Raw genomic sequence first — 57,671 nt, forward strand, 5'->3', positions numbered from 1 at the left:
CGCGGCCGTGGCCCGGACCAGGTAGTCGTGGCCGCCCGTCACGTGCACCACCTCGGTGATGCCGGGCAGGGTGAGCACGGCACGTTCGAACTCCTCGTTGGTGGTGTCGAGGCGCAGGGACACGTCGATGAAGACGACGAGCCCCGAGCGGGTGTCGGCGGCCGGATCGACGATGACCGTGAAGCCGCGGATCACCCCGTCGCGGCGCATGCGGCGTACGCGGTCGCCCGCCGCGTTGGCGCTGAGCCCCACGCGTACACCCAGATCACGGTACGAGATCCGGGCGTCCTCCTGGAGGATGCCGAGGATCTCTCTGTCCAGCCGGTCCATACCCGCGATTGTCGCAGCCCGGGCCCGGAAGCGACGGTCGAGCGGTGCCGGTCGGGGCCAGGGGGCGCCCCTCGCCCTAGGCGCGTCTGTCGGAGGGGGCCTCCCCGAATGGCCCAGTCCGGCGGGCTCCGTCCGGCCGGTGACCGTTGACTTGGCCTGTGGACACAGCCGCCGAGCAGGCCCCCGCCCCGGACCGCGAGCAGCAGGCCGCCGCGTACCGGAACCTGATCGTGGCCACGGTCGGCTTCACCCTGACCTTCTGGGCGTGGAACCTGATCGCCCCGATGTCCGGGGACTACAAAGAGCGGCTGGGACTCGGCTCGTTCCGGCAGTCGTTCCTCGTCGCGGTGCCCGTGCTCGTCGGTTCGCTGGGCCGTATCCCGGTGGGCGCGCTGACCGACAGGTTCGGTGCCCGTGCGATGTTCCCCGCGGTGTCGGCGCTGACGGTCGTCCCCGTGCTGCTGCTGATCCCGGCGAAGGACTCCTACGGGGCGATGCTCGCCGTCGGCTTCCTGCTCGGGCTGGGCGGTACGACGTTCGCGATCGGTATCCCGCTCGTCAATTCGTGGTTCCCGCCGGCCAAGCGGGGGCTCGCCCTCGGGGTGTTCGGGATGGGCATGGGCGGCGTCGCCCTGTCCGGGTACTTCACGCCCCGCATCGCGGAGCACGGCGAGAACCTGCCGTTCCTGATCGTCGCCGGGGCGCTCGTGGTGTATTCGCTGCTGGCCGCCGTCCTGATCACCGACCGCCCGGACCGGCGGGTGCCGACGGACACGCTGGCCCACCGGCTGGGGCAGGCGGGCCGGCTGCGGGTCACCTGGGAGCTGTCGGCGCTGTACGCGATCGGGTTCGGCGGCATCGTCGCCTTCGGCGTGTACCTGCCGACGTACCTGAAGACCTGGTACGAGATGTCGCCGACCGAGGCGGGCACGAAGGCGGCCGGGTTCGCACTGGTGACGGTCCTCTTCCGGCCGTTCGGCGGCTGGCTCTCGGACCGGATCCACCCGGCCCTGGTCACGGCGGGGGCGCTGCTGGCCGCGGCGCTCATGGCGATCGTCCAGGCCTTCGACCCCGGCCTCTATCCGGTCGGCACGGTCGCGCTGCTCTGCATGGCGGCGGGGCTCGGCACCGCGAGCGGCAGCGTCTTCGCCCTGGTCTCGCAGGTCACACCGCAGGCGCAGGTGGGCAGTGTGACGGGCATCGTCGGTGCGATGGGCGGCCTCGGCGGCTTCGTACCGCCGCTGGTCATGGGCGCGATCCACAGCGCGAAGGGCTCGTACTCGATCGGCTTCATGCTGCTGTCCGACCTGGCGCTGGCCGGCTGCGTGTACGCGTACGGGCGGATGCGGACCCTGCGGCCGTCGGACTGAGCAGAGCGGACCGGGGAGGGGGCGGACCGGCCCGCGCCCCCGTCCGCCCCTCGGTGTGCGGTCATCTCCAGCCGCATTCCTCCGGCGCCGGAGCCCGTTGGCCCTAGGCTCGCACCGTGATCCCTCTTCTGCCTGCGCTGCACGAGACGTCCGGCACCACGGCCTCCCGGGAAGCCGTCCGGTTCGGCGACCACGTCCTGACCTACGCACAGCTGGCCGGTGCGTCCGCCTCCCTCGCGCACCGGATCGCGGGCGCGGGGCGGGTCGCCGTCTGGGCCACGTCCACCCCCCGGACGGTGGTCGCGGTGGTGGCGGCCCTGCGGGCGGGCGTACCCGCCGTACCGCTCAATCCGCGGACCGGCGGGCACGAGCTGGCGCACATCCTGGCCGACAGCACGCCCTCGGTGGTGCTGGCCGGGGCGGGCGACGAACTGCCCGCCGCGCTGGACGCCCTGGAACGGATCGACGTCGACACGGCGGCGGTCTCCTCCTACGCTCCCCCGCCCGAGCCGCCCCCCGAGTCCCCCGCGCTGATCGTGTACACCTCCGGCACGACGGGTCCGCCGAAGGGCGCGGTGCTCCCCCGCCGGGCGGTCGCCGCCTCGCTGGACGCGCTGGAGGACGCCTGGCAGTGGACCGGTGACGACGTCCTCGTGCACGCCCTGCCCCTGTTCCACGTGCACGGGCTGATCCTGGGCGTCCTCGGCCCGCTGCGCAGGGGCGGTTCGGTGCGCCACCTCGGCCGGTTCAGCGTCGAGGGGGTGGCCCGGGAGCTGCTCGCCGGGGGCACGATGCTGTTCGGCGTCCCCACGATGTACCACCGGCTGGCCGGGGCACTGGCCGATCCGGCCGTCTCCGGGAGCCTCACGAAGGCCCTGGCGGGCGCCCGGCTGCTGGTCTCCGGCTCGGCGGCGCTGCCGGTCCACGACCACGAGCGGATCGCGGCGGCCACGGGCCGCCGGGTCATCGAGCGGTACGGGATGACGGAGACCCTGATGAACACGGGCGTGCGGGCCGACGGCGCACCGCGCGCGGGGACGGTCGGCCCGCCGCTGTCCGGCGTGGAGCTTCGGCTCGTCGAGGAGGACGGCAGCGTGCTCGACGACACCGCGTCCATCGGCGAGATCCAGGTGCGCGGCCCGAACCTCTTCACCGGCTATCTGAACCGCCCCGACGCGACGGCCGCGGCCTTCACCGGGGACGGCTGGTTCCGGACGGGCGACATGGCCACGATCGACGCCGACGGCTATGTGCGGATCGTCGGCCGCAAGGCCACCGACCTGATCAAGAGCGGCGGTTACAAGATCGGCGCGGGTGAGATCGAGAACGCGCTGCTGGACCACCCGGGGGTGCGCGAGGCCGCCGTGACCGGTGAGCCGGATGCCGATCTCGGCGAGCGGATCGTCGCGTGGGTGGTGCCCGCCGACCCGGCGTCGCCGCCGGGCGAGCGGGAGCTGGCGGACCATGTGGCGGACCGGCTGGCCCCCCACAAGCGGCCGCGCGTCGTGCGCTATCTCGACGTCCTGCCCCGCAACGAGCTGGGCAAGATCATGAAGAGGTCGCTCGGTGTCTAGCGCGCACGGCGGCGGCCGTGTGTCGGCTCGGGAGGCCGTCGCCGCCCTCACGGGCAGCTTCACCGAGCACCGCCCGCCCGGGCACCCCGTACGGACGGACGGCCCGCTCGGCTGGAGCGGTTACGACGACTCCCGGGCCCGCGCCGCGGCCCGGACCGGCGAGGAGGAGTCCGTCCTCTACGGGGTCGCCACCGTCGAGGGCCTCCCCTGTGTCCTGGTCTCCTTCGAATTCGGCTTCCTGGGCGGCTCGCTCGGCGGGCGCACCGGGGACCGGCTGGAGGCCGCGTACGCGCTCGCCGGTGAGCGGCGCCTCCCGCTCGTCTCACTCGTCGCGACCGGGGGCAGCCGGATGCAGGAGGGCATGATCGCGCTGATACAGCTCCAGCGGGTGGCCCGCGCCTCGGCGGGGCTGCGCGCGGCGGGGCTGCCGCAGATCGCGGTGCTGCGGGATCCGACGACCGGTGGCGGCTGGGCGACCGTGGGTGCCGGCGCCGACGTGGTGCTGGCGCTGCCAGGGGCCCAGATCGGGTTCGCCGGGTCCCGGGTACGGCCCGCCGACGCGGATCCGTACGCGTACTCGGCCGAGGGGCAGCTGGCGGCGGGGCACGTCGACGCGGTCGTGCCGCCCGGGGAGCTGGCCGGGACGCTGGGCCGGTGGCTGACCGTGCTCACGGCGGCCGGACCGGCGGCGGCGCCCGTCCCGGCCGCACTGTCGGACACGGCCCTGCCGGAGACCGGCTGGGACGCGGTGCGGCAGGCCCGCGCGGCGGAGCGGCCGCGGGCCGGGGCGTACCTGGACGCGTACTTCGACTTCCGGCTGCCCCTGAACGGCGACCGGTGCGGCGGCACCGATCCCGGGATGCTCTGCGGGGCGGGGCTGCACGGCGGACAGCCGGTGGTGTACGTCGCCCAGTGCGGCACCGCCACCCGCCCGGCCGGCTACCGCACGGCGGCCCGCGTGATCCGGCTCGCTGACCGGCTCGGCCTGCCGGTGCTGACGCTCATCGACACCCCCGGCGCCGCCAACGACGCGGAGGCGGAGCGGGCGGGCGCGGGGGCGGCCATCGCCGACACCTTCGCGGCGATCGCCGCCGCCCGGGTGCCGGTGACGACCCTGGTCATCGGCGAGGGCGGGTCGGGGGGCGCGCTGGCCCTCGCCTCGCCCGACCGCACGCATGTCACCGCGGACAGCTACTTCTCCGTGATCGCACCGGAGTTGGCGGCGGCCATCCTGAAGCGCGGCCCCGAGGACGTACGGGCCACCGCCGATCAGCTCCGCATCCGCCCGCAGGACCTGGTGGAGCTGGGGGTCGCCCGCTCGGTCGTGGGCCCGGCCCCGCTGCCCGGTCCGCCCTGATCCCGGTCGGTACCGCTCCCCGGTCCGTACCGTCCCCCGCCGGCCCTGATCCCCGGTCCGTCCTGACCGGGGATCAGGGCAGTGGCTAGGGCTGCGGGGCCCGCGCGTCGTACCGGGCGAAACCGCGCCACCGCAGCCCCAGCAGGCACACCAGCAGCACGCACGCGATGCCGCCGCCGGTCACGGCCACGGCCGGGGAGGTCAGGTCGGCGACGGAGCCCGCGACGAGGTCGCCGAGCCGTGGGCCACCCGCCACGACGACGATGAACACGCCCTGCAGCCGCCCCCGCATCTCGTCGGGCACCGCCGCCTGCAGCATGGTGTTGCGGAAGACCATCGAGATGGAGTCGGCGCATCCGGCGAGCGCCAGCAGGGCCAGGCCGGGCCAGAGCTGCCGGGTCAGCCCGAACACGGCGATCGCACCGCCCCAGCAGGCCACGGCGATCAGCACCGCGAGCCCGTGCCGCCGGATCCGTCCCAGCCATCCGGAGAAGACGCTGCCGAGGAGCGCCCCGAGTGCCGGGGCGGCGACCAGCAGTCCGGTGGTCCTGGCATCGCCGCCGAACCACACCACGGCGATCACCGGGAACAGGGCGCGGGGGTGGGCGAGCACCATGGCGCACAGGTCGCTGAAGAAGGTCATGCGCAGATTGGGCCGGGTGCCCAGGAAGCGCAGCCCGTCCGCGACGGACGCCCGCTCGGCGCCCTTCCCGCCCGCCGCGCGGTCGGGGAGCATCGAGGGCAGCCGCCACATCGCGTACAGCGAGGCGGTGAAGGTGACGGCATCGACGGTGTACGCGGCCCGGTAGCCCCACCAGCCCACGATGAGGCCGCCGATCATCGGGCCGACGAGGGCACCCGTCGTGGAGGTCATGGCGTTCAGCGCGTTGGCCGCGGGCAGTTGTCCGGGCGGCAGCAGCCGGGCGATCATCGAGCTGCGGGCCGGGGAGTTGAGGGCGAAGCAGACGGCCTGGAGCGCGACGACCGCGTACAGGAGCCGCACGTCCTCCACACCGGCGAAGGTGACGGCGGCCAGCCCCACGGAGAGCACGAACGATCCCGCCGCGCTGAAGAGGCCCAGCTTGCGCCGGTCGACGGTGTCCGCGACGGCCCCGCTGTACAGCCCGAGCAGCACCAGCGGTACGAACGAGCAGAGACCGATCAGCCCGACCGAGAACGCGGACCCGGTGATGTCGTAGACCTGCAGCGAGACGGCCAGCGCCGTCATGCCCTGCCCGATCCAGGAGACGGTGTTGCCGAACCAGAGCCGCCGGTAGTCGGGCGAGGTCCGCAGGGGCGTCAGGTCGGCGAGTATGCGCGTGCGGGGTACAGGTTCTTCGGCCGTTTCGGTCACAGGGGATGGTAGCGACCGCGTACGGTGCGGGACCCGCCGTCCGGGCGGGCCCCGCACCGGTCACGCGCAGGCGGCCGGGTCCGGCGGGCCCGTCCGTACCGCGCTGATCCTCACCGGGACGCTGCTGTCGACGGACCCGTCCGGGCGGTGGACGGTCGAGACTCCGGCGCTGGTGAAGGACGCCCCCTTCTGCGTCGCGTCCTGGGCGATGTCCACCCAGCCCGTCACGGCGCCGCCCTCGTCGTGCCACGTCTCCCGTATGCGGTAGGCGAAGGTGCCGGCCCCCGCCCTGCTCCAGCCGCCTTCACTGGCGCCGGCCGGGGACACCAGGCACACCGTCCGGTCCGGCCGGAAGGACAGCTGCACCTCGTAGGCCGCGCCCTCGCGCGTCACCTGCGCCTGCCAGCTCCCGACCGGGACGGCGTACCGCGGGGACGCCTGCGCGGTCTGGACCGCGAGCGGGGACAGCAGACCGACGGCGGCCGCACAGGCTGCGGCCCGCCGGGCCGGTCTCGACGTGGGGTTCTTCCGCTCCAGCCGCTCGGGCTTCATCCGGTTCATGTGCGGAGTCTCGCCGGGCGGGCTCTCACCGCGCTCGACCGCTGCTGCAGCGGACGCGCCGCGGTGCGCCACGGCCGGCCGGTGACAGGTTTACGAAGTCCCGGGATTCCCCGAATCGGTGACGTGTTTACGAAGTCCCGGGATTCCCCGGATCAGTGGAGTGGGGACGAGTCCCGGGAATGAGGGAACTTACGGCTGGAATCGGCGCCTTGTGCGTTCCGGACCCGGGGTCGACCGGAAGGCCCGCCCCGCCTCGCACTTCTCATGTCGTCGCAGCCAGCGGCCGATTCCGCACGCCATGGGAGGAATGTATTCCGCGGCGGGTCCGGCAGGGGTTACCACCCGCCCGAATGACCGGAATTCCCCCACACCGACAGGAAAGCCAAGCGTGTCGCTCGTGGCGGACATCTCCCAGGTCACGAGCGTGCCGACGGTGTGGGCCGGTGATCCGGGGAGGTGCGGGGCCAGGGGTGCCGGAGGTGCGGTGGGGTTGCCCGGACGGATCAACCGAACGAACATGACGATTCGTGCCTCAGGCCGACCCGAAGATCGACTGTTCCGATGTTTCTTTCGCCCGAACCCGCCCAGGAATTGTCGATTCCTCGGCGCCCGTCGGCGTCCCGAGAACGCAAGTGCCCCGCACCATGGCGTCCAGCAGGAGGGAAACAGAGTGGAGTCAGGGGAACGCACGCTCATCACGCTGTTCGAAGAGGTCGCGAACCGCTTCCCGCACCGGGTCGCCGTCACGGCAGGTGATCAAGAGCTCCGCTACCGGGAACTGGACCGCCGGGCGAACGCGGTCGCACGGCGCCTGCGGGAATCAGGAGCCACGGGCGAGGCGCCCGTGGCCCTCCTCCTCCCGCGCGGCGTCGAATTGGCCATCGGCCTGCTCGGTGTCCTCAAGGCCGGCGCGGCGTACGTCCCTCTGGACCCGGACCACCCGGGCGAGCGCATCACCTGGACCCTGGAGGACACGGGCGCCTCGCACGTCGTGACCGTGCCCGGGTTCGCGGACCTGCTCGCGGGGTCGGACGTCCTCACCGTGCCGGTCGGGGAGGACGCCGAGGCGGGGGTGCCCGCCGTGCGCGAAGGCCTGCCGCGCCCGGAGGACCTGGCCTACGTCATCCACACCTCCGGCTCCACGGGCCTGCCCAAGGGGGTCGCGGTCGAACACCGCCACGTCGTCCGTCTCTTCGACGTGACCCACCCGCTGTTCGGCTTCGACGAGCACGACGTCTGGGCGCTGTTCCACTCCGTCGCCTTCGATTTCTCGGTCTGGGAGTTCTGGGGCGCGCTGCTCTTCGGCGGCAGGCTCGTCATCGTGCCGAAGCCGGTGGCCCGTTCGCCCCGCGCCCTGCACGAGCTGCTGCGGGCCCAGGGGGTGACCGTTCTCAGTCAGACCGCTTCGGCCTTCGCCCGGCTGGCCGCCGCCGACGACGGGGCCGAGCGCCCGTTGACCGCGCTGCGCACGGTGGTGTTCGGCGGGGAACGGCTCGATGTCGGCCGACTGCGGGGGTGGATGGCCCGCCACGGTGACGCGCGCCCCCGTCTGGTCAACATGTACGGCATCACCGAGGCCACCGTGCACGCCTCCCACCGACTGATCACCACCGCCGACCTCGACGCCCCGGGAGTGAGTCCGATCGGCGTCCCGTTGCCGGACCTGGTCTTCCACGTGCTCGACGAGGACGGCGGTCCGGTCGCCGAAGGCGTGGCCGGGGAGCTGTATCTGTCGGGCGCCGGTCTGGCCAGGGGGTACCTGGGCCGCCCGGAGCTGACGAAGGAACGTTTCATCGAGCTTGCGGACCCGGCGGGGGGCGTCTGCCGTGCCTACCGGACGGGTGACCGCGTGCTGGCCATGCCCGACGGCGACCACGTCTACCTCGGCCGCACCGACGACCAGGTGAAGATCCGGGGCTATCGTGTCGAGCCCGGGGAGGTGGAGGCGGTGCTGCTCCGTGCCCCGGAGGTCTCGGCGGCGGTGGTCCTCGCCCACAGCTACGGCGAGGACGACATGCGCCTGATCGCCCACGTCGTCTCCGCCGGCGAACCGTCCGCACTCGCCCCTCGCCTGGGAGAGCTGGCCGCCGGCCTCCTGCCCGAGCACATGCGGCCCTCCGCCTACCTCGTCCGGACCGAGTTGCCGCTCACCCCCAACGGGAAGGTGGACAGGGCCCGCCTGCCCGCGCCGACCCCCGGGGGGACGAGCGCGCCCGTCGCCGAGCCGGACGAGATCCCGGCGGTGCTCACCGAGACCGAGCGGCGGATCGGGCTGATCTGGCAGGCCGTGCTGGAGGTGCCCCGAGTGGGCCTGAACACGGACTTCTTCGATCTCGGCGGCACCTCGCTGTCGTTGTTGCGCATGTTCGAGCGCGTCAACGCGGAGTTCGGCACGGATCTGGACATCACCGTGCTGATCGAGGCGGCCAGCGTCGCCGAGCTCGCGCAGAAGGTCGAGGCGGCGGGGGCCGTCTCTCCCCCGCCCCGTTGACCCGAACCCCCGTCCCGCAACGTACCGGCAGCCCACTCCCTGGAGGACGCATGTCCGCACGTCCCGACCGCGCGCCCGGCCCGGACTTCTCGCTCAGCCCCGAGGAACTGGCGGCCTTCCACCGCGACGGCTACGCGGGCCCCTTCACCCTCTACGAGCCGGACGAGATCAACGCGATCTGGTCGCGCACCCGCCGGGAGCTCCTGGACCGCAGTGCCGCCGTCTACAGCGACGACGCCGCCGTGTCGGGGGCGACCAACATCTCCAACTACGACCGCCATCTCGACCACGCCTTCCTCGCCGACCACGTCACCCGGCCCGAGATCGTCCACCGCGTGGCATCCGTCCTCGGCCCCGACGTGCTCTGCTGGCGCACCGAGTTCTTCCCCAAGTACCCCGGGGACGAGGGAACCGACTGGCACCAGGCGGACACCTTCGCCAACGCTTCCGGAACCCCGCAGATCCAGTGGCCCGGAGGGTCCGACTTCGGCGGCACCATCACCGTCTGGTCCGCCTTCACCGAGGCGAGCGCGAAGATGGGCGCCCTCCAGTTCATCCCCGGCACCCATCGCACGATGCACTACGACGAGACCAAGCGGATGCACTACTCCCCGGACAGCAACACCTCCGTCGACAAGGACGGCGTCCGGCGCGGCTTCTTCGGATACGACTACCGGGAACTCCAGATCGACCCCGACTGGAAGCCGGACGAGTCGCAAGCGGTCTCGATGGAGATGCGTCCGGGGCAGTTCATCGTCTTCTGGTCCACCCTGATGCACGCCTCGCACCCGCACGAGGGGAGCACCAAGGACATGCGCATGGGCTTCGCCTCCCGCTATGTGCCCACCTCCGTGCGCGTCTATCCCGACACCGTCGCGATCGAGGAGTACGGCGGCAGGGTCGGCCTCGACCGCTACGGGGCCGTCTTGGTCAGCGGCGACGACGAGCACGGCCACAACCGCATCGCCGAACGCACCACCCGCGACCATCCCTTCACCACCAGGCCCCCGGTCCGGGCGTGACGTCGCCCGCGACACGGACGGGCGTCGCCCCCGGCGCGTCCCCGGGGGACACACTCGCCCGTGCCCTGCTGGACACGGGCTCCGTCCTCCGCGCCGGCACCGGGCGGCTGCGGGTCGCGCCCACCTCACCGGTGAGCGCCGCCCGGCTCCCCGCGTTCCAGAGCCTGCTCGATCGCCTGTCCCGCGCGCTCGGACTTCCCGGACCGGAGCTCGTGGCGACCTCGGAGGGGCTGACCGCGCCGGAGCTCGCGGTCGGCCGCCGGCTGGCCGTGGGCAACACGGAAGGCGCTGGTCGCCCCGGAGACACGGCGGCTGCCGGGAACGCGGTCGTACCGGAGCTCGACGACCGGGCCGTGGCCGAGACCGCGCACCGGGCGCGCACAGCCTTCCCCGGCCCGCCCCTGGTGCTGACCGCGCGGGACGGCACACCCCTGCGGTGCTGGGCCGCCGGCCCCCCGGACGCTCCGGCCGTAGCCGTGGTCGGTGCCTGCGGGATGCCCGTCGGACTGACGGTGAACTGGCTCGCGGCACTCTCCACTCGGTACCGCGTGGTCACCTGGGAGAGCCGGGGGCTGTTCGCCACCGGTGAGGGAGCCGGGCCCGGCGGCCCGGTCGACCACTCCGTCGAGGCCCAGAGCGAGGACCTCCTCGCCGTTCTCGACGGGTTCGGCATCGCCAGGGCGCACGCACTCGGCCTGTGCGGGGGCGTGGTGGTCGCGCTGGCCGCCGCCGCCCGATCCGAGCGGATCGACTCACTGAGCCTGTGGCACGGCGACTGGGAACTCGGCGACGCGGCGCCCAAGACCACCCATCAGCGGGACATGGAGTCCCTGCTCGCCATGGCCGCCCGGGGCCCGAAGCAGGCAGCCGGGCTGCACCGGATACTCAGTCGCCCCTCCACCCTGGACGGGCTGCGCCCCGATCTCGCCCATTACCTCGTCCACCCCTACGCCACCGCAGAACTCCTCTACCGGTACGGGCAGTTGAACGGGACGCTGATGACCACCGACTGCCGGAAACTGCTCACCGCGCACCAACCGGCCCTCGTCGTCACCAGCGACCAGGACACCACCGCGCACCCGGCCGGCTCCGTCCACGTCGCACGGCACCTGCCGGCCGCCGAGCTGCGCGTCCTGCCGACCGGGGACCACCTCGGCGCCTTCGACGCGCGGCCCCATCTCGTCACCCTGGCGGAGGAGTTCCTGCGCTCCGTGACCGACCACCCCCGGAAGGACACATGAACGTCCACAGCGCGGCCGGGACCGGCCGCTCGACACCGGCCGCCGAGGTCCTCGCCCGGCATCCCGCCGTGGCCGAGGTCGTGATCGTCGACGAGCCGGGGACCCCCGGCGGCCACGCCCGGATCGTTCCGGACCGGGAGACGGCCCGGACTCTGAGCCGGTCCGTCGTCCTCGAAGCGGCGGACCGGCTCGGCGGCCTCGCCTGGCACGAGCCCGCCGACACGATCCGGGTGGCCGGTCTCAACCGGGGCGAGACCGACTTCCTGTATCGGGAGATCTTCGTCGAGGGCGCCTACTTCCGGCACGGCATCACCCTGCCCCGGGCACCGGTCGTGCTCGACGTGGGGGCGAACATCGGCATGTTCTCCCTCCGTGCCGGGCTCGCGGCGCCCGGCGCCCGGGTCATCGCCGTCGAACCGGTGGCCGAACTCGCCGCCGCCGTACGCCTCAACGCCGAGCTCCACGGGCTGGACGTCACGGTGCTGCCGACCGCGCTCGGGCGGGAGCAGGGCGAGACCTCGTTCACGTTCTATCCGCACAACAGCGTGATGTCCGGGCGGTACGCGGACGCGGCGCAGGACGCGGAGGTGCTGCGCGGCTACCTGCTGACCGGTGACGACCCGGGGGCGGAGAGCGCGGGCGAGGACCCGGGCGGGGACGGCCGGTCGCGTTCCCTGGACCGGCTCGTCGGCGACCGGCTGGCCGCACGCCCGCGCCGGGTTCCCGTCACCACCCTCGGCAACGTGATCCGCGACCACGGCCTCACCCGCGTGGACCTGCTGAAGATCGACGTGGAGAAGGCCGAGTCCGAGGTCCTGGCGGGACTCGACGAGGAGACCTGGGAGCGCGTGGAGCAGGTCGTGGTGGAGGTCCACGACATCGAGGGGCGCCTGCAGGAAGTCCTGGGAACGCTGCGGGACCGGGGGTTCGACGTCACGCATGACCAGGATCCCCGACTGGCGTTGACCCCTTGTCACAATGTGTACGCCCGGCGCCCCCGGGCCGGCGTCGGCGCCCCTCCCGCCCCCGTCTTCGACGGCGTCCCCACCCTGCGCCGGCTGGAGGGGGAACTGCGCGAACTCCTCGCCCGCGCACTGCCGTCGGCCCCACCGCCGGGGCGCTGGACGGCCGTCCCCCACCTCGGCCCCGCTCCTGGGGCCCCCGCACCGGCCGCGCCCGCATCACCGGCCCCGGCGGCCGTCGCACCCGAGAGGGTCGCCGTCCTCGCGCGCGCCTGGACCGACCTGTTCGGTGCGGACGCCCTACGCTCGGGCGCCGACTTCTTCGAACTCGGCGGCGACTCGCTGACCGCGGTCCGGCTGCTGGCCCGGGTGGAGGACGAGCTGGGCCCGGACGCCCTCACCCCGGATCTGATCTTCACCGACGGCACATTCGCGGGGCTGGCCGCCGCCCTGGGAAGCGGCCGGCCGGCCGAGGAAGCGCCGCGTCCCTGAGCGCCGTGCGGCCGGGACACCGGCACCGCACGGCGCCACCCGCCCGCCGACCTGCGGCACCTCACAGGAGGACGTGATGAACATCCGGGCCGAGCGCCCTCCTCAGGACCCGGCGGGGCGCTGGTTCCACCGCCTCGCGCCCCGCCCGGCGGCCGCCCTGACCCTGGTCTGCGTGCCGCACGCGGGCGCCGGAACCGCCGCCTTCGGGCCGTGGGCCGACCTGCTGCCCCCCGAGATCGAGCCGGTGGCCGTGCGGCTGCCCGGACGGGAGAGCCGGCTGCGCGATCCCGTGCCGTCGGACTGGCCGGCCCTGGCGCAGGAGTTCTCCCTCGCCCTGGAGCGGTGGATCACCGGCCCCTACCTGCTGTTCGGACACAGCATGGGCGCGATGCTGGTCTACGAGGCCGTCGTGCGCGGCCTGGCCCGCCCACCCGTGCGCGTGCTGCTGTCGGGCTGCCGGGCGCCCCATGTGCCCCGCGCGCTGCCGGCCATCCACGATCTGCCGACCGAGCGGTTCCGTGCCGAGCTCGGCCGACTGGCCGGCACCCCGGGGGCGGTGATCGCGGCCCCTCGGCTGATGGCCCTGCTGGAGCCCTCGCTCCGCGCCGACATCCGGCTCGCCGAGACCTGGTCCCGGCCCGCCGGCGCCGCCGACGTCCTGCCGGTGCCCGCCACCGTCTTCGCCGGCCTGGACGACGCGGTGGCGCCGCCCGCCGCGGTGTCCGCCTGGCAGTCCCTGGCCCCGCACGGGTTCCGGCGGAGGCAGGTCGGGGGCGGACACTTCTTCCCCTACGAACGCGCCCCCGAGTTCCTCGGACTGCTCAACGACGAGCTCGCCCTGTGCCTCGGCACGCCACGGAGGAGCCACCCATCGTGAAATCACCCTATTTCACCCTCGAACACGAAGCCTTCCGCGCTGAGGTCCGGGCCTTCCTCGACGCCGAGGTGGTCCCGCACGCGGCCCGCTGGGACGAGACGGGAAGTGTGCCCCCGGAATTGTGGAAGAGCCTGGGGCGGCGCGGCTGGCTGGGCCTGGCGCACCCGAAGGAAGCCGATGGCGGCGCGCGTGACCTGTTCACCTCCGTGGTCTTCCTGGAGGAACTCGGCCGCACCGGCTTCGGCGGGCTGCGGGCGGCCGTCTCGGTGCACGCCTACATGGCCACCCACTACCTCGCCCGGTTCGGCGGGCCCGAGCTGGTCCGGACCCATCTGGCACCGGCCGTGCGCGGGGACCGGGTCTCGGCACTGGCCATCACCGAGCCCGGGGCGGGCGCCGACCTCTCCGGGCTGTCCGTCACCGCCGAGCGGGTGGGCGACCGGTTCGTGGTCGACGGCGTCAAGTCGATGGTCAGCAACGGCATGACCGCCGACTTCCTGGTCGTCGCCGTGCGGACCGGCCCGGCCGGCCAGGGCCCGCGCGGGGCCACCGGGCTCTCCCTGCTGGTGGTCGACACCGACCTGCCCGGAATCACCCGGGTCCGGCAGCGCACCCTCGGCTGGCGCTCGGCCGGTACCGCCGCCCTCACCTTCCACTCGGTCCACGTCCCCGCCGATCGCGTCGTCGGCCGGCTCGACCACGGCTTCTACTACCTGATGCGCGGGCTGCAACTGGAGCGCCTGGTGGCGGCCGTGCTGGCCGTGGGCGGTGCGGAACGGGCTCTGGAGGACCTGTGCGCCTTCCTCCGGGAGCGTTCCGTGGCCGGCAGCGTCCTCGCCGGGCGTCAGGCGCTGGTGCACCGGATCGCGGACCTCAGCACCGACCTGGCCGCGACGCGTCAACTCGTCCACCACACCGCCTGGTTGTACGAGCAGGGCGGCCTGCCCGCAGTGGAGTGCTCCATGGCCAAGCTGCGTGCCACGGAGCTCGCCTGCCGGGTTGCCGACGCAGCCCTGCAGTTGCAGGGCTCGCACGGCTATATGGAGGAGTCCTCGGCGGCCCGGGCCCATCGCGACGCCCGCGCCGCCACCATCGCCGCCGGTCCCAGCGAGGTCCTGCGAGACCTCATCGGCCGGGACCGGCTGAACCGGCCCGGCACCCCGGCGTCCCCCGCGAGGAGGGCATGAGGGCCGACACGACGGCTACGGTCCGTACGCCGGCAGCGCGGGCCCGCCGGCCCATGGGGCGCGTGCCCGTCACCGGCGTCACTTTCAGCCCGGGAAGACGGGCTCACCTTCGCCCAGGACCGATTCGTCGCGCAGGCTGGTGCGGAGCATGCCTTCCCGGTGGAGGCGCTCTTCGAGCTCCAGCACCTCGACGGCGGCCTCGCGCGGGCAGGAGCTCGCCACTCCGATCAGGCCCCAGCGCCCGGGTACCGCGGTGATCGCCCGCGCCCACCCGAGGGAACTCCGGCGTTGCACGCCGTCCTCCAACCGCTTCAGATCGGTGTCGGCGGCCGGGCGCACCACCTTCGTGGACGCGTACACCCCGTCCCGGCGTCCGGCCCGCTCCCGGGCCTCGGCCAGCAGCGCCCGTACGTACTCCGCGCCGTTCGAGGAGAGATTGAGATCCTGCATGGCGACCACCGGGGTCGATCCGAACCGGCCGCCCAGCCGGGCGATCGCGAAGTCGACACCGCCCTTGACGAAACCGAGGTCGCGGCCCGCCCCCCGGAACGCCTCGTACAGTCCTGCCATGCCCTCGCGCGCGGTGCGGAACTGTTCGGGGGTGATACCGAAGCGCGCGCAGGTGCCCTCGTCCACGTAGACACTGCCCTCCCACACGCTGCCCCGGGTGATCTGCACCGTTCCGCCCTCGGCCAGTCCGCCGGCCGCCACGTGCACGGAGGGCGCGAGGATGAACTCGTAGCCGGGGACCCGGTGGCGCAGGTAGTGCGTGTGGGCCTCCAGGACGTAGTCCTCCGCCGACTCCATCGCCTGCCGGGCCAAGGCGTCCAGGGTGTCGGCGTCCGCCAGCGGTACCGCCGTCCTGATCCGGTCTCCGGTCAGCGCCTCGGCGGGCTTGAAGCAGCCCAGCTCCAGCCCGTACCGCTCCACCAGCAGCCCCGCGGCCTCCCGCACCTGACGGGACATCGACTTCTCGTCGGCGCCCGCCCGGGAGATCGAGTACCCGGGCAGCCTCGGCAGGACCACGCCGAACTCGGCGTGGAACGGCGTCAGTGCGAACTCGGCGTCGAGGAGGGCACCGGGTTCGCCCGGTGAGACGGGGCCACCGAGGGTGCGGGCCGCCTCAGGGGTGGGATAGAGGGTGGTCTTGCGGTTCCACCCCTCGGCGACCTCCGGGCCGTTCGCGTCCACGCCCAGGACGTCCAGCCCCGCGGCACGCTTGAGCCAGAGCAGCAGCAGTCGAGCCTCGGCGTCCATCGCGAACAGGCGCACCACTGTCGCCGGTACGTCCCTCAGCTGCCGGATCAGCAGCGCCAGGGGCGGGGCCGGGCGCTCGGAGGGCTCGGAGGCCGCGAGGGTGAGCAGGGCATGTGTGAGGTAGTAGTAGCGCGGTTCGTCGACCTCCACCGGCACCGCTTCGGAGGCGGCCACCGCCTGCCGCCACGCCTCGCCGCGCCCGACCACCAGGTCGCCGGGCGCGGCCAGGTAGACGGATCGGGCCTCACTGTAAGCGGGGAAGTCGTCGGGCGAAGCCCCCCGCGCGAGCTTGGCCACGTCCGCCTCGAAGCAGCCCTTGAGGGTGGAGGCGGTCCCCAGCACGATCGCCGGCACGGCCCCGCGCGGCACACCGGAGGGACGCAGCTCCTTCTCGGCGGCGACCTCGGCGGCGGCGAGGCCGATGCCCAACAACCGTCGGGACAGCCCGTCCAGCTCCGCGTGCGACAACAGCTCCGGACCTGTACAGAACCCTTCCCATGCCAGCGTCCTGCCCTTGTGAACAACGGTCTGCGCAGCCATCACACCACTCCAGGCGCCACTACGAGAAGGAACCGGTCGGACACAGTCTGTAGGGCCGGTGGCGCCGGAGCCAAGGGGCGCCAGGGGTGATGGCCGGATCGTCGCACGGATGGGGGGCTGCCACCGCGTCACCTCGGGTGAGGTGCGCCGGCGGGGTCGGGCTGCCGCGCGGGGCGGCAAGGAATCGACCCGGACCTGTCCGTCGGTTCCGGCGATGGCGAGCTTCTCGTGGTCCAGCTCCGTCTCTCCGGCCCGGGCGTGATCGAGCAAGGTCTGACCGCCGATGCGCAGAGCCATGTGGTGGCGGGCCCACAGCCTGCGGAACTCCTCGCTGCACACCGGCAGCTCGCCGACCACCGCGGACAACTGCCGGGCGAGGGCATGGACAAGCCTGATCGTCGGGCTTGGTCCGTGCGGAAGGACGTCGTTGCAGCCGGTGCTTGTCGGTGGTGAGGGTGCTGCGGCACAGAGGCAGGCGGGCTGCCAGCCGTCGGGCATGGGGTCGGTGACCTTGAGGCGGGACGGGCAGACGGTGCGGCCGTGGCCGTCGTGAGCCTCTGGGTGCGCTTGCTCGACCGTTCCCGCGCATCGAGCACCCGTACGAGCCGCGCCAGCTGCTCCCCCCACAAAGCCGCTCCGGCACTTCGGGCGAGCATCGGACGAGCAGACGATCTTGGAGCAACAAAAAAGGCCCCCGCTCCTGCGGGGGCCTACCTGTTGTTCCTGGTCAAACAGGTGAACCGTTACGGCTCTACGGTGGGGCGGGTGGGACTCGAACCCATAAGCGTGACGCCTCTCACCTGCGACGATGCCGAAACAACGGACATAGCCTCCCGTTTCCATCCGGCTCCATCCTCCTCGATCCGGCTGGAACGGGGGACCGTGCAGCGTTCGCTGCACCAGCCCTTCTTCACTTCAACGCGACCACGGCCCCCGAGGCGTAGGGCGGAGCCACATTCGAGGGGCAACGGATTACCCTGGGCTGCGGCGAGCTTCGTGAGCCCCCTGACACCGTTACCAACCCACAGCGCGGCTACCTTAGGTAGCGGGCGGGCCGACGGCGAAAGCATCGGGTCGTGATGTCGCCAGGGGCGCGACGTGCGGAAGTATGCCGCTCAGGTGCGGACCAGCAGCGCGTCGCGGGCGATGCCCTCCCTGCATCAGCTCGCCGTCGGTGTGCTCCACCTGGCAGGGCGGAACAACATCACCGAGGGCCCACGGCCATCACGGACGGGATCTGACCCGGCCACCGACGCCCCCCGGACTCACATGATCATTTCCAACCGATCGCGATAGCGACGCAGTTGTGGGGCGCCGCGGCCATGCACCATCGCGGACCGGGGAATACGCTTCTCGAAAGTTCGGCCGCGCCTGCCACAAGCACGGCGTCTTCCGGTTCATGGGCGTGCTCACTGCTCGGCAAGTCGGTAGATGGCGCTGTCCGGGTCGATCTTCACGATGACGCCTGTTGAGGCAAGATCGCGGAGGGCTTTGCGTGCTCGCTTCCCTTGCTGCCGCTGGTTGCCGTCACCGTGACCGGCGTCGCGGAGCGCGGTCACGGCGCGCCGGGTGTCCCAGGTGCCACCGAGGGCTCGGATGGGCTGCTCCAAGATCTGCGCGATGGTCACGGTCGTGGTCCTTACTGCTCGGCGCGGTGATACTTGCGCTTGTGGTTGGTGATGCTCTCCGACGTTCCTCGATAGCCGGGCTCGCTGGAGCACTCTCGGCACTCCTCCCAGACACCGGCGTCGACCGCAGCGCGGCTGACGGAGTGGTGGGGGCCATAGCCGTGGGTGTGGAGGAACTCGGGTACGGAAGCGCCGTACTTGAGGGCGATGACGGCGGCTTCGGCGACCTTGTCGTGGCCAGGTGCGAAGAACTTGCCGAGGCCGACTTCCTTCTCACAGCCGCACCAACACGTGCCGGTGGGGATGAGGCGGAGCTTCTTCTCTGTCATGGGTAGAGCATGCCCAACCCTTGCATTGATCACAAGGGTTTAACCCAAGGATTACCCCCAAGGGTTACTTTGCAGCCGGGACAGCAACTTCCCACATCGAGCGGGCCCTTGAACCATGAGCAGCGCACCTGGACCCCATGAAGCCGGGCGGCCGGCAGGGGGAAGTTCATCCCAGCCGTCACCTGACAGCCGAGCGCCGTCCCGATAAGGAACAGAAAGGAGAAGACCGGCAGCACTCCGGGCCCGTGGAACCCAGCGCACCCGCGGCGACACGCGCCGGCGCGCCTCGAACGAACCGAGGTTGTTACGGGCGACCTGCCGAGCAGGTCAACCACCGAACTCCACTGAAGAATCGAGGTTAGCTCCATGAGCATCACGCGCTGGCTATGCTGCGTCCGTCCCCTTCCTGGACCAACGAGGACGACATGCAGCAGTCCTGGAACAGCGACCGCCGCCGCACCGCAATTGGCCGCAACGCGCTCTCTGTACCCGCCCGCCAAGCTCTGGCCGATCGCCAGCTCACCCCCGATCGCACTATCCTTGACTACGGCTGCGGGCGCGGCGGAGACGTCAGGTCCTTGGAACGCCTCGACTGCCGCATCACCGGATGGGATCCGTACTACAGCCCGGAAGACCCGCTCGTCCCATCCGACGTCGTACTGCTCACATACGTCCTCAACGTCATTGAGGACGCCGCCGAACGCCGCCAGACCCTGAAGCAAGCCTGGGAACTCGCCACTACGGTTCTAATCGTCTCAGCGCGCCTGACGTGGGAGAAGGCCAAGGTGCGAGGCCAGGAGTTCGGCGACGGCCTGCTCACCAGCCGGCAAACGTTCCAGCGCCTCTTTGGCTCCAGCGAACTCCGGAACTACATCGAGGAAGTCACTGGCGCCCGTTGCGTCTCCGCCGCCCCGGGCATCGTCTATGCCTTCAAGGACGATGCTGCACGCCTCGGATACCTCGCGCATCGCATCGTCCCTGATGCCGAGTGGCTGGCCTCCGAAGACACCACTTCGGCCATCGCCTCGCTAGCCGACTACGTCGAGCGCCGCGGTCGCCCACCGCGCGTCGAGGAAATGCCGCGCCCCATGGCCGAGCAGCTGTCTCGTCTCAAATCCGGCGAGCTCCGGCGGCTCATCCGCGACTCCGTCGACGGCGACAAGGTCAAGGACGGCGGGAAACGCACCACGCTGAACACGCTCCTGTTCTTGGCCGTCGAGCTCTTCAGTGGCCGCGGCCCCTTTGGCAGCTTGCCCTTCAGCGTGCAGCTCGACGTTCGGTCGTTCTTCTCGTCGTACAAGGAGGCGTGCCAGCGCTCCGACCGCCTGCTCCTCAAACTCCGGGACGACGCATATGTCCGCGGCGCGATGCACGCATCCGCCGTCGGCAAGCTCACCCCGACCTCTCTCTACGTGCACCATCGCGCAATCGATCAGATGCCGACCGTCCTCCGCCTGTACGAGCACTGTGCATCGATCGCCGCCGGACGCCCCCAGGAATGGACCATCGCCAAGCTGAAGCACCAGGGACGAGCAGTGAGCTGGCTCGATTACCCAGAGTTCGATGCCGACCCGCATCCGCGGATCTCGTCCTCGTACCTCGTAGACCTGAAATCCCTGGAGACCTCGCACATCTCCTATGCCAACTCCGCCAACCGCCCGCTGCTCCACCGCAAGCATGAGTTCCTGGCGCCAGACGACCCGGACGCCCCAAAATACGAGCGTCTGACGCAGGCAGAGCTGAGAGCCGGCCTGTACGAACACCCGCACCTCATCGGCACCGAGAATGGGTGGGAAGCCGAGCTGGTCCGCTGCGGACGTGACCTGCGCGGGCACCGTCTGGTGCGTCGCGCAAATGACTGATTTCCCGCCTCGTGTCCGGCACCCCTCAGGGAGCGCCGGGCTGCATCCGCACGACTGTCGCCGCGAACTCCTCCGGGTCAAAGTCCGCTACCTGGCTCGGGAACCAGGAGAACCGCAGCCCATTATTGGCTACCCCGTCCGGTAGCCCCATTGCGGTCAGGACATGGCTGGGTGTGTAGGAGGCGCTGGTGCACGCCGACCCAGTAGCGACCGCGACCTGATCCTTAACCCTGACGATCAGTGCTTCGGCGTTCAAGCCATCGAAAGTCACGTTCAGGATGTGCGGTACGGAGTGATCCGCGTCTCCGTTGATGTGGAAGCGCGTCTTACCGAGAGCAGCGAGCATGCGCTCCCGCATTGCGAGAGCCTCTCGCTCCCAGCGCGGCTGCCCCTCCTGGAAGACCTTGGCTGCCTCATAGAGCCCCATGATGAGCGGCACTGCTAGCGTCCCGGGCCGGAGTTTCCTCTCCTGTCCCCCGCCGAACATGATCGGCTCCAGCGGAGTCTTGTCCCATCCCCGGCGGCGGGTGACAAGCGCACCCACACCCTTCGGTGCCCCCACCTTGTGGCCGCTGATACTGATCATGTCGATGGGCGCCTTGAGGTCCTCCGGAAGCTTCCCGTACCCCTGCGCGGCATCAACATGGAAGTAGGTCGGCGTCCCCCGCAGCTCCTCAGCAAGCTCAGCGACGGGCTGGATCACGCCGGTCTCATTGTTCACGTGCATGAGGGAGACCAGGAGTGTGTCCGGGCGCAGCTTCTCGAGCACGGCCTCCGTGGCGATCCGCCCTGACAGCCCCGGCTCGAGGAAGTCCACCTCGAAGCCCTTGCTCTGCAGGTGCACGAGGGGTTCGATGACCGCTTTGTGCTCGATGGCGGAGGTGATGATGTGCCGCCGTTGGTTCTTCTCCCCGTACGGCGCCATCCCGACCAGGGCGATGTTGTTCGACTCAGTCGCTCCGCTCGTGAAGATGACCTCTTCCGTCTTAGCTCCGACCGTCCCCGCCAGGAAAGTCCGCGCTTCCTGCACCGCCTTCTTGGCACGAGTCCCGTACTCGTGAGTACGACTGCCGGCGTTCCCGAAATCTTCGGTCATCCAGTGGAGGACCACGTCAGCGACTCGGGGGTCGACCCGTGTCGTCGCCGCCACATCGAGATACGCCACCACAACAGCTACCCACTTCCAGGACGTTTTTCCTGCCATCGCTTACGTCAATCGGTTAACGTACACGTCGGAGGTGTCAGCGCACAGCAAGACACCTCGCGTACGTCAACACCAGACTCGCCGCTCGTCATCCCCACGCGTGGCAGTAAGCAAAAGCCCGTACGCGCACCTCGTCGATCGCGTGCGCTAGCTCCCCAGTGACCTGCACACACGGGAGGACACCTCGGTACGTCAACCGAGGGGTCAGCGGTCAGCCCGAGTGCGTTAAAGTTGCCGAAGTGGAGAACGAAGCTGTGGCACCTGCGACCCGAGTCGTCGCCCCACGTACGTCCGCGGGGTTCGAGTACACCTTCCCTGCGATCCGCGGGATCCAGGCTGGTCGAGAGTTCTACATCTCGATGTGCCCCCTGCGCCTGATCCCCAAGATCTTCATCTTCGATGAGGACGAACTCCCCCCTGAACTAAGGGCTCAGCGCGTCCTCAACAAGGGGCGCCTCCCCGCCCTGTCCAAGTACATCCTGGACAACCCGGGCGACTACGTCTTCAGCGCACTCACTGCCTCCGTAGACGGCAACATGGACTTCGAAAGTCACAGCACTGATGGCGCCGGCTTCCGAACCGGTCATCTCCACATCCCCATGGACTCCCGTTTCTTGATCAACGACGGGCAACACCGTCGCGCCGCTATTGAGCTCGCGCTCAAGGAGAACCCCGACCTCGGCGAGGAAACGATCGCCGTCGTCTTCTTTCATGACGACGGTCTAGCTCGGTCGCAGCAGATGTTCGCTGATCTCAATCGGCACGCGGTCCGCCCAGCACGCTCCATCGGTGTCCTCTACGACCACCGGGATCTTTCCGCCCAAGTCGTACGCGTCATGGCTGGACGGTCGACCATCTTCAAGGGCTACATCGAGATGGAGAAGAGCAACCTCTCGGCAGGCTCCCGGATGATGTTCACCCTCAGCGCGCTCTACTACGGCACCCAGGCTCTCCTCCAAGGGCTTGACCTCGAGCCTGAGGCTGCTACCGATCTCGCCCAGTCCTATTGGGAAACGATCGATGAAGTCACCCCGGAGTGGGCCATGGTTCGCAGCCGTGAGCTCTCCGCCAAGGAGATGCGCCGAGACTTCATCCACAGCCATGGCATCGCGCTCCACGCCCTCGGGCGCATCGGCAACTCCCTGTTCCGGGAGTCCACTGCGCCTTCCAAGTGGAAGAAGCAGCTCACTCCCCTCAAGAACGTGGACTGGACCCGGTCCAACAGCGACTGGGAAGGGCGCGCCATCGTCGGTGGCCGTGTCTCCAAGAGCCACCAGAATGTGACCCTTACCGTCACCTACCTGCGTAAGCACCTTGGGCTTGAGCTCAGCCCTGAGGAACAGCGGGTGGAAGACGCATACCTGCGAGGCGAAGCATGAACACCCCTCTACCTCTTGGCATCCCCACTGTCCGGCGCCTGGCGTTCGATGGCCGCTCCCTCGGCGAGGTCGAAACCGCACTGACCGACGAGATCCGCGAGTTGTACACCGCGGACGAGGTCCCCTGGGTCATCGGCTATAGCGGTGGCAAGGATTCCACTGCCGTCCTCCAACTGGTATGGACGGCACTGAAAGACCTACCGGTAGAGAAGCTCACCAAGACGGTTCATGTCATCAGCACGGACACCCTGGTCGAGAACCCTGTGGTGGCCGCCTGGGTCACTACGTCTCTGGAGGCGATGGAGAAGGCCGCCGCAGCTCAGGGACTGCCCATCGAACCGCACCGACTGACCCCCGAAGTCAAGGACACCTTCTGGGTCAATCTCATCGGTCGTGGCTACCCTGCGCCCCGCCCGAAGTTCCGCTGGTGCACCGAGCGACTGAAGATCAAGCCTTCGAACTCGTTCATCCGCAACGTCGTGTCTGCCCACGGCGAGGCCATCATGGTCCTCGGCATCCGCAAGACCGAGAGCCAGGCCCGTGCGCGTGCGATGGAGAAGCATGAGAAGCGGCGCGTACGCGACCGCCTATCCCCTAACGCGAACCTCCCCAACTCGCTCGTCTACAGCCCGGTCGAAGACTGGACCAACGATGACGTGTGGGAATTCCTGATGCAGAAGCCCAACCCCTGGGGCTACAACAACCACGACCTGCTCAGCATGTACCAGGGCGCCTCCGAGGATGGCGAATGCCCGCTCGTCGTCGACTCGACCACCCCCTCCTGCGGTTCCAGCCGCTTCGGCTGCTGGACTTGCACTCTGGTCGAGCAAGACAAGTCCATGACGGCGATGATCCGAAACGACGACGAGAAGGAGTGGATGACCCCGCTCCTGGAGCTACGGGACAAGCTGGACTCTCCTTTCGGGTTCGTAGAGGACAAGGAAGACCCTGACTACCAGCCAGGAAAGAAGCTCCCTCACCCTCGCCCCGACAAGCCGGCTCGTGACTTCCGCCGTATGAACGGCCAAGTGAATATCTTTGAGCGCCGCAGCGACGGCGAGGACGTTGTCATCCATGGCCCTTATCTCCAGGAGTACCGGGAGAAGTGGCTCACAGACCTACTGACCGCGCAGACCTGGATCCGCGCCCACGCCCCGGAGCACGTCAGTAACATCGAGCTGATCACTCTCGCCGAACTTCACGAAATCCGGCGCATCTGGGTCTTCGACAAGCACGAGGTCGAGGACTCCGTACCGAAGATCTACAAGCAGACCACTGGTGAGGACTTCCCCGGCGGTCCGCTCGATGAGCAGCTCGTCATGGGCGCAGACGAGATGGACCTCCTCAAGGAAGTCTGTGATGGCGACGAACTGCACTACGACATGGTGCGCGAGCTGCTCTCCGTAGAGCGCAAGTACCGCACGATGTCTAGGCGTTCCGGCCTCTTCCAGGCACTCGAGGGAGCCGTACAGAAGGGCTTCTACGAGGACCGTGACGACGCGTACGCCTTCGCCCAGCGCAAGAAGAAGTGGCGCTCGGACGTAGCAACCAACCCGACTCTCGACGAAGAGACCGACATCGATGCTCCTGCGTAAGATCACCCTGGAAGAGTTCGGGGCCTATCGGGGCAAGCAGTCGCTTGACCTCACCGTGAAGAAGAACAAGCCGATCATCCTGATCGGCGGCCTCAACGGTTGCGGCAAGACGACCCTGCTCGACGCTATCCAGCTGGCCCTGTACGGCCCCCGCGCCAGATGCAGCGGTCGCGGTAACAAGCCGTACGAGACGTTCCTCCGAGAGAGCATCAACCGCCAGCACGACCCCACCCGCGGCTCGTCGGTCACCTTGGAGTTCACCGTCGCGGTGGGCGGCAAGGAGCACTACTACAAGGTCGTCCGCAACTGGTACACCAGCGGGAAGTCGCTCAAGGAGTTCCTCAGTGTCCTCGTGGACGAGGACTACGGCGACCAGACCAAGCCTGGCCGCCTCGCCCAGCCCGACACCAAGTACAGCCGGCTGCTCAGTGAGGGATGGGCGGATCACATCGAAGACCTCCTCCCCCTTGAGGTCGCTTCGCTGTCCTTCTTCGATGGCGAGAAGATCGAGTCCCTCGCGGACCCAGAACGTGCCGCCTCAGTCATCGAATCTGCCGTGCACTCGCTCCTCGGCGTGAGTACCGTTCAGCAGCTCCGTACTGACCTGCTTGCGCTGCAACGTCGTCAGAAGCTGTCCGACGAGGAACAGCACCTGATAGACAGCATCCATGAGCAAGAGGAGGAGCAGAAGTCCGTACAGACTCAACTCGATGTAGCCTCCCAGGACTTGAAGCAGCGCGAGATTGCGCTAGGCCGGGCTAAACGCGAGCTCGAGTCCTTGGAGCAAGCATTCAAGAGCGCAGGCGGCGGCCTCTTCGAACGTCGTGTGGAACTTGAGCAGGAACAGAAGCGAGCTGCCGAGCACCTCGCGGACCTACGTTCCTCGCTGGTCCAGATCGCTGCTGGACCGCTTCCTCTGCTCATGATGGGTCCGCAGCTCAAGGACGTACGTAAGCAGGCCAAGCGAGAACAGTCGGCCGCCGAGGCCGGACAGGTCCTCGATGTCCTGGTAGAGCGGGACAAGTGGCTGCTCAACATGCTGCCCGAGGATGCCAAGAGCGAAGTTATAAGGAAGCTCGAGGAAGACCGGGCCAAGCGGTCAAAATCGACCACGCTGAAGGTAGACCTCGAACTCCCCCACGATGCTTTGGCTCAGCTCTCCGTACTGGACGAACTCCTCGGGCGCGACAAGAACCGGGCCGCCGAGCTCTTGGCGCTGACTACGTCTGCCGCTGAGGAAGTGGATCAGCTGGATCGTCAGTTGGCGGGTGTCCCGGAGCAGAGCAAGGTGGAAGCCCTTCAGGAAGCACGGGAGGAGCAGCTCCAGGAGGTCTCTCGTATCCAGGCTGGAATCGCTCGCACCGAGGAACAGATCACGGAACTGAAGCGGCGTCGCGAATACGTCACCGCGGCCCTCGATCGAGCCCACAACAACTTCGTGCGGACCAAGGTCAAGGCCGAAGAAGTCGAACGCATCATCCGGTACTCGGAGAAGGCTCGTGCCACTCTGGAGCGCTTCGGTGAAGTCCTGCTGCAACGCCACATCAGCAGCCTCGAGGTCGCCGTACTGCAGAGCTTCAAGGACCTCATGCGGAAACAGGGTCTGGTCCAGGACCTGCGCATCGACACCGACAAGTTCACGCTCTCGCTGTCCGACTCTACTGGCGAACCGGTCGACCCGGGACGCCTCAGTGCCGGCGAGCGCCAGATCCTCGCAGTCTCCCTTCTCTGGGGGTTGATGAAGGTCGCAGGCAACCGCCTGCCCAGCGTCATCGACACCCCTCTCGGCCGCCTTGACAGCCGCCACCGCGAACACCTCGTCGACCGCTACTTCCCGTACGCCAGCGACCAGGTTCTGCTGCTCTCCACCGACGAGGAGATTGACGAGTACCTGCTGGGCCGCTTGCAGAAGTCCGTCGCCCACACCTACACCCTGGTCCACGACGACACAAATTTCACGACCACCGCCGTCGAGGGATACTGGTGGAACGCAGGAGTCTCCCATGTCGCTTGATAACGTCCGCCTCTCCCAGCCTGCCAAGGACCGACTGGTACGGCTGAAGCGCACCACGGGCATTACTCAGTGGAACGTGTTGTGCCGCTGGGCTCTCGTTCTGTCCCTCAAGGACCCGTCAACGCCCCTCGTCAAGGACATCGTCGCGGACTCCAACGTCGAGATGACATGGAAGACCTTCGCCGGCCAACACCGCGACATCTACCTGGCGCTCCTCAAGCAACGTTGCGTAGCTGACGGCAATGAACCAACCGACGAGGTTGTGGCTCAAACGCTGACGGTACACCTACACCGCGGAATCGGCTTCCTCCAAGGGCATAAGGAACTCCAGACCGTCGAAGGCTTGGTTAACGCTACGACGTAATGGGCCAGTGACCGCTTGTTTAGTGCGGGCCGGCGATAGGAAGGAGCGGCCCGCACCTTAAACAAGCCTGCAAAATACTACTCATGCCCAGTCTGGACGCGTAATCAGCTTACGAATGTCGGCCGGCACCTTGCTCGATTTTTGCATATTCGCATTTGCCGAATCACGAACAAGCCCAACCAGTACATCCCGCATTTGAGATCTACTGGCATTCATCTCGCCATGCAATACCGACAATCCACCATTGGCGTACTCCTCGAAAATATTGATGCGCTCAAACACTCTTTCATCGCTCAGAATCTGCGCATCGCCAGGGCAATTCAACACCGCGAGAGCTTCAATGAATGCCTCTCCGGTGTGGATTTTTTGAAAAACGTTGAACCGAATCGGATCCACAAATTTTTCAAACGGCTCCCGCCGCTGACGCGCCCAACCGAGAGCTGCCGCGAACAGCATGACCTCGGCCTTATTGTCAAATACTCCGTCATTTTCCGCAAGGAGCTGCTCGATCAATGATTCCCGTTCGCGAGGACGGCGAACTCGCAGGTCTCCGCGCAATGCCTCAGCACTCACTTCTCCACCTCCGTCAGAACAGCACCGTCAAACGATGAAGGAACCACTTGGTATGGATATCCCCGTCCATTGACACTGATCGAATCAGTCACATCCGATGCAGATTTCCGAGAGTGCGCGGTGATCACGTATTCTTGACCGACCCTGGGGGCCAGATATTCTTCTACCGCGCCTTCGGACTGCGCCTTGTGTGTTAGCACAATAACCTGCGAGGCCATCTCTGGCAGGAAGGTTGCAACCCTTCTCCTGTAGTCCACGTCCAGGTTACCGAAGGCAGCGTCCATGACGACGGGAAAATCGCTCATGTCACTCATCGCGTGGACATCATTCTGCGCCACATGCCGGCACTCCTCCGCTAGTGCCGCAACGAAAGCGAGCGCAAGGAGCATGTTCTCACCCGTCGATTTAGGTGCACGGCGCCGTTCATCCCCACTACCAACCCACAACTCAAGTACGAAATCCGAAGTGAGCTCTGGTACGTAATCCTTGAATGCCGCCTCTTCAAAAACACGCCGGATTCGACTATCGAGGCTTCGCCGTGTCTGCTCAGATAGTAGATCAAGGGTCCGCTGAAGAGCTTGCTCTGCCTCTTGCAAGATACGGATTCGCTTCTGGACAAGCTGGTTAGTCAGGTCCTTCATCTGAAGAGTGTCCAGTTCCTCAGCTTTCTGCCGCAGCAGATTATCAAGTTCTTTGATTCGAGCTTGCACAGCGCCCAAACGTCGGTTCTTCTCCTCCACCAAACGTCCCGTTTCCTCAAGCGAGGCTTCCAGCTTTGCGATATCTTCATCAGGGACATTCTTGAGTTTTGCCCGAAATTCGTCTAGCTCGGCATTTAGCTCGCGAACATCCTTGCGACTCTGTGCGATCCTTGAATCCAACGACTCAAGATCCACTATCGCCGACTTACGCTGCTCTTCCAGGCCTCCCATAGAACCCTGAAGTCTCGCCCAGGCTGCTTCTACTTCAGCAAGCCCCGCCCGGTCCAGCCACTGCTCGATACGAGCCCGTTCAGGGCTCCCTTCAGGCAAGTGCGTGCCACAGATGCACTGAGCTTCTTCGAGTAGGTCCTTAACGAAAGTCCTCTTCAAAGGAGCCGGCAGATCACCCCGCTTCCGCAGGGCCTCGCACGCCACCTGAATCTGATCTGACATTTCCGGAAGAAAGGCGAGATAGCCACGTTGACGAACCAGATCGTTCCGGGTCCTCAAATCTTCCTCAAGTCGATCATCGACACTCTCTTTCAGCTTCTTGACTCGATCGCGATCCTTCTGGATCGCGGCAGCCCCCTCGAGAGTGCGAAGCCTAGTCTCTACACTAACGATCTCATCCTTGAGATGACCGATTTCAGACTTTAGAAAAGCTTGAGCGTCACGCTCCTCTTCTCGCTCTGTTTCGTATCGGTCAATCTCCGCATTAACCTTTTCAATGGCCCCAATAGCGCCACCTTCGGATTTCAGCTTATGACGCATTTTCTTCACTGCACTCGGGAGATGCCTCTTAGCTCGCACCAGGGGCTCGATCCCGAGCACCGTTTTAATGGCGGATTGAATCTCGGAGTACGCCTCCTGCTTGGCGAGGTACTCAATTCTTTCGCCATTAATGAAGAAGAATCCACTGAGCTGACTCGGAAGAATCTTGTCAATAGTGCTCGAAGCGTTCTGCACCTTTCGCCACACACCACTCCCATCTTCAACATTCAGGTCGAAATTCTCCCTTCCTGGACTCTGTGCGTTACCACGCTTCCGAACAGTGAGGCGTCGACTCGCTCGATAGGTCTTTCCGTCATGCTCGAACCGAACGACGACCGAAGTGGAAATGTCCTCTCCGTCAGGTGCGACAATCCAAGCCTCCGAGTTAATCAGAGATTCTTTGTCTTCAAGGTCCTCAGTGAGTTTCCCGTACAAAGCCCATAGGCACGCGTTCAGGAGAGTTGTTTTTCCCCCTCCGTTGGTCCCATAGAACGTCGAAACATTCTTTCCGACGGAAGTGGAGAAATCGGCCTTCTGCACCCCACCATAGGCGCGAAAATTTTCGAGCTTAATGTCTAGAAGCTTCACTTCACGATCCCCTCGACCTTTGCGACGATCATTTCGGCGATACCTTCAGGCTTGTCAAGATTGAGATACTCGTGCTCAATTGCGAGCACCGCGTCAAGAAGTAGGCGCGCTTCCTCGCTGAGCCCTTCCCAGATCTCCGTGATTTCCTTAGCCTCATCCATCCCGAGCTCCCCTGTTACGCTATTACTATAGGTCCATTAGGTCATAGCGTTCGCGCAATTCCCTTAGCTGGGCCAAGGAGAATCCACGATTTTCTGCATACTGAGCAAATTCGATGCAACGCTCGAGTTCGCGACGAAAGAGGCTCCGCTCAATGTCATAGAGAGCCTCCTCCCCCGGTGGGACTGCCACGAAATCAATAATGTCAGCACTGCGTTTTCCTTCAGCCCGGCGAAGAACTCTTCCTCGCCGCTGGATGAACTGCCTGGGATTACTGCTACTCGCCAACATGTATGCAATGCGAGCATCTGGTAGATCGACACCTTCGTCCAGGCACCGCATTGATGCCAGTACTCTAATGTCCGTTCCCGTAGAAAAAGCCTTCAAGATCTCGCGACGGACGGTTGGACTTTCTACCGCAGTGTATGGGTGAGTCGGAATTCTGAGCTCGGAACCCGAAACGACCATAGCTTCGTCAATTTGCCGACTACCAGAAATTCCGCCATCGCGACTAGGGCGGCCCCCCTGGGCGCAGTAGACAAGCTGGAATGCATCATCTTGACGCTTCCCGAGCTCGGTTCGCAGGGCAGAGATTTTCCCCTCGGCATGACCAAGAACATTCGCCCTTTTCTGCAAAAGTTGACCAAGGCGGTCCTCAACGTCTGCCCCCGAGCGCGCTCGCGCATATAGCTTGCCGATTTCTTTAGTCAGATCCGCATAGAACTCCGACTCCTCGTCATTCAAAGGAACCAGGACTGGATAATATCTATATGGCGTTAGGGTTCCCATCTCAATTGCCTCTTTAATCCCGAGCTCAATTTTGATCTCCCCAAAGAAATCGAGAAGAGCTTCGGTTCCTTCCATGTCATGATGCCGCACGGGAGTCGCAGAGAGGCCCAATCGAAACGTAGAATTCTCTGGTAGGCAGCGCTGCATCCTCAATGAACCAAGATTATGCACTTCGTCAGCCACAAAGAGAATCGGCCATTCGATACTCTCTAGGATGTGCTGAAATCGAGCAGTGGCAAACGTGGCGTTGGTGACCACGATTGCAACGTGCCTTGCGTTACTGAAAGATCCCAACGCGGCAATGGCGTCTGCGACATCAGGCTCCCAGGACTGCCAAGAGTCCCTGCACTGAATCGGTGTCACGCCAAATTTCCTCAATTCGACCGTCCACTGGTCTGCCAGTCCGAGTAGGGGCACCACGATCAACGTCACTAGGGGACTTCCTGCGGCCCTTAGCTGACGACCAAGTTGGTCCCCAGCTGCAAGTCCTGTAATTGTCTTCCCCGTGCCCGTAGCCATCTGAAAGATTCCACGACCTTCGGCGGATAGCCACGCCTCGATGGCTTGCTTCTGGTAATCTCTCAACTCAATATCGTTGGGAAGCGTCAGCCAACCAGAGGCAGTGTTTGACGCTGACACCGCTTTGCCCTTTCCGGCTGTCGCCCTGCCCAGCTCGATGAGTTTTCTGCGTGCGGCATCAGGGAAATCAAATACTTCCAGTCGGGGCGTCTTGCCTGACCAGAGCAGCTCAAAGTCCCTCTGGATCCCAGTAACACGTTTACTGTCTTCAGATTTCCACGACGAGAACACTTGGATTGATTCAAAATTATCCAGGAATGCTGCAGCGGTTTCATTCAAAGAGCCAGTAAACGCTACTTGGTTTCCGTAGCCGTCGGCGATGATGCCGATCTTTTCGTGATAGATGCCGATGCCTCGACCTGAAGCCATGACAGCAATCTTAATGTCAAGCTGCCCTTGTGCAATCAGACGTCCAAGTCGACCAATACTTTCCAAGTCTGACGGAGGGAGAGAGGGCGCATCATCCAGTTGGCGAGTGACAGCATGACTTACGATTTCCCGATACTCATAACCTTTCCTTATTGATTCGACATCCTCAGCTGTCAAGTGAGGGCTTGCGACGAGTCGAATTAGACCGCCAGATCGCTCGAGAGCTTCCACTCCCCGTGCCGCGACAGCCAGCGAGCCACTTGTGAAGTACCCAACCGCCCTGTCATAGCGAACCGCCATTTCAAGGCACGGATTATAGAAATCCTCGGCAACATCGTGCGCGTCACTCCGATACCTGTCTGCAAGCGGAACGGACCGCAGGTCTTTCACGACATTTCCTTTCTCCCTCGGATTGCAGCCATGAATCTCTGTGCAGTGAGCGGGCCAGTCACCTTCTCTTGCCTCACGTAAGAGCGGTGCATGAAATCCTCATCGTCCCCCATAGGCAAATGATGCTGAACCGCGGGCGACGCCAACGCCAAAAGCAGTGCTGAAAGTATGTCTTCCACACTCTTGGGTCCGCAGTTCCGCATACTTAGAAGCTCGTTGATTGAGGAACCGAGAAGCGAGCGACTGCTCCATATTCCGTGAGCAGTGAGAGACCTTTCTGCTCGCGGCGTACAGCAGAAAGGGCGAACATCGACAGATGGTGAATTCTCAACGCCAAGTAGATTTTCAAGCGATTCACTGCTGCCTATGTCAACGAGTTGCCGCGCAACAGAGATTGCTGTCGACTCGCGTCCTCTTGCCGTGCGGCTCTGGGTGACTGCAAATATCGGGGATACCGCCGACAAGTCAAGCCCTTTCAAATTCCACCCCCAGACCAGTTCCCAAACGATCACAAACGGACCGTCGTCGACGTGCAGCCAGTTGCTCTCCGTTACGGGGTACTACAGATTAGCCCATGCCGCGAAGGGACTGTAGCGTTAACGCGTTTTGCCCGGACGACGGCCGTCGAGACCGGCGGCGAAATCGACGATGGCGCCTGGGTCGCCGAACTCACCGGCGACTTCCTGACCGGCTGGCCCAAGGGCATGCGGCTGATCGTCAGGAAGGAACGACCGCACCCCGGAGCCCAGCTGCGGCTCAGGGATGCGGACGGTATGTGGCTGACCTGTTTCGCCGCCAACACCTCGGACCGCCCGATCGCCGAGCTCGAGCTCTGTCACCGGCTGCGGGTCCGGTCCGAGGACCGCATCCACGCCGCCCGGGCCGCCGGCCTGCGCACCGTGCCCCTGCACCGCCCAGAACCGGATCTGGCTGGAGATCGTGCAGATCGCTCTCGACCTGCTGGCCTGGATGCCGATGCTCGCCCTGACCGGCAAGGTCAGGCTCTGGGAGCCCCGCCGATTACACTCCGCCTGTTCACCGCTGCCGGACAACTCGTGACCACCGGCCGTCGGAATCCTCCGCCTGGACCGGCCACATCACCGCAGCCTTCGACCGGCTCACTCAACTGCCCAACCCCGGACGCCCAGCCGATTCCCCGCCCCCTTCGATAGCACCTCAACGCCCGGAGCAGTGGAATCCGGCACCATCCCGAGGCGACACTCGGGCCTTCGGCCTGCACGGCCTCAGCCCAGGGCACGAAGACGGTCCACCGGCTCCGCTGGCAGACCGTCACGAAACGGCGAGGCTAACGTCTCTGGCAGCGATCCCGTAGCTCGGCGATGAGTGCCCTCTCGTGCATGTTGAGATCCCCGTCGACGGTGGCGACCCGTTCGGCAGCGTAGACAACATCGCTGAGGTCCCCGGATTCGGCGTCGATGCGGTGCCATACCTCGGCAGGGTCGATGGTGATGACGTTGGCGAGTTCCTCGTCGTCGACCTGATGCCGTTCCCGGGCAAGCTGCATCAGCCGCTGGAACAGCAGTTCCTCGGCGTCAGTGATCTTGCTGTCCGCGTTGATGACAAGCCACGCCACCCACAGCATCGGGCGCAGGTGCCGCGTACGTCGGATCAGAGTGTCAGCAAGTTCGATCACCTCTGCTTCGTCACGAAACACGGATTTGGCATGACGTCCTGCAGCCATGGTCGTGTAGCGGTTTACGAGGATGGTGAGGGGGATCCCGACGCCGGGGATGCCGAACTTGATGACGTTGCGTTGCAGGAGGTGCTTCCCGACAAATGGAAGGCTTTTCGCGGCGGTAAGGACCGGACCGGAGTAGTACTTCTTGAGGACTTGCCGAACTAGGCCGGGTACGAACTTCATACTGCCGCGGGCGGCCTCTCCGGCCTTTATGCCGAATGCCACCCGGACGAGTTTCATCATGTCTTCGGGATCGTCCACGTCCAGGGGAATCCGGTAGATCACCGCGATGTCGTAGGCCAGGCGCATCTGCAGCTGGGTGATGTACGTCAGGTCAACCATGAACGTCACGACACCGGCCGGAACAGCGGCGGGGCTGGCGCCACCCAACGACCCGATGGTCGCGGCGATCGTCCCGGTGTAGAGGCCGGAGGTAATCCCGCCTTCAATCATGGCGCTTTTTGCCGCCAACTTGATCTGCCGCCCGACGATGCCGTCCGCGGGTACACCCTTGTACTTCTGCTGGAAGTACTCCCAGGTGGCTTTCTCGGTGTACGACCGCAGTGCCTGGGCGCAGAGTTTCGTGAACCAGCCGCCCGACTTGATGTCGTCCGCGCTCAGCCTCGTGACGAACTCCCGCAGTTTGGCGCGCTCCTGTTCGACGGCCTCGCGGTCGGCATCGTCATCGCCGGCGTTGACGGAGCCAGGCAGAACTTCGGTCACAGCGGGGTCCCCTCCCAGATGGTTTAGCTACTGCAAGGTTGCCAGACGTGGGCACTGCCGGGGTCAGGTTTACTCCCGCTCGCTGAGGGCGTCGGGGGCGGCGGGGACACAGCCCCTCGCCGTCCGTCCGCCGGGGGCATCGCCGCTGACGTGCCCGTAGATCTGCGTAAGCACATGACTGAGCCTCTTCCAACCTGACGGGCGGTTGGATCGGCGCCCCGGCGGCAGACATGAAGAAAGCTCCTGGTAGACGGGTTCACGATCAAGATCACCAGTCCGCCAGGAGCTCTCGTGCTTGCCTACCCGTCTGCCATCGATCTGTCCAGCCGCACCCTCCAGCGTCTTGCCGGCCTGCTCGTGGGTCACCGGCGCCGGATCGGCTCCCGCTGGCGCCGCCTCACCTGTGGCCGGCAGGCCCTGCTCGTCCTCGCGCACTTGCGTTGCGGTGACACCTACGCCCGCCTCGCGGCGGGTTTCCACATCGGGATCGCGACGGTCTGCCGCTACATACACGAGGCCGTCGATCTCCTGGCCTCGCTCGCTCCGACGCTGGAGCAGGCCATGGAAACAGTCCGCAGGAAGGCGTACGTGATCCTCGACGGCACGCTCCTGCCGATCGACCGCATCGCCGCCGACCGTCCGTACTACTCGGGGAAGAAGAAGCATCACGGCATGAACGTGCAGGTTCTCGCCGACCCGGCCGGACGCCTGATCTGGGCATCGGCTGCACTGCCGGGAGCCACGCACGATCTGACCGCGGCCCGGACCCACGACATCCCGGCCGCTCTGACCGCCGCCGGCATCAAGTGCTGGGCGGACAAGGCGTATCAGGGTGCGAGCTCGAGCATCCGTGTCCCGTTTCGGGGCAGGAACCTGCGCGGCTGGCCGGCGTCACAACCGGGACCATGCCAAGATCCGCAGCCTCGGCGAACGCGCCATGGCGATCCTGAAGAACTGGCGGCTCCTTCGGAAGCTCCGTTGCAGCACCACCCGGATTACCGCCATCGTCCGAGCCATCGTCGCCCTTGAACTCGCCATCTGATCAAGATGGAGAGCGCCCAATCGGTGGGGTCAGGTCACCGAGATTTGCCACTTGCCGTGGTCGGACAGGGTGACGTATCCGTGCTGCGGAAGGCGCAAGGTGCCCTTCTGGTTGGCAGCGGAGGTGAAACGGATCAGCTGCTTCCCGCCGTCGGCCGGCGTGAAGATGATGGTGCCGCAGGAGTCGATGAAGTCGTAGTGCACAACCGGGGCGTATTCGAAGTACGGCTTGGGGCTGAAATAGCCGAAGGTCTCGGTTCCCTTTCCCTGGGCTGTGTTGGTCGGGAGCCGAGGCAGCGCGTCGCTGTCCACGACGCGCACCTTCCACCGGCCCAGGCCACTGGCGCCCTCGTTGCCCACCGTGCTTCGCCAGATGGCGAGGGCGTCGCAGTCGGCAGGCAGGACGATGTGCGACGGCCCAGTCCGGCCGATGGTGACGAGCGTGTCATGGGCCCGCTGATGATAGGGACCTTTGCGCACGGTCGACAGGTCGAATCTCGTGGTGAAGCCCCCGTGGAACTCCAAGAGGACCGGCTTTCCGTCCCCTGCGCCCGGTATCTCGACAATCCGGCTGCGCCAGCCAGACCATTTAGCGGACGTGGTGCTGCCCACGTTCCCTCCCCTGTGTCGGTCGCGAAGCGCTCGGGAGTCATGGTGGCACGCGGGCCCGGACTCCGGCTCCGCTCCAGCCCGACGGGGGCCAGCTGTCGCTCAGGAGAAGAACCTGGCACCGCCAACGCCGGGGCGGACGACGCCTTCGGAAGACCGGCTTTCCGTAGGGCGGCAGGCTACCCACACAGGAGATTCAAGGGGCTTCGCGCCATCGTCCCTGCTGAACTACCCGTCAGGTTGGAAGAGGCTCACTGACCGGCCAGGGATCGCCTACAGAAGATCCCGGCCTCTTTGTTCACAGACAACACGCGCAGGAACCGAGGCGGTGCGGACGACCCATCCATAGAACGCTGTCATGGCGCACGGGCCCCGCAGTTCCATGACCTACGCAGGCTTACGCCCCCTGCCATCCGCTAGACGGCCTGCCGTTACGCAGCGGTCTGGGCTGTCTGAGGTCGGGCGCCCAAGGTCTGACCCAGTGCCCGTTCGACCGAGACCAGGATGACCACCCGCTCGGGGTCCGGGGCCGGCGTACGGCCGTATCGCTTTCCGTAACGGGCAACCGGAGTGGATGTCCTGGCTGGCCAACGAGTCCGTTCGGGCTCGGTACTGGGCGAAGGTCTACCGAACCTCGTCAACCGAGGACTGCTGGTTCTTCTTCGGCGGGATCTCCAGCACCGGCCACGCCAGCTTCAGGGCTGCGTCGCGGCCGGGCAGGACGCGACGCGGCACGGTGCCGGGCCACCTCTACGGATACCAACTCGCGCACGGTGTCATCCCTCGGCTCGGCTGGGGTACCGACAGTCCGACCGTCTGCCACACCTGCGACAACCACTCCTGCCAGCAGCCGACGCACCTGCGACTGGGGACAGCGGCGGAGAACCGGGCCGAATGGCTGACTCGCCGTAGAGACCCGGGTAGTCCCCTCGCAGACCTCCGCGGCCCGGCCGGACGCTCCCGCGCGATCGGTGATGCGATCCGGGCTGGCCTGGAGGGCGGGGAATCCGCAGAGCCAATCGCCGCTCGCATCCGGGCCGCGGTCTCCGCAGGCCGACCCCTCAGCCTCTGGTGATGTACGGCTGGGTTTCGTACCGCAAGGGGCCGCTCCCTGGCTAGAGTCCGCTCATGCCACAGCACCAAGAGCTCATACACGGAACGCTCGTCGTCACCCAGGAGATCGCCTACATCACCCCCGCTCAGCGCCGTGAGATAGGCATGACTACGCGTGATGTGCACCAGAACGCGCTGTACCTCATCGACCCTTCGCGGATGGTTCCTCCGGGCTGTGACATCCAAGGTTGTACCTACCGGCCGTCGGAGACAACCCGTTTCAGCACGCCTGCATGGGCTACCCATCGCGTCTCGAAGTCGAGGGGTTTGTTCCGCAAGCGCAGGGCGTATTTCTCGTGCCCTGAGCATCTGGACACGGTGAAAGCCGCGCTTGTCTTCGGCCACAGCGGCGACCCCAACCCCTGACCCTCATACGCACCCTCGGCACGTGCTCGGCAACGACGTGTTCACCATCAAGGACGAGGAGGGGGTGAAGGAATCCAGCTCCGCTTCCACGCGGACTCCATCGCCCAGATCATGACGGTGCAGGCTGGTGAAAACCGGGGCGGATCCGGAGTACTGGTCGAGTACAACCTCGCCGACGGAACCGGCGGGTACCAGAACCTGATGAGCGCGTTCGTCCGCGGCAGCTGCGCCGCACTCGAACAGCACGATCCTTGGCTCAGAGCAGCCCATCCGGATCGGCTGAGGCGCCAAGGCGGACACAGCGGGCGCCCTGCTCTGCCCGCCCAGCCCAGTCCAACAGCGCCCTGACCGGAACGAGCCTGCCGCTGGCCTGGATGAGGATTCCCGCGAGTGCCGCTGAGCGGTGACCAGATATCTGTGCGGGCGATCCGGTGCGGCTGCGACAATGAGGAACGAGCAGCAGATGCGGCCGTGGGAGCAGCAGACGCACCCGGCCCGCCTGACAGGAACATGCGATCCGGGGGACCGTGCCGAAGAAACGCAACGCCGCCCAGCGCATCGGGGCGATCGGAGAGGACCGGTTCCGGCTCTCCTGCCAGGAGAACTTCATCATCCCCAACAAGGTCGAACACGACTTCGGGTTCGACTTCCTGTGCCAGCCGGACCTGGCCGCGAGTTTCGGCCGGACCGGACCGGTATCCGGAGTTTTCGTCGGCTTCAGCGTCCGCGCGACGAATCGGGACGACGGGCGGATCAGGCTGAACCGGGCAGATGCCGAGTGCCTCCTGGCGGCCCAGTTCCCAACCGGTCTCGCCCTGGTACAGCTGAACGGGCCGAAGTCCGCGGCCGTCTATTTTCGGATGATGGACGCCGCCTTCATCGTGGAGCTGTCCCATTTTCTGGCGTCTGCCAAAAAGGCTAAGCACTTCACCCCTACGGACATGCGGCCCCTAGCGGAGATCCGGGACGCGATCGGGGAGGTCGGCGCCCCCGGCTACCTTGAGCAGGTACGTGCCGACGCTGCCCGGAGGATTGCCGAACCGATCACCGGACCAGTCCAGATCCAGATCCACCGCGATGCCGACAGCCAGGCAACCCTCATCACATCCTTGGACCTATACGCGTGGTTCGAGCAAGGAACCCCCGCTGAGCAGGAGGCGCTCTACCTGGCGACCTTCGGTGAACCGGCGCGACGTGACCAGAGGATGCGCGAACTCGCGCTGAACGGCAAGGTCATGGGGGGTCTGGCGCACCTGCCCGAGCCGTATGTGCTGGCCGGTTTCGTCATGGACCATCCCACCACGGTGTGCGTCCAGACCACTCCTGTGTCCGCGGAACTGCCGGTGCTCCGCACCGCCAACGAGCACCACTTCGGTTACGTCTACCCTGCGGGCTTCGCCCTGACCGTTTCCGCCCGAGTCGAGAAGGACGGTCAGTACGTCCACCTGATGCAAGCACTCGCCGACCCGGACAGCGACGCTCTCCTTGCCGACCATCCGGTCCTGCTTGAATTCCTCACCACCTGCCACCCCGAGTCGGTCTTCTGTTTCGACAACGGCGACGGACTGACTCTCGATGTGACGTACTTCGATAGCTTGGGCGATCTGGCCCGGTGCGCAGCGGCCTACCGCGATGCCCATGGCCTGGACGGCTGGGACGCGGTGCCTGTCATGGTCAAAGACATGGCCAGCCCGGAATCCCGAAACTCCCTTGTGTTCCTCGGCTCGGCAGCCGACCCGCAGACCCAGCCGATTCCCCGGGGACTCCTCTTGGCGGCGCCGGAGGTGGAGGAGAAGGACTGCGACACCGTGTCTGGGACCATTCACGTCCCAGTTGTCTGCAACCTGGCCCACTCCAGCCTCGTCGCCTGGTTCTCCGGCCACGGATCCGTGCTGTTCCATGATGGTGATCTGTGCGGATTCAAGGTGCCCGCCTTCCGCGTGGACACCATCGAGGTGCTTCCCCGGGTGCCGAGCCGGTCCCTGTTCCCACGAGTCCTGCTCGGTCCGCGGACGCTGATCTGGGACGAAGGACGGTGGCGGGAGAGCGACGCCGACACCCGGTTTTGGGCAGACGACGTTCGCTTTCGCTTCCAGCAGGACTAGTACTCCACTGTCTGACCTGCGGGTTTCGGCGGGCGGCTGGAGCACTAAGCCACTTTAGACATGACGTCCGGAATTGCGGCACCCATCGCCCACTCGACGGCTGCCACGACCTCGTCGTCCGAAGCCTCCAGGAGGTGTCCATACCGGTCGACGGTCGTCGTGATCGACTCGTGGCCTAGCCGGGCCTGTATCACCGGCAGAGGGACCTTGCCGGCGATGAGCCAGGAAGCGTGCGTGTGGCGGAGGTCGTGAACACGCGGCCGCTTGGTGAGGCCGGCGGCGTTGGCCGCGTCCAGGGCAGGCTTCCAGCGGTGTGCGTAGAAGACGCCGGAGTGCCACGCGGCCCCCTCTGGCGCCGTAAAGACCAGGTCGGTCGGCTTCTTCCCCAAGCACCGCCGCTTGAACAGCTTCACCTGCTCCGGGGTGAGTACGAGAGTCCGTCGCGACTTCTTCGTCTTCGGGGCGCCGAGGAAAGTCCCACCCTCGCCGCGCCGCTTCCAGGCGCGCTGCACGCGGAGTGTCGGCCGCTTGGACGCGGAGGTGAAGTCCCGAGGTTGCAGTGCCGTCACCTCGCCCCAACGGAGACCGGTACTCACCAGCGCGCATCGACGATGTCGACAGCGTCGGCACGCACGTGCCTCTTGAGGAGGGCGTACTCCTCGGGTTCGAGGAAGACCTCGTCATCTTCGGTGTCGTTCCCCTTCGGCAAGCGGGTGTGAGCGCACGGGTTCGACTCACGCAGGGCAGGGTCGGCGCTCACAGCGGACTGGAAGATGCTGTAGAGCAAGCCGTGAAGATTGGCGATCGTCTTCGGCGCATACGCCCGGCGCTTCGTGCCCGCAGGGTGGAGGGGCCAGGCCTCCCGTGCTGAAGGTCCAGAATCCACAGACTGATGTGATCTCGGGTGAGCCTGCTCCCCCGGTCCGAGACGGACAGATCACCGAACCACGGGATCATGTGGTTATCGATGAACCTGGTGTAGTTGGTTCTGGTGTGTTCGGATATGTCCGTCAGCAGCCCCACGTAGGCGTGCGCGTAGGCAGAAAACTTCTCCGAGTCCGGCATCTCAGGCTCGCCCGGCTTGACGAAACCCTCACCCTTGACCCACTCCGGCGGCCATTGCTGTCCGTGACCATTCACCAGGTCGCGGAAACGTTTCGCCGCCCCTTCGTCGTCGAAGGTCTCGCGCTGGGTCTGCCCCGTTCGGGAGCCACCAGTCCGCCACATCACGGTGTAGGAGGGGTCGCCGCTCAGGCGTTCGTTAGTCCTGACGTAAGCCATATGAAGGAGCCTACGGCGAGTCGGTGCAGCGTTCGTGCAGCGAACGGCGGGGCCCGACTAGCGTCGAAACGGCGTTTCCGCAGGTCACGACGTTTCTGCTGTGGTGGGGCGGGTGGGACTCGAACCCACGGCCGACGGATTATGAGTCCGCTGCTCTAACCGGCTGAGCTACCGCCCCGTTTCGGCGTGGCGCGTACATGTGTACGCGCCGTCTGCCGCAGCATAGCCGGTCATACGATCTCTCGCTGCGGTTGGCTGCCTTCACGTGACCATGAAGACAGCGCTGCGTGCTGCCCGGTTCCGGGCGTCCCGAAGTCACCCCGAAAGAGTCACCGGAGCGTCCGCGGGCAGCCTCCGGGGGCACGCGAAAAAGGACCCCGAAGGGTCCTCTTCCGTTCCGCTCCCCCGACTGGACTCGAACCAGTAACCCTCCGGTTAACAGCCGAATGCTCTGCCAATTGAGCTACAGGGGATCGCGCTCCCCCGACTGGACTCGAACCAGTAACCTGCCGGTTAACAGCCGGCTGCTCTGCCAATTGAGCTACAGGGGATTGCTGCGTTGCGTCGAATCGTACCTGCCTGGCGGCTGCCGAGCGGCGCACGTTCGCTGCGACACATACATTAGCGCAAGCAGGGGGGTGCTCCGCCAATCGGTATCGCCCGGGGTGATCTCCGGTGTCCGTGGGTAGGCGGGCAGCACACGTCGCACAGAGCGAAGGAAGGGTGGCATCCATGCGGTACCGGCTCACGTTCATCGTCGGAGTGGCCCTCGGTTACGTGCTCGGCACGCGAGCCGGGCGCGAGCGTTACGAGCAGCTGAAGAAGTCGGCGCAGCGCGTCGCCGAGAACCCCGCCGTGCGCAACGCCGCGGAGTCGGCCGCGCAGGGCGGCCGGGAGTTCGCGGGCAAGGCGTACCACTCGGTGAGCGAGAAGGTCGGGGACAGGGTGCCCGTCTCCGTCTCCGACCGGGTGCGCTCGCTGCGCGAGCGCAGTGGCCACAACGGTCACACCGGCAGTGACGACTGGGGCACCACGAACACCTGACCCGCTCCGCACCGGGCGTCCTCGGCGCCCGGTGCGGAAAGGTCCGCCGGTGCGGCAGAATCGTGGGTATGGGCATAGTCGCCGGCTTGGACAGTTCATCCGCCTTCACACACATCGTCGTCTGCGACACGGACACGGGTGAGGTGCTGCGGCAGGGGTACGCCGCGCATCCCATCGAGGCCAAGGCCTCCGAGGTGGATCCGCAGACGTGGCTGCTCTCACTCGGTGAGGCGGCCTCCAACGGGCTGCTCGAAGGCGTGGAGGGCATCGGCGTGTCCGCGCAGCAGCACGGTCTGCTGCCACTGGACCGCCAGGGCAATCTCGTACGACCGGCGCTGCTCGGCAACGACCGGCGGGCGCAGGTCGCCGCAGCCGATCTGGTCGACGGGCTCGGCGGGCGTCAGGCCTGGGCCGAGGCCGTGGGAAGCGTGCCCCAGGCCGCACAGCCGGTGTCCAAGCTGCGCTGGCTGGCCAAGAACGAGCCGGAGAACGCGCAGCGCGTCGCGGCGGTCATGCAGCCGCACGACTGGCTGGTGTGGCAGCTGCTCGGCCGGCCCGCCCGTCGTACCACGGACCGCGGTGCCGCGTCCGGCACCGGTTACTGGTCGGCGGGCTCCGGCTCCTACCGTCCCGACCTCGTGGAGCTCGCGCTCGGCCACCAGGCGGCGCTGCCCGAGGTGCTGGGCCCGGCCGACGCCGCCGGGACGACGCCCGAGGGCCTGCTGATCTCGGCGGGTACCGGCGAGACGATGGCCGCGGCGTTCGGGCTGGGCGTCGCGGTCGGGGACGCCGTGGTGTCGCTGGGAGCCTCGGGTTCGGTGATGGCCGTGCACCACGAGGCGCTGGCCGATCCGAGCGGGATGATCACCTCGTTCGCCGACGCCACGGGCATGCACCTGCCGGTGGTCCACACGTCGAACGCGGTGCGGGTGCTGCGGGGTTCCGTGGAGATGCTGGGCCTGGGCGATCTGGACGAGCTGTCCGCGCTGGCCCTGAAGTCGACACCGGGGGCCTCGGGTCTCGTGCTGCTGCCGTATCTGGAAGGTGAACGAACCCCGCAGCTGCCGCACACGGCGGGGACGCTGAGCGGGCTGCGGCGCGAGTCGATGAAGCCTGAGCACCTGGCGCGGGCGGCCTTCGAGGGGATGCTGTGCTCGCTGGCCGACGCGCTGGACGTGCTGCGCGGCCGGGGCGTGGAGGTGCGCCGGGTGTTCCTGCTGGGCGCGGCGGCCGAGCTGCCGGCCGTACAGGCGCTGGCGCCCGCGGTGTTCGGTACGCAGGTCGTCGTACCGCAGCCCGCCCAGTACGCGGCGCTGGGTGCGGCCCGGCAGGCGGCGTGGGCGCTCGGGGTGTCGCAGGGGACGCTCGACCCGCGGACTCCCCCGGCCTGGCGGGCCGCGGCGGCGCAGGTGCTCGATCCCGGCGAGGAGCTGACCGTGGGCCGCGCGGTGCGCCAGCAGTACGGGGCGACCCGGGACCAGATCCACCCCGGGGCGTTCGGCGGTCCGGCCTGAGGGGCGCGCGGCCCGGGCTCCTGCCCGGGCCCGCGGACCCGGCCCTCCTGACCCGGAGTCCCCGAACCCGACTGCGTCTTGATACGGGCGTCCTGCATACGGGCGTCTTGATACAGGCGTCTCGATACGGGCGTCGTGATCCGGACTTCTTGACCCGGGCTTGAGGAAAAGTGTTGGAAGTCGTGGTGCGGCGTACCGGAGGATGGACCGGCCTCTGCCGTTCGCCGACTCCGAGAGAACCGCGTGCTCATAAAACTCCTGCGGACCTATCTCGGTCCGTACAGACGACCCATCCTGCTGCTGGTGCTGCTCCAGCTCCTGCAGACCTGCGCCACCCTCTATCTGCCCAGCCTCAACGCGGACATCATCGACAGCGGTGTCGTGAAGGGGGACACGGGCTACATCCTGGAGTTCGGCGGCGTCATGATCGTCGTCAGCGTCGCCCAGGTCCTCTGCAACGTCGGCGCGGTGTACTACGGCGCCCGGACCGCCTCCGCGCTGGGGCGCGACGTGCGGGCGTCGGTCTTCGACCGGGTGCAGTCGTTCTCCGCACGCGAGTTCGGACGCTTCGGGGCGCCCTCGCTGATCACACGGACCACCAACGACGTGCAGCAGGTCCAGATGCTCGTCCTGATGGCGTTCACCCTGATGGTCTCGGCGCCGATCATGTGCGTCGGCGGCATCATCATGGCGCTCGGCCAGGACGTCCCGCTGTCCGCGGTGCTGCTGGCCGTGGTGCCGGTGCTGGGCATCGCGGTGAGCCTGATCGTCAGGAGGATGCGGCCGCTGTTCCGCACGATGCAGGTGCGGCTCGACACGGTGAACCGGGTGCTGCGCGAGCAGATCACCGGCAACCGGGTCATCCGGGCCTTCGTGCGCGACGGCTACGAGGAGGAGCGCTTCCGGGGCGCCAACACCGGGCTGACGGACGTCGCCGTGTCGACGGGCCGGCTGATGGCACTCATGTTCCCGACCGTGATGACGGTGGTGAACCTGTCGTCCGTCGCCGTGGTCTGGTTCGGCGCGCACCGCATCGACAGCGGCGGGATGCAGATAGGCGCGCTCACCGCGTTCCTCGCCTATCTGATGCAGATCGTCATGTCGGTGATGATGGCCACCTTCATGTTCATGATGGTGCCGCGGGCCGAGGTCTGCGCCGAGCGCATCCAGGAGGTCCTGGAGACCGAGTCGAGCGTGGTTCCCCCGGCCGCCCCGGTCACGGAGCTGCTCACCCACGGTCATCTGGAGGTACGGGGCGCCGAGTTCCGCTACCCCGGCGCCGAGGAGCCGGTGCTGCGCTCGGTCGATCTGGTGGCCAGGCCCGGTGAGACGACCGCCGTCATCGGGTCCACGGGCAGCGGGAAGTCGACGCTGCTCGGGCTCGTACCGCGGCTGTTCGACGTGACGGACGGCGACGTGCTGGTCGGTGGCACGGACGTTCGGACGGTGGATCCCGTCCTGCTGGCGCGGACCGTGAGCCTCGTCCCGCAGAAGCCGTACCTCTTCTCCGGGACGGTCGCGACGAATCTGCGGTACGGGAATCCCGACGCGACCGACGAGGAGCTGTGGCACGCGCTGGAGGTGGCCCAGGCGAAGGACTTCGTGGAGCGGCTGGAACACGGCCTGGACGCGCCGATCGCCCAGGGCGGCACGAATGTCTCCGGTGGGCAGCGGCAGCGGCTCGCGATCGCGCGGACGCTGGTGCAGCGGCCGGAGATCTACCTCTTCGACGACTCCTTCTCGGCGCTGGACTACGCGACGGACGCCGCACTGCGCGGTGCGCTCGCCCGGGAGACGGCGGGGGCGACCGTGGTGATCGTGGCGCAGCGGGTCTCCACCATCCGTGACGCGGACCGGATCGTGGTGCTGGACGAGGGCCGGGTCGTGGGGACGGGCAGTCACCGCGAACTGATGGACGGCAATGAAACGTACCGGGAGATCGTGCTCTCCCAGCTGACGGAAGCGGAGGCCGCCTGATGGCCGGGCCGGGCGGACGGATGATGGCCGGTGGGCCCACCGAGCGGTCCATGGACTTCAAGGGGTCCGGGAAGCGGCTGCTGAAGAGGTTCAGCAAGGAGAAGTCCTCCCTGTACCTGATGCTGGGAGCCGTGTCGCTGAGCGTGGGGTTCTCGGTGGTCGGGCCGAAGATCCTCGGTGCGGCCACGGACCTGATCTTCGCGGGGGTCGTCGGCAGGCAGATGCCGGAGGGCCGGTCGAAGGCCGAGGCCGTCGACGGACTGCGGGAGGACGGCAGCGGCGGGCTGGCCGACATGCTGTCCGGGGTGGACTTCGTCCCCGGCGAGGGCATCGACTTCGACGCGGTGGGGAACGTCCTGCTGGCGGCGCTGGCGGTGTACGTCCTCGCCGGGCTGCTGATGCTCGTGTCGACGCGGCTGTCGATCCGGGTGATCAACCGGGTCGTGTTCCAGCTCCGCGAGGACCTCCAGACGAAGCTGGCGAGGCTGCCGCTGTCCTACTTCGACCGGCAGAAGCGCGGCGAGGTGCTGAGCCGGGCGACGAACGACATCGACAACATCTCGCAGACGATGCAGCAGACGATGGGACAGCTCATCAACTCGCTGCTGACCATCGTCGGCGTACTGATCATGATGTTCTGGATCTCTCCGCTGCTCGCCCTGGTGGCGCTGCTGACCATCCCGCTGTCGGTGTTCGTGGCCGCACGGGTCGGCAAGCGGTCGCAGCCGCAGTTCGTGGCGCAGTGGAAGGTGACGGGCAGGCTCAACGCCCACATCGAGGAGATGTACACCGGCCACACCCTGGTGAAGGTCTTCGGGCGGCAGACCGAGTCCGCGAGGGACTTCGCCGAGCAGAACGACGCCCTCTACGAGGCGGGCTTCAAGGCCCAGTTCAACAGTGGCATCATGCAGCCGCTGATGATGTTCGTCTCGAATCTGAACTATGTGCTGGTCGCGGTCGTCGGCGGGCTGCGGGTCGCTTCGGGTGCGCTGTCGATCGGTGACGTGCAGGCGTTCATCCAGTACTCGCGGCAGTTCTCGATGCCGCTGACGCAGGTCGCCTCGATGGCGAACCTGGTGCAGTCGGGCGTGGCGTCGGCCGAGCGGGTCTTCGAGCTGCTGGATGCCGAGGAGCAGGCCCCCGACCCGGTGCCCGCCGAGCGGCCCGTGAAGCGGAGCGGCAGCGTGGCGCTGGAGAAGGTGGCCTTCCGGTACGACCCGGAGAAGCCGCTCATCGAGGACCTCTCGCTGCGGGTGGAGCCGGGTCACACGGTCGCCATCGTCGGCCCGACGGGCGCCGGCAAGACGACCCTCGTCAATCTGCTGATGCGGTTCTACGAGGTGACGGGCGGCCGGATCACCCTCGACGGGGTCGACGTGGCGAAGATGTCGCGTGACGAACTGCGTTCGGGCATAGGCATGGTCCTCCAGGACACCTGGCTGTTCGGCGGCACGATCGCGGAGAACATCGCCTACGGCGCCTCCCGCGAGGTCAGCCGGGAGGAGATCGGGGAGGCCGCGCGGGCCGCCCACGCCGACCGGTTCATCCGTACGCTGCCGGACGGCTACGACACGGTGCTCGACGACGAGGGGTCCGGGGTCAGCGCGGGCGAGAAGCAGCTGATCACCATCGCGCGGGCGTTCCTGTCGGACCCCGTGATCCTGGTCCTCGACGAGGCCACCAGCTCGGTGGACACCCGTACGGAGGTGCTGATCCAGAAGGCGATGGCGCGGCTCGCGCACGGCCGTACGAGCTTCGTGATCGCGCACCGGCTCTCGACGATCCGGGATGCCGATGTGATCCTCGTGATGGAGAGCGGCTCGATCGTCGAGCAGGGCACGCACGACGAGCTGCTGGCGGCCGAGGGGGCCTACGCCCGGCTGTACGCGGCACAGTTCGCGCAGGCGCCTGCCGAGATCGACTGACCGCCGCGGACCGGACCCGCCGGGTCCGGTCCGCTCCTTCACGGGGCCGGCTCAGTCCAGGTAGCCGCGGAGCTGGTCCGCGAAGGCGTGGTCGCGGAGCTTGTTCAGGGTCTTGGACTCGATCTGCCGGATGCGTTCGCGGGTCACGCCGAAGATCCGGCCTATCTCCTCGAGGGTGCGGGGCCGCCCGTCGTCCAGTCCGTAGCGCAGCTGGACCACCTTCCGCTCGCGCTCGCCGAGCGTGGAGAGCACCACTTCCAGGTGTTCGCGCAGGAGGAGGAAGGCTGCGGACTCGACCGGTGACGCGGCGTCGCCGTCCTCGATGAGGTCACCGAAGGCGACGTCGTCCTCCTCGCCGACGGGGGCGTGCAGGGAGACGGGCTCCTGGGCGAGGCGCAGGACCTCGCCGACCCGCTCGGGCGTCAGATCGAGCTGGGCCGCCACCTCTTCGGCGGCCGGCTCGTAGCCGCGCTCCTGGAGCAGGCGGCGCTGGACGCGTACGACCCGGTTGATCAGCTCGACGACGTGGACCGGGACCCTTATGGTCCGGGCCTGGTCGGCGAGGGCCCGGGACATGGCCTGGCGGATCCACCAGGTCGCGTACGTGGAGAACTTGTAGCCCCGGGCGTAGTCGAACTTCTCGACCGCCCTGATCAGTCCGAGATTCCCCTCCTGCACCAGGTCGAGCATGGTCAGGCCGCGGCCGACGTACCGCTTGGCCACCGAGACGACGAGCCGCAGGTTGGCCTCGATGAGGCGGCGTTTCGCCAGCCGTCCCAGGACGACGAGCCGGTCCAGGTCGAACGCGAGCCGTGAGTCCGGGTCGGGGGTGCCCGCGAGGCGTTCCTCGGCGAAGAGCCCCGCTTCGACGCGGCGGGCGAGGTCCACCTCCTCCGCGGCGGTGAGCAGCGGGATCCGGCCGATCTCCCGCAGGTACTGCCGGAAGAGGTCGGAGGACGGGCCGCCGGCTTCCTGCCGGCGCGGCTCCGGGAGCGCGGGGACCTCCACCGGTTCCTCCAGCACCGGGTCGGACGCGCCCGGGGGCGGTCCGGCCCCCTCCGGATGGCGCGTGACCCGGTTCTGCGCGGGAATCGCCGGGACATGCTCGGTCGTGCTCGTCACGGTCCGGGTCTGCACGGGGGCGACCTCCAGGTGATCGCTGCCGGATCGCGGGGATGGGGGTCCCTGGGGTGGACCCTCCGCGCTCCGATGACTCAGGCACCGCCATCCAGTGTGGGGTACGGCACATCGCCGCCACGAGGGGCGTGCGGTGACTTTCTGAGTCCGGTCCGTCACCGGGCGGGGCGGGCCGTGGTACGGATCAGAGCGCGGCCGCGCCGTGGCTCCGCAGTGACTGGGCGTACTGCTGGAGGACCCAGACCTCGTTCTGCGCGGCGGCCAGATGGTCCGGCGCCACGTTGCTCCCGAGGCGGGCGAGGCTGCCCTGGACGTCGTCGATCCTGCGGTCGACGGCGCGCAGGCGGACCTTGACCAGGTGCTGGCCCGCGTAGGACTCGTCGATGTTCTTGCCGTGGAACACCTCGACCGCGAGCTCGGTGACGAGCTTGCGCACCGAGTCGTTGGGGGTCGCGTCGAGCACCTGGACCAGGTACTCGCGGGTCTCGGCCAGACCCTGCTCGGCGCCGCCCGCCTCCGCGATGCACTGGCGCACCGCCGCGTACGGCGGGGCGGTGAACTCGTCGATGCCGTAGGCGTCGAAGGCGGGTGAGACGAGTGCGGGCTTCTGCAGGGCGAGCTTGAGCAGTTCGCGCTCGGTGCGGTGGGCGGGGCTGCGGAGGTTGAGTGCGGGGCCGGACGGGGCGGCGGGCGCCTGCCCCTGTTGGTGCTGCGCGGCGTTGCCGGCGGGGGCCCGTGCGGGTCCGCGTTTGTCTCCTCGCCCGCGGGCCCACTGGGCGAGCTGGTTGACCCGGTGGACGACGAATTCCTGGTCGAGGATGCCGACGAAGCCCGCGAGCTGGACGGCCACCTCTCGCTGCACGCTGCTCGTCTTGATCTTGGCGACGACGGGCGCGGCCTCGTCCAGGGCCGCGGCGCGGCCCGCCGGGGTCTCCAGGTCGTACCGGCCGACGATCTGGCGCAGCGCGAACTCGAAGAGCGGGGTGCGGGGTTCGACCAGGTCGCGGACGGCGTCGTCGCCCTTGGCCAGGCGCAGGTCGCACGGGTCCATGTTGTCCGGGGCGATCGCGATGTACGTCTCCGCGGCGAACTTCTGGTCGTCCTCGAAGGCGCGCAGGGCGGCCTTCTGGCCGGCCGCGTCGCCGTCGAAGGTGAAGATCACGCGGGCGCTGCCGTTGTCCATCAGGAGCCGTCGGAGGATCTTGATGTGGTCGCTGCCGAACGCCGTGCCGCAGGTAGCGATGGCGGTGGTGATCCCGGCCAGGTGGCAGGCCATGACGTCGGTGTAGCCCTCGACGACGACGGCCCGGCTGGCCTTGGCGATGTCCTTCTTGGCCAGGTCGATGCCGTACAGCACCTGGGACTTCTTGTAGATCGAGGTCTCGGGGGTGTTGAGGTACTTGGGGCCGTTGTCGTCGTCGCGCAGTTTGCGGGCGCCGAAGCCGACGATCTCGCCGGAGGTGTCGCTGATGGGCCACATCAGCCGGCCGCGGAAGCGGTCGATGGGGCCGCGGCGGCCGTCCTGGGAGAGGCCGGAGCTGATGAGCTCCTTGTCGCTGAAGCCCTTGCCGCGCAGGAAGCGGGTGAGGTGGTCCCAGCCGGCGGGGCTGTATCCGACGCCGAAGTGGGCCGCCGCGTCCTGGTCGAAACCGCGCCCGGCGAGGAACTTCCGGCCGATCTCGGCCTCGGGGCCGTCGAGCTGCTCACGGTAGAAATCGGCTGCGATCTTGTGGGCCTCGACCAGCCGGATGCGCTCGCCGCGCTGGTGGGAGGGGTTGTAGCCGCCCTCCTCGTACCGCAGGGTGATGCCCGCCTTGGCGGCGAGGCGCTCGACCGTCTCGGAGAAGGTGAGGTGGTCGATCTTCATCACGAAGGCGATCGTGTCGCCGCCCTCCTGGCACCCGAAGCAGTGGAAGAGACCCTTGCTCGGGCTGACCTGGAAGGAGGGGGACTTCTCGTCGTGGAAGGGGCAGAGGCCCTTGAGGTTTCCGCCGCCCGCGCTGCGCAGTTGGAGGTACTCGGAGACGACGGCGTCGATCGGGACCGCGTCCCGTACCGCCTTCACGTCGTCGTCGTTGATCCTGCCTGCCACGAGTGAAGTCTACGGGTGGGGTCGGGCATCCGGGACCGGCCGGCCGCCGGGGCGGGGCGCAGGAGCCCGGCCGGTCCCGGATGCCGGGCGGGTCAGAGCAGGGACCGGAGCGGCACCGACGGGTCCCCCAGGGTGTCCGGGTCGATCTGCCGGCCGGACCGGATCAGGTCCTGGACGGTTTCGGTGACGTCCCACACATTGACGTTCATCCCGGCGAGGACCCGGCGGTCCTTCAGCCAGAACGCGACGAACTCCCGCTTGCCGGCGTCCCCGCGGATCACGACCTGGTCGTACGAGCCCGGCGGGGCCCAGCCCGCGTACTCCAGGCCGAGGTCGTACTGGTCGGAGAAGAAGTACGGGACCCGGTCGTAGGAGACCTCCTGGCCCAGCATGGCCCGGGCGGCGGCCGGGCCGCTGTTCAGGGCGTTGGCCCAGTGCTCCACCCGGAGGCGGGTGCCGAGCAGCGGGTGGTCCACGGCCGCGATGTCCCCGGCGGCGAAGATGTGCGGGTCCGAGGTGCGCAGCGAGGCGTCCACGGCGACGCCGCCGCCGTGCGCCCGGTCGGCCATGTCGAGCCCGGCGGCCTCGGCGAGGGCGGTGCGCGGTGCGGCGCCGATCGCGGCGAGCACGTCGTGGGCGGGGTGCTCCTCGCCGTCGTCGGTGCGGGCGGCGAGGACCAGGCCGTCCTCCCCGGTGATCTCGGTGAGGCGGGCGCCGAAGTGGAAGCGGACGCCGTGCGCGGTGTGCAGGTCGGTGAAGATCTGGCCCAGCTCCGGGCCGATGACGTGGTGCAGCGGGGTCGCGGAGGGTTCGACGATCGTCACCTCGGCGCCGTAGCCGCGGGCCGCCGCGGCGACCTCCAGGCCGATCCAGCCGCCGCCGGCGATCACCAGGTGGCCGTTGTCGCGGCCGAGGGCGGCGAGGACGTTGCGCAGCCGGTCGGAGTGGGCGAGACGGCGCAGGTGGTGCACGCCGACCAGGTCGGTGCCCGGGATGTCGAGGCGGCGCGGCTCGGCGCCGGTGGCGAGCAGCAGCTTGTCGTAGTGGACGACGGTGTTGTCGCCGAGCTGGACGGACCGGCCCTCGCGGTCGATGGAGGTGACGACCTGGCCGAGGTGGAGTTCGATGTCGGCTCCGGCGTACCAGGCCGTCTCGTGGACGAAGACGGTGTCCCGCTCGTCCTTGCCCGAGAGGTACCCCTTGGACAGGGGCGGGCGTTCGTACGGATGGTCGCGCTCGTCCCCGATCAGGATCACGCGGCCGGTGAAACCCTCCGCCCGGAGTGTCTCGGCCGCCTTCGCTCCTGCCAGTCCTCCGCCGACGATGACGAACGTCCGGTTTGCGTCGACCACTTGATGCCTCCTCGGTGCTGTGCTGCGCGGCGCCACCACCTGCGAGCGTCCCGCACGCGGCGTGATGGCGAAAGGGGGTGTGCCCCGATCAGGTCACATCCGGGTGTCATGCGGCCCGGTCATGGTCCAGTCTGCCGAACACCGGTCAGCGTCCGGTGCAGGGAGCGGGCCGAGGCGTCCGTCAGGGCGGCGATCTGGTCGACGAGGACCCGCTTGCGGGCCCAGTCGTCGGACGCGGCCTCGTACAGGGCGCGGAACTGCGGCTCCAGGCCTTCGGGCGCGCGGGCGGTGAGCGCGGCGGCGAGCTCCGCGATGACGATGCGCTGATCGGCGCGGATGGCCTCCTGCTCGGCGCGCTGCATGACGTAGCGGTCGGCGACGGCCTTGAGCACGGCGCACTCGTTGCGGACCTCGGCGGGGACGATGAGCTCGGCGCCGTACCTGCCGAGCCGTCCGGGGCCGTACGCGCCGTGGGTGGCGGCCTCGGCGGCGAGGCAGAACCGTCCGATGAGCTGGCTCGTCGCGTCCTTCAGCCGGGCCTGTGCGACGGCGGAGCCGTCGTAGCCGTGCGGCCACCACTCCTGGCCGACGAGACGGTCGAGGGCGTCGGCCAGCTCCTGCGGATCGGTGTCCGCCGGGACGTACCGGCCGATGGCGACCTCCCAGATCTCCCTTCGCTCCGGTTCGGCGAAGAGGCAGCTGGGGTCGATGTGCCCGGCGTGCAGCCCGTCCTCGAAGTCGTGCACCGAGTACGCGACGTCGTCGGACCAGTCCATGACCTGGGCCTCGAAACACTTGCGGTCCTGCGGTGCGCCCTTGCGGACCCACTCGAAGACCGGCAGGTCGTCCTCGTACACCCCGAATTTCGGTGAGCCGGGGTCGGTCGGGTGCCCGCCCCGGGGCCAGGGGTACTTCGTGGCGGCGTCCAGCGCTGCGCGGGTCAGGTTGAGCCCGACGCTCACGAGGTCGCCGCTGCGGGGGTCGCGGACGAACCGCTTGGGTTCGAGCCGGGTCAGCAGGCGCAGCGACTGGGCGTTGCCCTCGAAGCCTCCGCAGTCCGACGCGAAGTCGTTGAGCGCCTGTTCACCGTTGTGGCCGAAGGGCGGGTGGCCCATGTCGTGGGCGAGGCAGGCCGCTTCCACGAGATCGGGGTCGCAGCCGAGTGCGGCGCCGAGCTCCCGGCCGACCTGGGCGCATTCCAGGGAGTGCGTGAGCCTGGTCCGGGGGCTGGCGTCCCAGGCCCGGCCGCGGGTCCCGGGGGTGACGACCTGGGTCTTCCCGGCGAGCCTGCGCAGGGCGGCGGAGTGCAGTACGCGGGCCCGGTCGCGCTGGAAGGCGGTGCGGCCGGGCCGTTTGTCGGCCTCGGTGTCCCAGCGCTCGGTGTCGCCCGCGCCGTAGGGCGTCGTGCCGTGCTCCTGTGTGTCCCGGGTGTCGTGCGTACCGTCCATGACCTCGACAGTAACGGCCTGCCCGTCGCGGGGAGGGGATCGGCGGGCGTCGTCAGGCGGCTTCGGCCCGCCGGACGGGGTGCGGCCGGACGGTCCGGGCGGGCGCCGGCAGGTCCGCGTGGGCCGGGGCGGCGTACGCCGGCGCGGTTGCGGCCAGGGCCTGGTCGTAGCGGTGCAGCAGGAGCCGCGCCATCGCCGGGTGCGCGCCGAGCGGTGCGGCGGTGGTCCCCTCGACGGCGGCGGCCGCCGCCGTCGCGAAGCGGCCGGGTGCGGTGAAGTACGAGGCCAGGGCGACGCGGTGGCGGCCGCGGGCGGCGAGGGCGCGCAGGGCGTCCGGCACGGTGGGGGTGGCTGCCGAGGTGTACGCCGCGACGACGGGCACCCCGCCGAGGCGGTAGCTGAGCATCCCGGCGGTGCGGCGGGCGTCGACGGCGGAGTCGGGGTCGCGCGATCCCGCGGCGGCGAGCACGACGGCGGCGCTGCGGCTCGTACCGTCCTCGGTCCGCCAGCCGGCCTCGACGAGCCGCTCGTACAGTGTCTCGACGAGCAGCGGGTGCGGCCCGAGCGGTGCGGCGACCCGGGTGCGCAGGTGCCCGGCCGCCGCGGCGGCGAGCGGCAGGTCGTGCCGGACGTGGTGGCCGCGGCCGAGCAGCAGCGGGACGAGGACGGCGTCGCCCGCGCCGATGCCGTCCAGGGTCTCCGGGAGCAGGGGTTCGTTCAGCTCGATGTGCCCGAGCCGGACGTCGAGTCCGGGGCGCAGCTCCCGCACCAGGGCCAGGAGGTCCAGGACGGTGCGCAGGGCCTGCGGGTCCCGGCTGCCGTGCGCGACGGCGACCAGGGTGGGTGCGGTGTGCCGGACGTCGTTCCGGTTGCGGTGCATAGGCCTGCGGGTTCCGTTCCGGGAGACGAGGCTGAGCTGGTGTCCGAGCTGCGAGGTGACGCGGGTGAGGAGTCGCGCCGGTCTGCCGAGGGGCAGGGGCTCACGAGGGTGTTCCGGTGCCGTCTCCGTCATGAACCGATGGTGACGTGCGGACGTTGCCGGGCCGTTTCCCACCGGTGACGGGTGTTTTCCACCGCCTCACGGGGCTGCGGCGGGCACTGTCAGGGCGGGTGCCGGCGGGGCGGCAGCCGGTCGGGCGAACCTTTTCGCCTCCCCGCTCGTCTCCCTGAGGGATCCGGAACGGAACAGGGGGACCGCGCATGCGGCTGGGGGGACTGAGGCGGCCTACGGTGCCGAAGTGGCTGGGCGCGGTACGCCCGCGGCTGCCCCGCACCCGACGCGGGCAGCGGTGGCTGGTGCAGGGGCTGATGGTCGTCTGCGTGGTGGCCCTGGCACCCGCGACCTGGCTGCACACGACGGCGGACGCCCGGGTGCGGACGACGGCCGACGCCCCCGCGCAGCAGGTGGCCGTGGTGTTCGGGGCCGGGCTGTGGCAGGGCAGGCCGTCGCCGTACCTCGCGCACCGGCTGGACGCCGCGGCCGAGCTGTACCGGACCGGCAAGGTGCGGGTCGTGCTGGTCACCGGCGACAACAGCCGGGTGGAGTACGACGAGCCGGACGCCATGCGCACCTATCTCACGGAACGCGGGGTGCCGGACGGGCGGATCGTCAGCGACTACGCGGGTTTCGACACCTGGGACTCCTGCGTCCGCGCCAAGAAGATATTCGGGGTCGACCGGGCGGTGCTGGTGAGCCAGGGCTTCCACATCCGGCGGGCGATCGCCCTGTGCCGGTCCGCCGGCATCGACGCGTACGGCATCGGGGTCGACGCCGTACACGATGTGACCTGGTACTACGGCGGGACGCGGGAGGTGTTCGCGGCGGGCAAGGCCCTCCTGGACACCGTGTTCGAACCGGACCCGCACTTCCTGGGGCCGCGCGAGCCCGGGGTGGCCGACGCGCTCGCCGCCGACCTCACCGCCGGGCAGGGCCCGGGCTGAGGTGCGCGTACCGGGGGCGTAACCGGGCGCACCGGCGCCCGTAATACCCGGCTCGCACGCTGGGAGCATGGCCCGCACCGAGACGTCCACCCACTGCCCGTACTGCGCGCTGCAGTGCGGGATGAAGCTGCGACCGGTCACCGACGGCACGGTGGTCGAGGTCGTGGAGCGCACCGACTTCCCCGTCAACCGGGGGGCCCTGTGCGGTAAGGGGCGCACCGCTCCCGCCGTGCTCTCCGCCGGTGTCCGGCTGACCGGACCCCTCGTGCGCGGCGCGGCGAGCGGGGAGCTGGAGCCGGCCGGCTGGGACGAGGCCCTGGAGCGGATCGCCGAGGGACTGGGCGGCACCCGGGCCGAGCACGGCGCGGACGCCGTGGGCGTGTTCGGCGGCGGCGGGCTGACCAACGAGAAGGCGTACGCGCTGGGGAAGTTCGCCCGGGTGGTGCTCGGCACCTCGCAGATCGACTACAACGGCCGCTTCTGCATGTCCTCGGCGGCCGCCGCGCACCAGCGGGCGTTCGGGCTCGACCGTGGGCTGCCGTTCCCGCTGGAGGACATCCCCCGGACGGGGTGCGTGATCCTGGTCGGCTCGAACCTCGCGGAGACGATGCCGCCCGCGCTGCGCTATCTGACCGAGCTGCGCGAGAACGGCGGGCGGCTGATCGTCATCGATCCGCGCCGGACCAGGACGGCGGAGCAGGCCGATCTGCACCTGGCGCCCCGGCCGGGCACGGATCTGGCCCTCGCACTCGGCATGCTGCATCTCGTCGTGGCGGAGGGGCGGGTGGACGAGGAGTTCGTGCGCACCCGGACGAGCGGCTGGGACGAGGCAAGGGCCGGGGCCATGGCGCACTGGCCGGAGCTGGTGGAGCGCATCACCGGGGTGCCCGTGCCGCAGCTGCGCGAGGCCGTGGAGATGTTCTGCGGGGCGGGGAGCGGGATGGTGCTCACCGCGCGCGGGCCGGAGCAGCAGGCCAAGGGCACGGACACGGTCGGTGCGTGGATCAACTTCTGCCTGGCCACCGGCCGGGCGGGGCGTCCCCTGTCCGGGTACGGCTGCCTGACCGGGCAGGGCAACGGCCAGGGCGGCCGGGAGCACGGCCAGAAGGCCGATCAGCTGCCCGGCTACCGCAAGCTCACCGACCCGGCGGCCCGGCGCCATGTGGCGGGGGTCTGGGGCGTGGACCCGGATTCGCTGCCGGGGCCGGGGCGCAGCGCGTACGAGCTGCTGGACGCGCTGGGGCGCGACGTGAGGTCGCTGCTGGTGATGGCGTCCAACCCGGTCGTGTCCGCGCCGCGCGCCGGGCACATCGAGGAGCGGCTGCGGTCGCTGGACTTCCTGGCGGTCGCGGACGTGGTGCTGTCGGAGACGGCGGCGCTGGCGGACGTGGTGCTGCCGGTCACCCAGTGGGCCGAGGAGACCGGGACCATGACCAATCTGGAGGGCCGGGTGCTGCTGCGGCAGCAGGCGGTCACTCCGCCGCCCGGGGTGCGCAGCGACCTGGAGGTGCTGCACGCGCTGGCCGGGCTCCTGGGGCACGGGAAGGGGTTCCCGGCCGACCCGGAGGAGGTCTTCGACGAGCTGCGGCGGGCCTCGGCCGGCGGTCCGGCCGACTACGCGGGCATCACCTACGCCAGGATCGCGGAGGAGGACGGGGTGTTCTGGCCCTGCCCGGACGAGGAGCACGCCGGGACGCCACGGCTGTTCCTGGAGCGCTTCGCGACGGACGACGGGCTGGCACGGTTCGTCCCGGTCGTCCACCGGCCGGCGGCGGAGGAGACGGATGCCGCGTACCCGGTGGTGCTGACGACGGGCCGGGTCGTGTCCCAGTACCAGTCCGGGGCGCAGACGCGCCGGGTGGACGAGCTGAACGCCGCCGCGCCGGGCCCCTTCGTGGAGCTCCATCCGCGGCTGGCCGAGCGGATCGGGGTGGCCGAGGGCGACGCGGTCGCGGTCACCTCTCGGCGTGGCCGGGCGGTGGCGCCCGCCCGGATCACCGTCGCGATCCGTCAGGACACCGTGTTCATGCCGTTCCACTGGCCGGGCGAGGGCCGGGCCAACACCCTGACGAACCCGGCCCTGGACCCGGTGTCGCGGATGCCGGAGTTCAAGGTGTGCGCGGTGCGGGTGGAGGCGGCCGGGTGAGCCAGTTCCCGCCGGGGACGGGGGTGCCGCCGGTGCGCAGGGAGCGGGTGACGGCGGCGGCCGCGAAGTAGACCCAGGCGCGGACGGGTTCGCCGGATCCCGGCCCGTTCACCGGTACGGCCCGGCGGACCACCCGCTCGTACAGGTTGCGCGGGTGGTCCGGGCCCAGGTACTCCTCCAGGTCGTCCAGGATGCCGAGCAGTTCCGCGTACGATCCCGGCGCGGCCGTGACGAGTGCGCCGTGGACCG

General features: G+C 68.2%; 44 protein-coding genes, 3 tRNA genes and 3 pseudogenes (2 of these 50 running past the window's edge). 25 read left to right on the forward strand and 25 right to left on the reverse strand.

Translation table 11 applies throughout. From position 1 onward, the window contains the following. On the reverse strand, positions 1 to 330 hold the 5' portion of the coding sequence (locus tag OG927_RS10140) for an Lrp/AsnC family transcriptional regulator (protein ID WP_056785116.1). The gene continues 102 nt to the left of window position 1, outside the view; only the first 330 of its 432 coding nucleotides appear in the window; it begins with the start codon at positions 328 to 330; its stop codon lies off the left edge, out of view. 158 nt (positions 331 to 488) lie between these two features. Here OG927_RS10140 and OG927_RS10145 point away from each other — a divergent pair, with 158 nt between their 5' ends. From OG927_RS10145 to OG927_RS10155, 3 genes are all read left to right on the forward strand, one after another. Then, positions 489 to 1,700, forward strand: coding sequence for an MFS transporter (locus OG927_RS10145; protein WP_330320017.1), 1,212 nt, complete (start codon positions 489 to 491; stop codon positions 1,698 to 1,700). A gap of 116 nt (positions 1,701 to 1,816) precedes the next feature. Next, the gene (locus OG927_RS10150; protein ID WP_330320018.1) at positions 1,817 to 3,274 is read left to right on the forward strand and encodes an acyl-CoA synthetase; all 1,458 of its coding nucleotides are present in this window, start codon (positions 1,817 to 1,819) and stop codon (positions 3,272 to 3,274) included. Between the two features lie 19 nt (positions 3,275 to 3,293). Continuing rightward, positions 3,294 to 4,631, forward strand: coding sequence for a carboxyl transferase domain-containing protein (locus OG927_RS10155; protein WP_330321310.1), 1,338 nt, complete (start codon positions 3,294 to 3,296; stop codon positions 4,629 to 4,631). 85 nt (positions 4,632 to 4,716) lie between these two features. Here OG927_RS10155 and OG927_RS10160 read toward each other — a convergent pair whose 3' ends face one another. Together OG927_RS10160 and OG927_RS10165 are read right to left on the reverse strand one after the other, a co-directional pair. Beyond that, positions 4,717 to 5,985 carry an MFS transporter gene (locus OG927_RS10160; protein ID WP_330320019.1) on the reverse strand — a complete coding sequence of 423 codons (1,269 nt, stop codon included), beginning with the start codon at positions 5,983 to 5,985 and terminating at the stop codon, positions 4,717 to 4,719. A gap of 60 nt (positions 5,986 to 6,045) precedes the next feature. Continuing rightward, positions 6,046 to 6,546: a hypothetical protein gene (locus tag OG927_RS10165; protein WP_124282462.1), complete on the reverse strand. Its 501-nt coding sequence runs from the start codon at positions 6,544 to 6,546 to the stop codon at positions 6,046 to 6,048. 670 nt (positions 6,547 to 7,216) lie between these two features. On the opposite strand from OG927_RS10165, the gene OG927_RS10170 reads away from it, so the two are divergent. The 6 genes from OG927_RS10170 to OG927_RS10195 all read left to right on the forward strand — a co-directional run bounded on the left by OG927_RS10170 (position 7,217) and on the right by OG927_RS10195 (position 14,818). Continuing rightward, the gene (locus OG927_RS10170; RefSeq protein WP_330320020.1) at positions 7,217 to 9,037 is read left to right on the forward strand and encodes an amino acid adenylation domain-containing protein; all 1,821 of its coding nucleotides are present in this window, start codon (positions 7,217 to 7,219) and stop codon (positions 9,035 to 9,037) included. 50 nt (positions 9,038 to 9,087) lie between these two features. Next, positions 9,088 to 10,059, forward strand: a complete 972-nt coding sequence (locus OG927_RS10175) for a chlorinating enzyme (protein ID WP_209470575.1) — start codon at positions 9,088 to 9,090, stop codon at positions 10,057 to 10,059. After that, entirely contained in the window at positions 10,056 to 11,300 is a 1,245-nt protein-coding gene (locus OG927_RS10180; RefSeq protein WP_330320021.1) for an alpha/beta fold hydrolase, read from the forward strand. Before OG927_RS10175 ends, OG927_RS10180 begins: the two co-directional genes overlap by 4 nt. Then, positions 11,297 to 12,754 carry an FkbM family methyltransferase gene (locus OG927_RS10185; RefSeq protein ID WP_330320022.1) on the forward strand — a complete coding sequence of 486 codons (1,458 nt, stop codon included), beginning with the start codon at positions 11,297 to 11,299 and terminating at the stop codon, positions 12,752 to 12,754. The genes OG927_RS10180 and OG927_RS10185 overlap by 4 nt, the downstream gene beginning before the upstream one ends. 76 nt (positions 12,755 to 12,830) lie before the next feature. After that, entirely contained in the window at positions 12,831 to 13,631 is an 801-nt protein-coding gene (locus OG927_RS10190; RefSeq protein WP_124282458.1) for a thioesterase II family protein, read from the forward strand. Beyond that, a complete protein-coding gene (locus OG927_RS10195; protein ID WP_330320023.1) occupies positions 13,628 to 14,818 on the forward strand; it encodes an acyl-CoA dehydrogenase family protein in 1,191 nt (396 codons plus the stop codon). Before OG927_RS10190 ends, OG927_RS10195 begins: the two co-directional genes overlap by 4 nt. A gap of 84 nt (positions 14,819 to 14,902) precedes the next feature. Here the strand turns inward: OG927_RS10195 and OG927_RS10200 are convergent, their stop codons facing one another. From OG927_RS10200 to OG927_RS10210, 4 genes and pseudogenes are all read right to left on the reverse strand, one after another. Further along, positions 14,903 to 16,615 (reverse strand): hypothetical protein, encoded by a 1,713-nt coding sequence (locus tag OG927_RS10200; protein WP_330320024.1) that lies wholly within the window; start codon positions 16,613 to 16,615, stop codon positions 14,903 to 14,905. Positions 16,616 to 16,789: 174 nt separating this feature from the next. Further along, positions 16,790 to 17,458: pseudogene (locus tag OG927_RS35980) on the reverse strand (MmyB family transcriptional regulator); the annotation flags it as partial. 566 nt (positions 17,459 to 18,024) lie between these two features. After that, the gene (locus OG927_RS10205) at positions 18,025 to 18,243 is read right to left on the reverse strand and encodes a hypothetical protein (protein ID WP_330320025.1); all 219 of its coding nucleotides are present in this window, start codon (positions 18,241 to 18,243) and stop codon (positions 18,025 to 18,027) included. Between the two features lie 11 nt (positions 18,244 to 18,254). Further along, positions 18,255 to 18,572 (reverse strand): hypothetical protein, encoded by a 318-nt coding sequence (locus OG927_RS10210; protein WP_330320026.1) that lies wholly within the window; start codon positions 18,570 to 18,572, stop codon positions 18,255 to 18,257. A gap of 425 nt (positions 18,573 to 18,997) precedes the next feature. On the opposite strand from OG927_RS10210, the gene OG927_RS10215 reads away from it, so the two are divergent. Beyond that, a complete protein-coding gene (locus OG927_RS10215; protein WP_330320027.1) occupies positions 18,998 to 20,434 on the forward strand; it encodes a DNA phosphorothioation-associated putative methyltransferase in 1,437 nt (478 codons plus the stop codon). 25 nt (positions 20,435 to 20,459) lie between these two features. On the opposite strand, the gene dndA is transcribed toward OG927_RS10215, so the two are convergent. Continuing rightward, a complete protein-coding gene (gene dndA, locus OG927_RS10220) occupies positions 20,460 to 21,638 on the reverse strand; it encodes a cysteine desulfurase DndA (protein ID WP_330320028.1) in 1,179 nt (392 codons plus the stop codon). Between the two features lie 239 nt (positions 21,639 to 21,877). Between dndA and dndB the strand changes: the two genes are divergently transcribed. Genes dndB through dndE form a run of 4 tightly spaced genes read left to right on the forward strand, consistent with a single transcriptional unit; the run spans position 21,878 to position 26,990 of the window. Further along, positions 21,878 to 23,017, forward strand: coding sequence for a DNA sulfur modification protein DndB (dndB, locus tag OG927_RS10225; protein ID WP_330320029.1), 1,140 nt, complete (start codon positions 21,878 to 21,880; stop codon positions 23,015 to 23,017). Further along, a complete protein-coding gene (gene dndC / locus OG927_RS10230) occupies positions 23,014 to 24,612 on the forward strand; it encodes a DNA phosphorothioation system sulfurtransferase DndC (protein WP_330320030.1) in 1,599 nt (532 codons plus the stop codon). The genes dndB and dndC overlap by 4 nt, the downstream gene beginning before the upstream one ends. Beyond that, complete coding sequence (gene dndD, locus OG927_RS10235; protein WP_330320031.1) at positions 24,599 to 26,626, forward strand: DNA sulfur modification protein DndD; 2,028 nt, start codon at positions 24,599 to 24,601, stop codon at positions 26,624 to 26,626. The genes dndC and dndD overlap by 14 nt, the downstream gene beginning before the upstream one ends. After that, positions 26,616 to 26,990: a DNA sulfur modification protein DndE gene (gene dndE / locus OG927_RS10240; RefSeq protein WP_330320032.1), complete on the forward strand. Its 375-nt coding sequence runs from the start codon at positions 26,616 to 26,618 to the stop codon at positions 26,988 to 26,990. Before dndD ends, dndE begins: the two co-directional genes overlap by 11 nt. Before the next feature lie 81 nt (positions 26,991 to 27,071). On the opposite strand, the gene OG927_RS10245 is transcribed toward dndE, so the two are convergent. From OG927_RS10245 to OG927_RS10260, 4 genes are read right to left on the reverse strand one after another with little or no spacing between them, the layout of a single operon-like run. Then, positions 27,072 to 27,563 carry a DNA phosphorothioation-associated protein 4 gene (locus OG927_RS10245; RefSeq protein WP_330320033.1) on the reverse strand — a complete coding sequence of 164 codons (492 nt, stop codon included), beginning with the start codon at positions 27,561 to 27,563 and terminating at the stop codon, positions 27,072 to 27,074. Next, positions 27,560 to 29,623: an AAA family ATPase gene (locus OG927_RS10250; RefSeq protein WP_330320034.1), complete on the reverse strand. Its 2,064-nt coding sequence runs from the start codon at positions 29,621 to 29,623 to the stop codon at positions 27,560 to 27,562. The genes OG927_RS10245 and OG927_RS10250 overlap by 4 nt, the downstream gene beginning before the upstream one ends. Further along, the gene (locus OG927_RS10255) at positions 29,620 to 29,784 is read right to left on the reverse strand and encodes a hypothetical protein (RefSeq protein WP_330320035.1); all 165 of its coding nucleotides are present in this window, start codon (positions 29,782 to 29,784) and stop codon (positions 29,620 to 29,622) included. Before OG927_RS10255 ends, OG927_RS10250 begins: the two co-directional genes overlap by 4 nt. Before the next feature lie 25 nt (positions 29,785 to 29,809). Next, on the reverse strand, positions 29,810 to 31,909 hold the full coding sequence (locus OG927_RS10260) for a DEAD/DEAH box helicase family protein (protein ID WP_330320036.1): 2,100 nt from the start codon (positions 31,907 to 31,909) through the stop codon (positions 29,810 to 29,812). Positions 31,910 to 32,517: 608 nt separating this feature from the next. On the opposite strand from OG927_RS10260, the pseudogene OG927_RS10265 reads away from it, so the two are divergent. After that, positions 32,518 to 33,050 (forward strand): annotated as a pseudogene (locus OG927_RS10265) (transposase); the annotation flags it as partial. A gap of 165 nt (positions 33,051 to 33,215) precedes the next feature. On the opposite strand, the gene OG927_RS10270 reads toward OG927_RS10265, so the two are convergent. Then, positions 33,216 to 34,331, reverse strand: a complete 1,116-nt coding sequence (locus OG927_RS10270) for a tellurite resistance TerB family protein (RefSeq protein ID WP_330320037.1) — start codon at positions 34,329 to 34,331, stop codon at positions 33,216 to 33,218. A gap of 291 nt (positions 34,332 to 34,622) precedes the next feature. On the opposite strand from OG927_RS10270, the pseudogene OG927_RS10275 reads away from it, so the two are divergent. Then, positions 34,623 to 35,373, forward strand: a pseudogene (locus tag OG927_RS10275) (transposase family protein). 29 nt (positions 35,374 to 35,402) lie between these two features. On the opposite strand, the gene OG927_RS10280 reads toward OG927_RS10275, so the two are convergent. Further along, positions 35,403 to 35,984, reverse strand: a complete 582-nt coding sequence (locus OG927_RS10280) for a hypothetical protein (protein WP_330320038.1) — start codon at positions 35,982 to 35,984, stop codon at positions 35,403 to 35,405. A gap of 1,125 nt (positions 35,985 to 37,109) precedes the next feature. Between OG927_RS10280 and OG927_RS10285 the strand changes: the two genes are divergently transcribed. From OG927_RS10285 to OG927_RS10295, 3 genes are all read left to right on the forward strand, one after another. Further along, positions 37,110 to 37,460 (forward strand): hypothetical protein, encoded by a 351-nt coding sequence (locus OG927_RS10285; RefSeq protein WP_330320039.1) that lies wholly within the window; start codon positions 37,110 to 37,112, stop codon positions 37,458 to 37,460. A gap of 72 nt (positions 37,461 to 37,532) precedes the next feature. Further along, positions 37,533 to 37,808, forward strand: coding sequence for a DUF6357 family protein (locus OG927_RS10290; RefSeq protein ID WP_406145417.1), 276 nt, complete (start codon positions 37,533 to 37,535; stop codon positions 37,806 to 37,808). 179 nt (positions 37,809 to 37,987) lie between these two features. Continuing rightward, positions 37,988 to 39,565, forward strand: a complete 1,578-nt coding sequence (locus tag OG927_RS10295) for a hypothetical protein (protein ID WP_330320041.1) — start codon at positions 37,988 to 37,990, stop codon at positions 39,563 to 39,565. Between the two features lie 44 nt (positions 39,566 to 39,609). On the opposite strand, the gene OG927_RS10300 is transcribed toward OG927_RS10295, so the two are convergent. The 5 genes from OG927_RS10300 to OG927_RS10320 all read right to left on the reverse strand — a co-directional run bounded on the left by OG927_RS10300 (position 39,610) and on the right by OG927_RS10320 (position 41,397). Beyond that, positions 39,610 to 40,161: a site-specific integrase gene (locus OG927_RS10300; RefSeq protein ID WP_330320042.1), complete on the reverse strand. Its 552-nt coding sequence runs from the start codon at positions 40,159 to 40,161 to the stop codon at positions 39,610 to 39,612. Positions 40,162 to 40,321: 160 nt separating this feature from the next. Beyond that, positions 40,322 to 40,846: a hypothetical protein gene (locus OG927_RS10305; protein ID WP_330320043.1), complete on the reverse strand. Its 525-nt coding sequence runs from the start codon at positions 40,844 to 40,846 to the stop codon at positions 40,322 to 40,324. A gap of 101 nt (positions 40,847 to 40,947) precedes the next feature. Beyond that, positions 40,948 to 41,024 (reverse strand) — tRNA-Ile (locus OG927_RS10310). Positions 41,025 to 41,246: 222 nt separating this feature from the next. After that, positions 41,247 to 41,319: transfer RNA gene (locus OG927_RS10315), tRNA-Asn, on the reverse strand. A gap of 5 nt (positions 41,320 to 41,324) precedes the next feature. Further along, positions 41,325 to 41,397 (reverse strand) — tRNA-Asn (locus OG927_RS10320). A 181-nt stretch (positions 41,398 to 41,578) separates the two neighbouring features. Here OG927_RS10320 and OG927_RS10325 point away from each other — a divergent pair. The 4 genes from OG927_RS10325 to OG927_RS10340 all read left to right on the forward strand — a co-directional run bounded on the left by OG927_RS10325 (position 41,579) and on the right by OG927_RS10340 (position 47,306). Then, positions 41,579 to 41,890 carry a YtxH domain-containing protein gene (locus OG927_RS10325; RefSeq protein ID WP_056785184.1) on the forward strand — a complete coding sequence of 104 codons (312 nt, stop codon included), beginning with the start codon at positions 41,579 to 41,581 and terminating at the stop codon, positions 41,888 to 41,890. Positions 41,891 to 41,958: 68 nt separating this feature from the next. After that, entirely contained in the window at positions 41,959 to 43,404 is a 1,446-nt protein-coding gene (locus OG927_RS10330) for an FGGY family carbohydrate kinase (protein WP_056785189.1), read from the forward strand. A 243-nt stretch (positions 43,405 to 43,647) separates the two neighbouring features. Further along, positions 43,648 to 45,381, forward strand: coding sequence for an ABC transporter ATP-binding protein (locus tag OG927_RS10335; RefSeq protein ID WP_056785193.1), 1,734 nt, complete (start codon positions 43,648 to 43,650; stop codon positions 45,379 to 45,381). After that, on the forward strand, positions 45,381 to 47,306 hold the full coding sequence (locus OG927_RS10340; RefSeq protein WP_056785196.1) for an ABC transporter ATP-binding protein: 1,926 nt from the start codon (positions 45,381 to 45,383) through the stop codon (positions 47,304 to 47,306). The genes OG927_RS10335 and OG927_RS10340 overlap by 1 nt, the downstream gene beginning before the upstream one ends. Positions 47,307 to 47,357: 51 nt before the next feature. Here OG927_RS10340 and OG927_RS10345 read toward each other — a convergent pair whose 3' ends face one another. The 5 genes from OG927_RS10345 to OG927_RS10365 all read right to left on the reverse strand — a co-directional run bounded on the left by OG927_RS10345 (position 47,358) and on the right by OG927_RS10365 (position 54,347). Further along, positions 47,358 to 48,443 (reverse strand): RNA polymerase sigma factor, encoded by a 1,086-nt coding sequence (locus OG927_RS10345; RefSeq protein WP_056785200.1) that lies wholly within the window; start codon positions 48,441 to 48,443, stop codon positions 47,358 to 47,360. A 184-nt stretch (positions 48,444 to 48,627) separates the two neighbouring features. Further along, a complete protein-coding gene (dnaG, locus tag OG927_RS10350; protein WP_056785202.1) occupies positions 48,628 to 50,535 on the reverse strand; it encodes a DNA primase in 1,908 nt (635 codons plus the stop codon). Between the two features lie 92 nt (positions 50,536 to 50,627). Further along, entirely contained in the window at positions 50,628 to 51,887 is a 1,260-nt protein-coding gene (locus OG927_RS10355; RefSeq protein WP_056785205.1) for an NAD(P)/FAD-dependent oxidoreductase, read from the reverse strand. A gap of 119 nt (positions 51,888 to 52,006) precedes the next feature. After that, positions 52,007 to 53,335 (reverse strand): deoxyguanosinetriphosphate triphosphohydrolase, encoded by a 1,329-nt coding sequence (locus OG927_RS10360; protein WP_330320044.1) that lies wholly within the window; start codon positions 53,333 to 53,335, stop codon positions 52,007 to 52,009. Between the two features lie 52 nt (positions 53,336 to 53,387). After that, a complete protein-coding gene (locus tag OG927_RS10365; protein WP_330320045.1) occupies positions 53,388 to 54,347 on the reverse strand; it encodes a sirohydrochlorin chelatase in 960 nt (319 codons plus the stop codon). A 188-nt stretch (positions 54,348 to 54,535) separates the two neighbouring features. Between OG927_RS10365 and OG927_RS10370 the strand changes: the two genes are divergently transcribed. Both OG927_RS10370 and OG927_RS10375 read left to right on the forward strand, forming a co-directional pair. Continuing rightward, positions 54,536 to 55,276 (forward strand): SanA/YdcF family protein, encoded by a 741-nt coding sequence (locus tag OG927_RS10370; RefSeq protein WP_209470566.1) that lies wholly within the window; start codon positions 54,536 to 54,538, stop codon positions 55,274 to 55,276. Positions 55,277 to 55,343: 67 nt separating this feature from the next. Then, positions 55,344 to 57,422 carry a molybdopterin oxidoreductase family protein gene (locus tag OG927_RS10375; protein WP_056785219.1) on the forward strand — a complete coding sequence of 693 codons (2,079 nt, stop codon included), beginning with the start codon at positions 55,344 to 55,346 and terminating at the stop codon, positions 57,420 to 57,422. On the opposite strand, the gene OG927_RS10380 is transcribed toward OG927_RS10375, so the two are convergent. Next, positions 57,385 to 57,671, reverse strand: the 3' portion of a protein-coding gene (locus tag OG927_RS10380; protein WP_056785222.1) for a gamma-glutamylcyclotransferase family protein. 169 nt of this gene lie beyond the right edge of the window; 287 of the gene's 456 nt are visible here — the last part of the coding sequence; its start codon lies beyond the right edge, outside the window; it ends in the stop codon at positions 57,385 to 57,387. The genes OG927_RS10375 and OG927_RS10380 overlap by 38 nt on opposite strands.

The organism is Streptomyces clavifer (assembly GCF_036345975.1).
Taxonomy (GTDB): Bacteria; Actinomycetota; Actinomycetes; order Streptomycetales; family Streptomycetaceae; genus Streptomyces; species Streptomyces clavifer.

What these genes read in the sequence shown, in the direction of transcription:
- dndC (WP_330320030.1), top strand. Translation starts at nt 23,014, where the DNA reads ATGAACACCCCTCTACCTCTTGGCATCCCCACTGTCCGGCGCCTGGCG.
- OG927_RS10165 (WP_124282462.1), bottom strand. Translation starts at nt 6,546, where the DNA reads ATGAACCGGATGAAGCCCGAGCGGCTGGAGCGGAAGAACCCCACGTCG.
- OG927_RS10185 (WP_330320022.1), top strand. Translation starts at nt 11,297, where the DNA reads ATGAACGTCCACAGCGCGGCCGGGACCGGCCGCTCGACACCGGCCGCC.
- dndA (WP_330320028.1), bottom strand. Translation starts at nt 21,638, where the DNA reads ATGGCAGGAAAAACGTCCTGGAAGTGGGTAGCTGTTGTGGTGGCGTAT.
- OG927_RS10325 (WP_056785184.1), top strand. Translation starts at nt 41,579, where the DNA reads ATGCGGTACCGGCTCACGTTCATCGTCGGAGTGGCCCTCGGTTACGTG.
- OG927_RS10190 (WP_124282458.1), top strand. Translation starts at nt 12,831, where the DNA reads ATGAACATCCGGGCCGAGCGCCCTCCTCAGGACCCGGCGGGGCGCTGG.
- OG927_RS10210 (WP_330320026.1), bottom strand. Translation starts at nt 18,572, where the DNA reads ATGACAGAGAAGAAGCTCCGCCTCATCCCCACCGGCACGTGTTGGTGC.
- OG927_RS10360 (WP_330320044.1), bottom strand. Translation starts at nt 53,335, where the DNA reads ATGGACGGTACGCACGACACCCGGGACACACAGGAGCACGGCACGACG.
- OG927_RS10200 (WP_330320024.1), bottom strand. Translation starts at nt 16,615, where the DNA reads ATGGCTGCGCAGACCGTTGTTCACAAGGGCAGGACGCTGGCATGGGAA.
- OG927_RS10330 (WP_056785189.1), top strand. Translation starts at nt 41,959, where the DNA reads ATGGGCATAGTCGCCGGCTTGGACAGTTCATCCGCCTTCACACACATC.
- OG927_RS10370 (WP_209470566.1), top strand. Translation starts at nt 54,536, where the DNA reads ATGCGGCTGGGGGGACTGAGGCGGCCTACGGTGCCGAAGTGGCTGGGC.
- dndE (WP_330320032.1), top strand. Translation starts at nt 26,616, where the DNA reads ATGTCGCTTGATAACGTCCGCCTCTCCCAGCCTGCCAAGGACCGACTG.
- OG927_RS10340 (WP_056785196.1), top strand. Translation starts at nt 45,381, where the DNA reads ATGGCCGGGCCGGGCGGACGGATGATGGCCGGTGGGCCCACCGAGCGG.
- OG927_RS10175 (WP_209470575.1), top strand. Translation starts at nt 9,088, where the DNA reads ATGTCCGCACGTCCCGACCGCGCGCCCGGCCCGGACTTCTCGCTCAGC.
- dndD (WP_330320031.1), top strand. Translation starts at nt 24,599, where the DNA reads ATGCTCCTGCGTAAGATCACCCTGGAAGAGTTCGGGGCCTATCGGGGC.
- OG927_RS10375 (WP_056785219.1), top strand. Translation starts at nt 55,344, where the DNA reads ATGGCCCGCACCGAGACGTCCACCCACTGCCCGTACTGCGCGCTGCAG.
- OG927_RS10215 (WP_330320027.1), top strand. Translation starts at nt 18,998, where the DNA reads ATGCAGCAGTCCTGGAACAGCGACCGCCGCCGCACCGCAATTGGCCGC.
- OG927_RS10365 (WP_330320045.1), bottom strand. Translation starts at nt 54,347, where the DNA reads ATGACGGAGACGGCACCGGAACACCCTCGTGAGCCCCTGCCCCTCGGC.
- OG927_RS10305 (WP_330320043.1), bottom strand. Translation starts at nt 40,846, where the DNA reads ATGGCTTACGTCAGGACTAACGAACGCCTGAGCGGCGACCCCTCCTAC.
- OG927_RS10255 (WP_330320035.1), bottom strand. Translation starts at nt 29,784, where the DNA reads ATGGATGAGGCTAAGGAAATCACGGAGATCTGGGAAGGGCTCAGCGAG.
- OG927_RS10285 (WP_330320039.1), top strand. Translation starts at nt 37,110, where the DNA reads ATGCCACAGCACCAAGAGCTCATACACGGAACGCTCGTCGTCACCCAG.